This window comes from Variovorax beijingensis, assembly GCF_007828835.1.
GTDB classification, from domain to species: Bacteria; Pseudomonadota; Gammaproteobacteria; order Burkholderiales; family Burkholderiaceae_C; genus Variovorax; species Variovorax beijingensis_A.
The window spans coordinates 281,904-335,946 of sequence record NZ_VIVL01000004.1 but is presented as its reverse complement, the minus strand read 5'-3'; the positions used below and the strand labels follow the sequence as shown (position 1 = coordinate 335,946).

60 protein-coding genes and 1 pseudogene (1 of these 61 running past the window's edge) are annotated in these 54,043 nt (G+C 66.6%); 23 read left to right on the top strand and 38 right to left on the bottom strand.

Annotation, left to right across the window (positions count from 1 at the left end):
• The 4 genes from FB547_RS15140 to FB547_RS15125 form a co-directional block, all read left to right on the top strand.
• Positions 1-1,619: the end of a RecQ family ATP-dependent DNA helicase gene (locus FB547_RS15140; RefSeq protein WP_261380290.1), read on the top strand. It extends 3,568 nt beyond the left edge of the window; only the last 1,619 of its 5,187 coding nucleotides appear in the window; the start codon falls outside the window, past its left edge; its stop codon occupies positions 1,617-1,619.
• Positions 1,620-1,670: 51 nt separating this feature from the next.
• A complete protein-coding gene (locus FB547_RS15135) occupies positions 1,671-2,063 on the top strand; it encodes a hypothetical protein (RefSeq protein WP_222431237.1) in 393 nt (130 codons plus the stop codon).
• Positions 2,060-2,674, top strand: a complete 615-nt coding sequence (locus FB547_RS15130) for a BRCT domain-containing protein (protein ID WP_145743532.1) — start codon at positions 2,060-2,062, stop codon at positions 2,672-2,674. Before FB547_RS15135 ends, FB547_RS15130 begins: the two co-directional genes overlap by 4 nt.
• Positions 2,675-2,777: 103 nt before the next feature.
• A complete protein-coding gene (locus FB547_RS15125; protein WP_145743530.1) occupies positions 2,778-3,590 on the top strand; it encodes a hypothetical protein in 813 nt (270 codons plus the stop codon).
• 253 nt (positions 3,591-3,843) lie between these two features.
• Here the strand turns inward: FB547_RS15125 and FB547_RS15120 are convergent, their stop codons facing one another.
• From FB547_RS15120 to FB547_RS33320, 5 genes are all read right to left on the bottom strand, one after another.
• Positions 3,844-4,578: a retron Ec48 family effector membrane protein gene (locus FB547_RS15120; protein WP_145743529.1), complete on the bottom strand. Its 735-nt coding sequence runs from the start codon at positions 4,576-4,578 to the stop codon at positions 3,844-3,846.
• Positions 4,571-5,746 (bottom strand): reverse transcriptase family protein, encoded by a 1,176-nt coding sequence (locus tag FB547_RS15115; RefSeq protein ID WP_261380299.1) that lies wholly within the window; start codon positions 5,744-5,746, stop codon positions 4,571-4,573. The genes FB547_RS15120 and FB547_RS15115 overlap by 8 nt, the downstream gene beginning before the upstream one ends.
• A gap of 554 nt (positions 5,747-6,300) precedes the next feature.
• Positions 6,301-6,513 (bottom strand): hypothetical protein, encoded by a 213-nt coding sequence (locus FB547_RS15110; protein WP_145743525.1) that lies wholly within the window; start codon positions 6,511-6,513, stop codon positions 6,301-6,303.
• Positions 6,480-6,794: a hypothetical protein gene (locus tag FB547_RS15105; protein WP_145743524.1), complete on the bottom strand. Its 315-nt coding sequence runs from the start codon at positions 6,792-6,794 to the stop codon at positions 6,480-6,482. The genes FB547_RS15110 and FB547_RS15105 overlap by 34 nt, the downstream gene beginning before the upstream one ends.
• On the bottom strand, positions 6,791-6,928 hold the full coding sequence (locus tag FB547_RS33320) for a hypothetical protein (protein WP_186454172.1): 138 nt from the start codon (positions 6,926-6,928) through the stop codon (positions 6,791-6,793). The genes FB547_RS15105 and FB547_RS33320 overlap by 4 nt, the downstream gene beginning before the upstream one ends.
• A 396-nt stretch (positions 6,929-7,324) precedes the next feature.
• Between FB547_RS33320 and FB547_RS15100 the strand changes: the two genes are divergently transcribed.
• Both FB547_RS15100 and FB547_RS15095 read left to right on the top strand, forming a co-directional pair.
• Positions 7,325-7,528, top strand: coding sequence for a hypothetical protein (locus FB547_RS15100; RefSeq protein WP_145743522.1), 204 nt, complete (start codon positions 7,325-7,327; stop codon positions 7,526-7,528).
• Between the two features lie 169 nt (positions 7,529-7,697).
• Positions 7,698-7,976 (top strand): hypothetical protein, encoded by a 279-nt coding sequence (locus tag FB547_RS15095; RefSeq protein ID WP_145743520.1) that lies wholly within the window; start codon positions 7,698-7,700, stop codon positions 7,974-7,976.
• A gap of 29 nt (positions 7,977-8,005) precedes the next feature.
• On the opposite strand, the gene FB547_RS15090 is transcribed toward FB547_RS15095, so the two are convergent.
• From FB547_RS15090 to FB547_RS15035, 12 genes are read right to left on the bottom strand one after another with little or no spacing between them, the layout of a single operon-like run.
• Positions 8,006-8,944 (bottom strand): cupin domain-containing protein, encoded by a 939-nt coding sequence (locus FB547_RS15090; RefSeq protein WP_145743519.1) that lies wholly within the window; start codon positions 8,942-8,944, stop codon positions 8,006-8,008.
• Positions 8,941-10,215 (bottom strand): hydantoinase/carbamoylase family amidase, encoded by a 1,275-nt coding sequence (locus tag FB547_RS15085; protein WP_145743517.1) that lies wholly within the window; start codon positions 10,213-10,215, stop codon positions 8,941-8,943. Before FB547_RS15085 ends, FB547_RS15090 begins: the two co-directional genes overlap by 4 nt.
• The gene (locus tag FB547_RS15080) at positions 10,215-11,096 is read right to left on the bottom strand and encodes an alpha/beta fold hydrolase (protein WP_145743515.1); all 882 of its coding nucleotides are present in this window, start codon (positions 11,094-11,096) and stop codon (positions 10,215-10,217) included. Before FB547_RS15080 ends, FB547_RS15085 begins: the two co-directional genes overlap by 1 nt.
• A gap of 9 nt (positions 11,097-11,105) precedes the next feature.
• Positions 11,106-12,281, bottom strand: coding sequence for a pyridoxal phosphate-dependent aminotransferase (locus FB547_RS15075; protein WP_145743513.1), 1,176 nt, complete (start codon positions 12,279-12,281; stop codon positions 11,106-11,108).
• The gene (locus FB547_RS15070) at positions 12,278-13,111 is read right to left on the bottom strand and encodes an SDR family oxidoreductase (protein ID WP_145743511.1); all 834 of its coding nucleotides are present in this window, start codon (positions 13,109-13,111) and stop codon (positions 12,278-12,280) included. The genes FB547_RS15075 and FB547_RS15070 overlap by 4 nt, the downstream gene beginning before the upstream one ends.
• A 48-nt stretch (positions 13,112-13,159) precedes the next feature.
• Positions 13,160-13,906, bottom strand: a complete 747-nt coding sequence (locus FB547_RS15065) for a GntR family transcriptional regulator (protein WP_261380289.1) — start codon at positions 13,904-13,906, stop codon at positions 13,160-13,162.
• Positions 13,907-13,965: 59 nt separating this feature from the next.
• Positions 13,966-14,805 carry a TauD/TfdA dioxygenase family protein gene (locus tag FB547_RS15060; RefSeq protein ID WP_145743509.1) on the bottom strand — a complete coding sequence of 280 codons (840 nt, stop codon included), beginning with the start codon at positions 14,803-14,805 and terminating at the stop codon, positions 13,966-13,968.
• A 45-nt stretch (positions 14,806-14,850) separates the two neighbouring features.
• A complete protein-coding gene (locus FB547_RS15055; RefSeq protein ID WP_145743507.1) occupies positions 14,851-15,621 on the bottom strand; it encodes a class II aldolase/adducin family protein in 771 nt (256 codons plus the stop codon).
• A 2-nt stretch (positions 15,622-15,623) separates the two neighbouring features.
• The gene (locus tag FB547_RS15050) at positions 15,624-16,382 is read right to left on the bottom strand and encodes an ABC transporter permease (RefSeq protein ID WP_145743505.1); all 759 of its coding nucleotides are present in this window, start codon (positions 16,380-16,382) and stop codon (positions 15,624-15,626) included.
• Entirely contained in the window at positions 16,361-17,119 is a 759-nt protein-coding gene (locus FB547_RS15045) for an ABC transporter permease (protein ID WP_145743503.1), read from the bottom strand. The genes FB547_RS15050 and FB547_RS15045 overlap by 22 nt, the downstream gene beginning before the upstream one ends.
• Positions 17,116-17,970, bottom strand: a complete 855-nt coding sequence (locus FB547_RS15040; RefSeq protein WP_145743501.1) for an ABC transporter ATP-binding protein — start codon at positions 17,968-17,970, stop codon at positions 17,116-17,118. Before FB547_RS15040 ends, FB547_RS15045 begins: the two co-directional genes overlap by 4 nt.
• Positions 17,971-17,984: 14 nt before the next feature.
• Positions 17,985-18,977 (bottom strand): ABC transporter substrate-binding protein, encoded by a 993-nt coding sequence (locus tag FB547_RS15035; protein ID WP_261380288.1) that lies wholly within the window; start codon positions 18,975-18,977, stop codon positions 17,985-17,987.
• 155 nt (positions 18,978-19,132) lie between these two features.
• Here FB547_RS15035 and FB547_RS15030 point away from each other — a divergent pair, with 155 nt between their 5' ends.
• From FB547_RS15030 to FB547_RS15020, 3 genes are all read left to right on the top strand, one after another.
• Positions 19,133-20,560 (top strand): amidase family protein, encoded by a 1,428-nt coding sequence (locus FB547_RS15030; RefSeq protein ID WP_145743498.1) that lies wholly within the window; start codon positions 19,133-19,135, stop codon positions 20,558-20,560.
• A gap of 74 nt (positions 20,561-20,634) precedes the next feature.
• A complete protein-coding gene (locus FB547_RS15025; RefSeq protein ID WP_261380287.1) occupies positions 20,635-20,931 on the top strand; it encodes a hypothetical protein in 297 nt (98 codons plus the stop codon).
• Between the two features lie 82 nt (positions 20,932-21,013).
• Entirely contained in the window at positions 21,014-22,159 is a 1,146-nt protein-coding gene (locus FB547_RS15020) for a DSD1 family PLP-dependent enzyme (protein ID WP_145743496.1), read from the top strand.
• Positions 22,160-22,209: 50 nt separating this feature from the next.
• Here FB547_RS15020 and FB547_RS15015 read toward each other — a convergent pair whose 3' ends face one another.
• Together FB547_RS15015 and FB547_RS15010 are read right to left on the bottom strand one after the other, a co-directional pair.
• Positions 22,210-22,521: a hypothetical protein gene (locus tag FB547_RS15015; RefSeq protein WP_145743494.1), complete on the bottom strand. Its 312-nt coding sequence runs from the start codon at positions 22,519-22,521 to the stop codon at positions 22,210-22,212.
• Positions 22,522-22,778: 257 nt separating this feature from the next.
• Positions 22,779-23,606 carry a crotonase/enoyl-CoA hydratase family protein gene (locus tag FB547_RS15010; protein ID WP_145743491.1) on the bottom strand — a complete coding sequence of 276 codons (828 nt, stop codon included), beginning with the start codon at positions 23,604-23,606 and terminating at the stop codon, positions 22,779-22,781.
• A 93-nt stretch (positions 23,607-23,699) separates the two neighbouring features.
• On the opposite strand from FB547_RS15010, the gene FB547_RS15005 reads away from it, so the two are divergent.
• Together FB547_RS15005 and FB547_RS15000 are read left to right on the top strand one after the other, a co-directional pair.
• Positions 23,700-25,559, top strand: coding sequence for a PhoX family protein (locus FB547_RS15005; RefSeq protein WP_145743489.1), 1,860 nt, complete (start codon positions 23,700-23,702; stop codon positions 25,557-25,559).
• A gap of 29 nt (positions 25,560-25,588) precedes the next feature.
• Positions 25,589-25,978 carry a DUF488 domain-containing protein gene (locus tag FB547_RS15000; protein ID WP_125965692.1) on the top strand — a complete coding sequence of 130 codons (390 nt, stop codon included), beginning with the start codon at positions 25,589-25,591 and terminating at the stop codon, positions 25,976-25,978.
• Between the two features lie 5 nt (positions 25,979-25,983).
• Here the strand turns inward: FB547_RS15000 and FB547_RS14995 are convergent, their stop codons facing one another.
• Both FB547_RS14995 and FB547_RS14990 read right to left on the bottom strand, forming a co-directional pair.
• Complete coding sequence (locus FB547_RS14995) at positions 25,984-26,592, bottom strand: glutathione S-transferase (protein WP_145743487.1); 609 nt, start codon at positions 26,590-26,592, stop codon at positions 25,984-25,986.
• 41 nt (positions 26,593-26,633) lie between these two features.
• On the bottom strand, positions 26,634-27,536 hold the full coding sequence (locus FB547_RS14990) for an SDR family oxidoreductase (RefSeq protein WP_145743485.1): 903 nt from the start codon (positions 27,534-27,536) through the stop codon (positions 26,634-26,636).
• Between the two features lie 148 nt (positions 27,537-27,684).
• Here FB547_RS14990 and FB547_RS14985 point away from each other — a divergent pair, with 148 nt between their 5' ends.
• On the top strand, positions 27,685-28,563 hold the full coding sequence (locus FB547_RS14985; protein ID WP_145743483.1) for a CoA transferase: 879 nt from the start codon (positions 27,685-27,687) through the stop codon (positions 28,561-28,563).
• Between the two features lie 30 nt (positions 28,564-28,593).
• Here the strand turns inward: FB547_RS14985 and FB547_RS14980 are convergent, their stop codons facing one another.
• Both FB547_RS14980 and FB547_RS14975 read right to left on the bottom strand, forming a co-directional pair.
• Positions 28,594-30,702, bottom strand: coding sequence for an esterase-like activity of phytase family protein (locus tag FB547_RS14980; RefSeq protein WP_261380286.1), 2,109 nt, complete (start codon positions 30,700-30,702; stop codon positions 28,594-28,596).
• Between the two features lie 103 nt (positions 30,703-30,805).
• Positions 30,806-31,744, bottom strand: a complete 939-nt coding sequence (locus tag FB547_RS14975; RefSeq protein WP_261380285.1) for a hypothetical protein — start codon at positions 31,742-31,744, stop codon at positions 30,806-30,808.
• Positions 31,745-31,830: 86 nt separating this feature from the next.
• Here FB547_RS14975 and FB547_RS14970 point away from each other — a divergent pair, with 86 nt between their 5' ends.
• Complete coding sequence (locus FB547_RS14970; RefSeq protein WP_145743482.1) at positions 31,831-32,484, top strand: DUF1294 domain-containing protein; 654 nt, start codon at positions 31,831-31,833, stop codon at positions 32,482-32,484.
• Between the two features lie 2 nt (positions 32,485-32,486).
• On the opposite strand, the gene FB547_RS14965 is transcribed toward FB547_RS14970, so the two are convergent.
• The gene (locus tag FB547_RS14965) at positions 32,487-34,892 is read right to left on the bottom strand and encodes a YgiQ family radical SAM protein (RefSeq protein WP_145743480.1); all 2,406 of its coding nucleotides are present in this window, start codon (positions 34,890-34,892) and stop codon (positions 32,487-32,489) included.
• Between the two features lie 151 nt (positions 34,893-35,043).
• Between FB547_RS14965 and FB547_RS14960 the strand changes: the two genes are divergently transcribed.
• The gene (locus FB547_RS14960) at positions 35,044-36,006 is read left to right on the top strand and encodes a bifunctional helix-turn-helix transcriptional regulator/GNAT family N-acetyltransferase (RefSeq protein WP_145743478.1); all 963 of its coding nucleotides are present in this window, start codon (positions 35,044-35,046) and stop codon (positions 36,004-36,006) included.
• Here the strand turns inward: FB547_RS14960 and FB547_RS14955 are convergent.
• From FB547_RS14955 to FB547_RS14930, 6 genes and pseudogenes are all read right to left on the bottom strand, one after another.
• Complete coding sequence (locus FB547_RS14955) at positions 35,993-37,498, bottom strand: tripartite tricarboxylate transporter permease (RefSeq protein ID WP_145743476.1); 1,506 nt, start codon at positions 37,496-37,498, stop codon at positions 35,993-35,995. The two genes, FB547_RS14960 and FB547_RS14955, sit on opposite strands and share 14 nt — an antisense overlap.
• Positions 37,499-37,514: 16 nt before the next feature.
• Entirely contained in the window at positions 37,515-37,988 is a 474-nt protein-coding gene (locus tag FB547_RS14950) for a tripartite tricarboxylate transporter TctB family protein (protein WP_145743474.1), read from the bottom strand.
• Positions 37,989-38,031: 43 nt separating this feature from the next.
• Positions 38,032-39,039: a tripartite tricarboxylate transporter substrate binding protein gene (locus FB547_RS14945; RefSeq protein ID WP_145743473.1), complete on the bottom strand. Its 1,008-nt coding sequence runs from the start codon at positions 39,037-39,039 to the stop codon at positions 38,032-38,034.
• A gap of 126 nt (positions 39,040-39,165) precedes the next feature.
• Entirely contained in the window at positions 39,166-39,948 is a 783-nt protein-coding gene (locus FB547_RS14940; protein ID WP_145743471.1) for a 3-hydroxybutyrate dehydrogenase, read from the bottom strand.
• 66 nt (positions 39,949-40,014) lie between these two features.
• A pseudogene (locus tag FB547_RS33805) lies at positions 40,015-41,144 on the bottom strand (patatin-like phospholipase family protein).
• Between the two features lie 130 nt (positions 41,145-41,274).
• Entirely contained in the window at positions 41,275-41,724 is a 450-nt protein-coding gene (locus FB547_RS14930) for a CHRD domain-containing protein (protein ID WP_145743469.1), read from the bottom strand.
• Positions 41,725-41,839: 115 nt separating this feature from the next.
• Here FB547_RS14930 and FB547_RS14925 point away from each other — a divergent pair, with 115 nt between their 5' ends.
• The gene (locus FB547_RS14925; RefSeq protein WP_145743467.1) at positions 41,840-42,391 is read left to right on the top strand and encodes a DUF924 family protein; all 552 of its coding nucleotides are present in this window, start codon (positions 41,840-41,842) and stop codon (positions 42,389-42,391) included.
• 6 nt (positions 42,392-42,397) lie between these two features.
• Here FB547_RS14925 and FB547_RS14920 read toward each other — a convergent pair whose 3' ends face one another.
• On the bottom strand, positions 42,398-43,303 hold the full coding sequence (locus tag FB547_RS14920) for a YihY/virulence factor BrkB family protein (RefSeq protein ID WP_145743465.1): 906 nt from the start codon (positions 43,301-43,303) through the stop codon (positions 42,398-42,400).
• Between the two features lie 88 nt (positions 43,304-43,391).
• Between FB547_RS14920 and FB547_RS14915 the strand changes: the two genes are divergently transcribed.
• From FB547_RS14915 to FB547_RS14905, 3 genes are read left to right on the top strand one after another with little or no spacing between them, the layout of a single operon-like run.
• Positions 43,392-43,982 carry a chromate transporter gene (locus tag FB547_RS14915; RefSeq protein ID WP_018902772.1) on the top strand — a complete coding sequence of 197 codons (591 nt, stop codon included), beginning with the start codon at positions 43,392-43,394 and terminating at the stop codon, positions 43,980-43,982.
• Entirely contained in the window at positions 43,979-44,587 is a 609-nt protein-coding gene (locus tag FB547_RS14910) for a chromate transporter (RefSeq protein ID WP_145743463.1), read from the top strand. Before FB547_RS14915 ends, FB547_RS14910 begins: the two co-directional genes overlap by 4 nt.
• A gap of 30 nt (positions 44,588-44,617) precedes the next feature.
• Complete coding sequence (locus FB547_RS14905; RefSeq protein WP_145743461.1) at positions 44,618-45,583, top strand: aldo/keto reductase; 966 nt, start codon at positions 44,618-44,620, stop codon at positions 45,581-45,583.
• A gap of 33 nt (positions 45,584-45,616) precedes the next feature.
• Here the strand turns inward: FB547_RS14905 and FB547_RS14900 are convergent, their stop codons facing one another.
• Complete coding sequence (locus FB547_RS14900) at positions 45,617-46,138, bottom strand: GNAT family N-acetyltransferase (protein WP_145743459.1); 522 nt, start codon at positions 46,136-46,138, stop codon at positions 45,617-45,619.
• Between the two features lie 46 nt (positions 46,139-46,184).
• Between FB547_RS14900 and FB547_RS14895 the strand changes: the two genes are divergently transcribed.
• Together FB547_RS14895 and FB547_RS33315 are read left to right on the top strand one after the other, a co-directional pair.
• Positions 46,185-46,772: a helix-turn-helix domain-containing protein gene (locus FB547_RS14895; RefSeq protein WP_145743458.1), complete on the top strand. Its 588-nt coding sequence runs from the start codon at positions 46,185-46,187 to the stop codon at positions 46,770-46,772.
• A gap of 111 nt (positions 46,773-46,883) precedes the next feature.
• Complete coding sequence (locus FB547_RS33315) at positions 46,884-47,054, top strand: hypothetical protein (protein WP_021006995.1); 171 nt, start codon at positions 46,884-46,886, stop codon at positions 47,052-47,054.
• Between the two features lie 30 nt (positions 47,055-47,084).
• Here FB547_RS33315 and rlmB read toward each other — a convergent pair whose 3' ends face one another.
• The 3 genes from rlmB to FB547_RS14880 form a co-directional block, all read right to left on the bottom strand.
• A complete protein-coding gene (gene rlmB / locus FB547_RS14890) occupies positions 47,085-47,831 on the bottom strand; it encodes a 23S rRNA (guanosine(2251)-2'-O)-methyltransferase RlmB (protein ID WP_145743456.1) in 747 nt (248 codons plus the stop codon).
• A gap of 121 nt (positions 47,832-47,952) precedes the next feature.
• Positions 47,953-48,933 carry a hypothetical protein gene (locus tag FB547_RS14885; protein WP_145743454.1) on the bottom strand — a complete coding sequence of 327 codons (981 nt, stop codon included), beginning with the start codon at positions 48,931-48,933 and terminating at the stop codon, positions 47,953-47,955.
• A complete protein-coding gene (locus tag FB547_RS14880; RefSeq protein WP_012747325.1) occupies positions 48,930-49,652 on the bottom strand; it encodes an ABC transporter ATP-binding protein in 723 nt (240 codons plus the stop codon). The genes FB547_RS14885 and FB547_RS14880 overlap by 4 nt, the downstream gene beginning before the upstream one ends.
• A 76-nt stretch (positions 49,653-49,728) precedes the next feature.
• Here FB547_RS14880 and FB547_RS14875 point away from each other — a divergent pair, with 76 nt between their 5' ends.
• The gene (locus FB547_RS14875; protein ID WP_261380297.1) at positions 49,729-50,322 is read left to right on the top strand and encodes an arylesterase; all 594 of its coding nucleotides are present in this window, start codon (positions 49,729-49,731) and stop codon (positions 50,320-50,322) included.
• Positions 50,323-50,397: 75 nt separating this feature from the next.
• Here the strand turns inward: FB547_RS14875 and FB547_RS14870 are convergent, their stop codons facing one another.
• Together FB547_RS14870 and FB547_RS14865 are read right to left on the bottom strand one after the other, a co-directional pair.
• Positions 50,398-50,601, bottom strand: a complete 204-nt coding sequence (locus FB547_RS14870) for a hypothetical protein (protein WP_012747323.1) — start codon at positions 50,599-50,601, stop codon at positions 50,398-50,400.
• 113 nt (positions 50,602-50,714) lie between these two features.
• Positions 50,715-51,908 carry a cystathionine beta-lyase gene (locus tag FB547_RS14865; protein ID WP_145743452.1) on the bottom strand — a complete coding sequence of 398 codons (1,194 nt, stop codon included), beginning with the start codon at positions 51,906-51,908 and terminating at the stop codon, positions 50,715-50,717.
• A 76-nt stretch (positions 51,909-51,984) separates the two neighbouring features.
• On the opposite strand from FB547_RS14865, the gene FB547_RS14860 reads away from it, so the two are divergent.
• Both FB547_RS14860 and FB547_RS14855 read left to right on the top strand, forming a co-directional pair.
• Positions 51,985-52,848, top strand: coding sequence for a helix-turn-helix domain-containing protein (locus FB547_RS14860; RefSeq protein ID WP_145743450.1), 864 nt, complete (start codon positions 51,985-51,987; stop codon positions 52,846-52,848).
• A gap of 62 nt (positions 52,849-52,910) precedes the next feature.
• Positions 52,911-53,363 carry a VOC family protein gene (locus tag FB547_RS14855; RefSeq protein WP_145743448.1) on the top strand — a complete coding sequence of 151 codons (453 nt, stop codon included), beginning with the start codon at positions 52,911-52,913 and terminating at the stop codon, positions 53,361-53,363.
• 34 nt (positions 53,364-53,397) lie between these two features.
• Here the strand turns inward: FB547_RS14855 and FB547_RS14850 are convergent, their stop codons facing one another.
• Positions 53,398-53,937, bottom strand: coding sequence for a hemerythrin domain-containing protein (locus tag FB547_RS14850; RefSeq protein ID WP_145743446.1), 540 nt, complete (start codon positions 53,935-53,937; stop codon positions 53,398-53,400).
• Between the last annotated feature and the right edge of the window lie 106 nt (positions 53,938-54,043).

Genomic DNA, 54,043 nt, shown 5'->3' with positions numbered 1-54,043 from the left:
GAACCAGCCTGGCCGGGGCAGAGCGCACCTCCAGCAGTGTCGACTTCAAGAAGATGCTCCAGGACGCCATCGACCTGCTCGAAGGCAAGAGCTCGGCGCTGATCGACGCTGACGAAGTCCGCGATCGCTTGCTCCAGGGCTACGAATACATTTTCGTCGACGAGTACCAGGACATCGATGAACAGCAGTACGCACTGGTCAGCGCCCTCGCCGGCCGCCGGCGATCAGACGCCGACACCAAGCTGAGCATCATGGCCGTGGGAGACGATGACCAGAACATCTACTCCTTCAAGGGCGCGAACATCGAGTTCATTCGGCGCTTCCAGACCGACTATGAAGGAGAGCTCACCTACCTGGTCGAGAACTTCCGCTCTACCCAGAACATCATCTCGGCCGCGAACCATGTGATCCAGCGCGGTGTCGACCGCATGAAGGTCGATCACCCGATCCGGATCGACGCCCGGCGCAAGGACGATCCGCCAGGCGGACGCTGGGCCGCGATCGACCAGGAAAACCGAGGCGCGGTACGGCTGATCACCAGTCCGGCGGACCCGAACCTTCAGGTCCAACTGGTCCACGCGGAGATCCAGCGCATCCGGCGCCTCGATCCGACGGTCAAGCTCTCGGAGATCGCGGTGCTCTGCCGAACCCACGCCCCGCTGGAAAAGATGAGGGCCATTTGCGATGTCGAAGGCCTTCCCTGCGAGACCACCGGCCCGGAAGCTGCCAAGGGACAGATCGCGCTGATGCGCATGCGCGAAGGCTGGGCATTGGCCCAGGCACTGAGGCGGCGACAGCTGCGCATGGTGCGCCTCGGCGCGCTGCGCAGATCCCTGAGGTATCTGCAACGCGCCCAGCCCAGAAATCCTGCGTTGCTGGATCTTCTCGATATCGTCGATGACGTCGCCGCCACGCTGCAGGCAGACACCGTTCCAGCCGCCGAAGCGCTCGACCTGTTCTATGAAGCCGCCGGTGAAATGCGACGGGATGGCCGCGAGAGCGCCATCAAGCTGATGACTGCACATGGCGCCAAGGGCCTGGAATTCGACCACGTCATCGTGATGGACTGCGCCGACTGGCGCTGGGATGAAGAAGATGAACGGCGACTTCTCTACGTGGCCATGACCCGTGCGCGAGAGTCCCTGAGCCTGATGCGCGCAGAGGGCGGACGCAACCCCTATCTCGTGGACCTTGGAACCGTCAGCGGCGTCCATGACCTGCTGCCACGAGCCCGCCCACAGCATCGAGCGAATCTAGAACGCCGCTACGTCATGCTCGGCCCGGCCAGCATGGACATTGGATTTGCTGGAAGGAAGGCGCCGGCCAACCTCATTCATCGTGCAATCGCCGCCCTAAAGACCGGCGATGCAGTCGAAGTGAGAGACCGATTCATCCTTTCAACCTCCGGTCAGATCGTTGGTCGACTGGCCGCAAGCGTCGATGACGCCGCCCTTCAGCGAGGGACCGCATACGTGGTAGCCATGATGGTGCGGACACGATCCCAAACACCCGAAGATTACTGGTCATCCTTGCAGGTAGATCACTGGGAAACACCGCTTGCCGAAGTCGTGCTCGGCGCTGGCGGTGACCCGAGGGTTCGCTCGCATGATTGCCCATGAGCCGAGCGCTAAGATGGTTTCTGGATTTTTCCCGCACCTCCGCCGAATGGAATGAGCATGATCGTTGAATGCAATTTCGGCTCTGCCCCATCTCAGGGCGAGTCTTGGTCGGAACGATGGGGTGGTCCCGACAAAGGCCTCATCTGTTCTTGGCTCAGGGGAATCGAGAAGGCGAAGGAATCTCCCGAACTGGCCGCACAGGCTTCGCGCGGTGAATTGCCAAGTCTGCCGTGGGTGGGCGGAGGAAAAGCCATCAAGGCGGGCAAGCGTATAGGGGCGCTGCACTATCTGGCCATGTGGCAAGGACTACGCGGTGAAAATTTGTCCATCGATCTTGCGGCTGGAGCCAGTCGCACATGCACCTTGACCGGTATGGCGGTCACATTCACTGGCGATACCTCTGTCATCTGGAAGGCGGTAAGCGAATCCGGAGGCGCCGAATGATCAACGTCTATCAGCGCCAAGCGACGGCCTTCCGAAACGAGATGCGCACCTCATGTGCGGCGCTGGTCGGCATCGTCCAGGGCATCATGTCCGACGGCCATCTCAACGATGCCGAAATCAGATTCCTCAAATCGTGGCTCACCGGGGCCGAAACGGTCGCCCTGACATGGCCAGGCACGGTGATTAACGCCCAGGTCGAAAACATCTTGGCGGATGGGCTTGTGACCGAGGAAGAACGCAGCCATCTCGCCGAAACCTTGCGACAGCTCGTCGGCGGCAAGCTGGACGAGATTGCAGATGCGGGCTTCGTGACCGAGTTGCCGATCGATCGCCTCGAAGGGATCGAGATCCCCAACAAGCTCTTTTGCTTCACCGGCGACTTCGTTTTCGGGCCGCGCAAGCTCTGCGAGCAAGCCATCGAAACGCGCGGCGGGGCTATCTCAGGCGTCAGCAAGAAGCTGCACTACCTTGTGGTCGGGGGCCTTGGGAGCGCGGAATGGAAGCATGGCAGCTTCGGCACCAAGATCGAGAAAGCCATTCAGCACAAGGAAGCCGGCGTGCCGCTGTTCATCGTGCATGAAGATACTTGGGCCGCTTCATTGCACGGATAACGTCCATGGTCACCCGCATGAGCCTGCCACAGAGTAGGACCAAACATTCATCAGCGATCTCCGCGACTAGGCCCGGCGGGCTTCATACCGCCTACTTTTACCCATGACTCCCAACATGAGAACTGCTTCCGCCAAGGAATTACTTCAGGGCATCAACGCCTTACTCAACGTAAATGCGCTTTACGCGATCCTGATCCAGATGGGATTGGCAGAAGAGGTCGAATACAGATCGAGCACTGGAAGCGGAGAGATCAAGAGCTACACCCGGCTGACCGAAGCTGGCCTTCTCTACGGCAAGAACAAAGAAAGCGGCTTCTCCGCAAGCACAACGATGGTGTTTTACGAGAGCGCATTTCTTTCTCTTTACGCTGCAGCCTGCCAAGAAGCATCAGGGCATGCGTTATCGCTGATGCCTGTGCCCCGCATGGACGATGTGACCAAACTCTCGGCTGGGGCCGAATTGGGCGAAACACCCACTCCAGAAAGTTCCACCAAGAAGCGGAGCCGGTCGCAGCAGATCCCGGATCCGGCCGCGCTCTTCGTTGGGTGGAGCTATCGCATCGAACGCCACCATTGGGGGACATTGGGGGTGACCATGCGCACTTTCGTGAAGCAGAAGAAGCCATACACGGCCTGGGCGTTGGACACGCCGCCAGCCTACGGTTTTGAGCAGGGCTACATTTTTTATTCCGCCGATGGCACCCGCTACCTCCAGATTGCCTCCGTCAACAGCGAAGACTTTGAAGTTCACACCGGACTGGGCGGGGACGATCGGCGTGGTTACAAAATCAGTGAAGCGGAACTTGTGAAATGGCTGGAGTTTGGGTGTTCCCCGTCCGAAGACCGTCGCCTATATAAGGGCGAAGGGAAGGCTGGGGCTATGGCTTGGTTGGTTGTAAGTCCAGACCAAGATTGAATCGCCCCGGAGCGATTCAGCATGCCATCGTGGTTGGCAGCTACGAAGACCGCGAGCTGCCGCTGTCTCCGGGCGACTACAAAGTGATGCCTGGCGAGCGGTGGACCGTCCCAGCGCTAAAGACCGAACAGATCGTCTATCGCGGCATCAGACCCGTCAAGATATTGCGCGAGCGCACAGAAGTCTCAGTCGCCGGTACCAGCTCTTTATCTCCCTTCACGCCAACTCCAAAAACAACTTGCCGAGGCCATGTCTAGTAATAAGAGCTCTTAATCAAATGAGGAACGGCTTTAGGTGGGCAAAAAGATTGGCTAATCCTATTTAGCAGAGAAAACAATTGCGTCTCCATTTCAAAGTAGTCATTACGCGGGGCCATATACATCGCAATGCCAGCCTTGGCCATGTGATCTTTTATTCTCCGCTGATGATCCATATAGCTAAAGCCTCCCGGAGTCCCTACGACAGAGCGCTCATTTGATTCTTGTATGAGTAAGTTTAGCGTCTCAATAAACTGCTTATACTCTTCTGAAACCGTGGTTTTCCCAACTCTCGATTGGCTGAAGATCGTTCCATACAATAACAGGGTATCGATGTTCTGGCCGGAGAGTCTATCGCGCTTATTTATTTCAGCAACCAAATATTCACCAAATACTTTTAGATGCTCTATGTGATTCGTTAGAGCGGTGTTATTCGATGTCGTAAAGTAACTGACCAAGGCAACAAAAATACCACCAATTGTTGCGATTGCAACCCCAATGTCAAACGTCGCTTTTGCAATCAAAAAACCTTGACCAGTTGATTCCAGATAGGCAGCGACGCAAGCATTTGATAAGCAAAATGGCGCCCTAAACAATTCCTTCTCAAAGGAAGTCGCGACAATCACCGCGGCCGACAACAGCAAACCGCCAATTAAAATTATTGCAATCAATAAACCCAGCACCACAACACTGGGAGACTGATTCGCGATGAGCTTTTTTAGCTTATTCATACCCAGTTGACGGCCGAATTAGTTTCAATTGCTCGCGGAGCTCTTTCGCCTTTTTCGGAAAGGAACGCCCCAAAATCCCTAAGCGTTCAGCCGCGACATGGCACCGCTTATGAAACCAAAAACTTCCCTGATAGTTTGGCCGACTCATATCTTTTTTGAGTCTTTGGATTATTTGTTCAGCCCTCACAATATCGGAATGTGAGGGCAATGGAAGAATCTTTCGGAGTCGCGCAATAAGCACTGGGTGTTGATTGTGCTCCACACGTCGCAGCTTATTAACCCGTCCCATGCAGCGATTAAAATCTTTTCGATACGCCCTAGACGCTCTGTAGCCAGGACTCGCGGCAAGCAATTCAAGATTTTTGACAGCCGCTCGGATTCTTTTGGCCTCTTCCGGTGGCAATCTCGGCTGCTGAAAATCCACACGAAGGCCATGCACCATTAAAGGCTTCATGGAAGCGTATTGGATTCTGGTTTTCTTTGCATTAAGCGGAAGATCGGCTTCGCTAAGCATCTGAACCGCCTGCCCAAGAGCGTACGAGAAATCGTAATTTGAAATTTTTGAAGAGATGGTTATATCATCGACCAGCCTTGTATAGACCAGCCCCTTATAGCCCAATCGCTTAACCAACGCGCCTTCCTCTCGAAATAGGCACAATGTTGCAAGGTAGCTTGACGTTAGCGCACCTTGAACAATGCTGGCATCTTTGCAGCAAATGTCGGTAAGCGCCTCTGCAACCACATCAGAGTAATGAAGGAAGTTTTTGAAAATTCGAGAAACTTGATCTCGATGAATATTGTCGAAAAAGTCCTTGATATCTATTGATAAGATACTTTTCGCCCCACAATGCTGCCTTGCGCAGTTCACGTAGTCCTTCTCATACACCAAGGACTCATAGGTGTCATCGTTGGGAATTGACCCAAATATGTGATCGGGCCAACTTATGACACTGGGGTTGGAAAATATTCGCCTGTTGATCCGACGCTGAATTCTCCGCACAAGATAGTGCGGATTGTGGACTATTCGAGTTGAGCCGTCTTTTTTGGGCAGCTCTTTCTGAATGTACCGTTCAGATGGGGCCAGGCCTCGAGCTTGGGCGAGCTCAGCGGCGCCGATACCTAGCGCCCCGCAAAGTGAGTCAATAGTTGCTATTGACTCCGCTGACACCTTTATTGGGTCGAATCGCTGCGGCTGCGTCAAAACCCGTCCCTACAGATGCAAGTAGATCATAGTGGCTTGGCCAACCCATACCATAGGGTGCTGATGGGCATGCTGCTTACCTCGACAAGTCGTCAGCTACTGCCATACCCATCATGGCCAAACCCTGCGACTAACTCTCTTCGGGACGAAGGGACGGATGGTAACCCCCCTCACCCCTCAAGCCAGACTATGAACTTCATAGACTGACGTCTGCTTCCAGACTCTTATCTAACAACTTTGCATGTCGAGTGCGGCAAACAGGCGAGACGCCTGCGCATTACAAAATGCTACCACAGTGGCGGTTGGGTTAAAAGTTGTCTCCATATAGTGCGATTTTCGCAACAAGCCCGTTGTCGAGCATTGCGGTGAAGCGCATCGGGCTCGCATGTCCGCGCGACCGAACACCCTGCGACTTGCACTCGCGAGTCGTGTCCGCGAAGTGCCGATCAGCCAAGCTTGCGGCCCCTCGCCGCTATGGCGCCATCAGCGCTCGATCATTCTTGACGTACCCAACAACGCCCCTATTTCGGCATCTCGCTGCTCAACAACGAGTCGACCTCGCTCAAGTAGCTCTCGACCTCGCGCAGCCAGGCCTCCCAGGACAGCGGATCGATCCGCGATAAGGAGGCAGGCAGCGGGGTCGCTTGCGGCTTGGTCCCGATCACGGGCGGCGAAGGCAGCAAGCTGCTTGCGCATCCGCTCAGCATCGCCAGCAGCAGCGCGGCGACGGCCATCGAGCAAGGCTAGTTTCTTTTTCATAGGCATCGACGTTTTCCTTTTGGGCTTTGGCGTGGGCCGCCTGCATCGCGAGCACGCGCTGCAGGTCTTCGAGCGCGGCCAGCGCATGGCGGGTGTTCTCGGCGTGACAGTCGAGCTTTTCATCGGAGGGGCTTTCTGCGCCTTGGACACATCGGCCCTTGCCTTGAGCACTTGCGTGCGCTCCACGCCCGCCACAGCAAGCGCCAGCGCGAGCAGTAGCGCAGAGCCACGAAGGCACGATGTCGAGGAACTTCATTGGCTCAGCACCTTGTAGGCACGCGCCGTGATTGCCTTGCGCTCCGCGAGCTTCAGGCGCACCGGATCGTTGACGCGGGCGGTCACGCCGTAAACATCACCCGGCTCGGCCGCTCGCAAGCAGTCCTTGAACACGGCGAAGAACCAGCAGGCCGACTGCGCCGCGAGCTGCGGCTGCAGCAGCAGCTCGCGATGGTGCCGAAGCCCACGCCGAACGCATGGCCCGCGGCGATGCAGGCGTCTTCCCAGGTAAGCTGAATAAGGCCACGGCCGTGAGATTCAAACTGGAAGCGGACGCAGCACTCTTGCACGCCGTTCATTTTGCAGGTATTTTTGTCGGTACCTTTCTCCGCCAAAACTCAGAAATCCCAGTTCCATTCGTATCCAGCCCGGTGTTCGATCCCCTCCGGGCCATTTTGTTGCTCCGTGGTCCCACGCTCCCCCGACGCGAGGCAACGTAGGAAATCCACCGTCAGCAAGAGGCGCCAAAACGACATGGCACCGTCGCCTTGCGGGTTCAGGCTCTGTTCCATGGCTACCAAACAAGAGCACCACAAGCAAGGCGACATCGGCCGCCGGCTGATGTGGATCCTGCTGGCCGTCATTGCGGTCATCGTCGTGGCGGTGCTTTTCTTCTACGGCATCACCGATCCATCGAAAGGGCCGGGCAACGTTCCTGCAAGCGGCGCCGTGGCGCCGGCCCAGGAGAACGCCAGCCCACCCAGATCCCGCTAGGAAGAAGGCTGCTTTCGAGGGCCGGCTCCCCGCTACCCGCATGCCCAGGCCTATGCCGAACGTGGAATCGATAGGCAGCGTCGACCGGGGTATCTTCCGGAACCGGACCGGCACGCGGGACGATGCGCGCCCTTGTCACCCCAATCACCCTCAGGTCGGGAGACGTAACGTGGCGCATGCGCTTTTCAAGCAGATCCTCATGACGCGGCTGCCAACGCGGTTCTACAGTCCGTCTGAGATAGACCGGCTCAAGGACCTGCGGGATGCCGGATACATCAAGGTGGCGTTCTCGCCGCAGCAAGGCCCGGTGCCACCCTGCGCAACGGTGCACGAGATCACGAATCTGGGACGCGCTGCCGCGCGCTACTTCGGATCGACCTACGGGCCGCGTCCCGATCTGCCTTCGGTCACCTTCGCGCTTCCTTCCCCGCACAACCCGACCGGTTGATCGCCTGGCCCGGTGCGGGCCGCGCTCGCCTAGGCCACGGCCTCCAGGAACTCGAAGCCCATGGTCCGCGCGTGATAGTGCAATCCGCCGTCCTGCACGATCAGGAAGCGCGCGCCTTTCATGCCCGCGTTGTGATGCGAATGCGGCGCGCCCGGTGGCGTGACAAGGGTCGCCCATGGCATCCATGGGCAATGCACTCCGCCGACCATCGAATGGCATGCCTCGCCCCGCACCACCAGCGTGACGGCCGCGGAATTGTGGCGGTGCGATCGCTGGTGCGTATGCGGCTCCAGGGTGTTGAAGCTCAAGGTCAGCGTGGGCGTCAGGTTGCGTGCGGCCTCCTGCCGGTCGGACGAAAAAATCAGCGCGCGGCCCGAGGTTGCATCGCCCGTGGCCATCGAGAAGATCAGCTCGAACTGCCGTTCAATCTCGTCGGCGGGATAGTGCACTGCATCGATAGGCGCGCTCGAAGCCGCAGGTGGCTGCGACCCGTCGAAGGCCAACTGCGGCTCGTTGCCCACGGTCCACAGCAATGCGCCTGCGGGACCGGCGCTGAGCCGATAGCCCTGTGCCGCGGGCAGCAGGAACACGTCGCCCGCGCCGAATGCAAGATCTTCGGCCATGCCGCCAAGCTCCCCGCTCCCTGAAATCACGTACCAGACCGAGCCGGTGGCGTCCACATCGAGCGGCAGCGCCTCGCCGGGCGCAACGCGCATGTAGCGCGCGAGCATGAGCGGCGTGGTGGCCGCAAATCCGCAGCCCATCGCTTCGGACTGGTCGCAATCGAAAACGCCGAACGCATCTGCGTGCGGTGGCGCGAAGAGCCGTGCGGGCACTTCGGGCAGCTTCACGTTGAATGCATTGCCGGAGTTGAAGTAGCGTGCCCGGGCCTGCGCAGCGGTCGCGGGCACCGAGGGCCGCTGCGCCGGCAGGTCCGCCATGTCGGTGATCGGCTCGTTCCTCTTCAAGCGCCCTCCCCGCAACCCGCAAACGGCAGCAGCACGCGCAGCAGCACATCGGCACCGGCCGCCGCATGCGCCGGCTCGGCCCACTCGTGCTCCGCATGGCTCACGCCGCCGCGGCAGGGAATGAAGATCATCGCGCTCGGGCACAGCGCCGCCATATGGCGCGCGTCGTGGCCCGCGGCGGAAAGAATGGGCATGTGCGGTTCCCCAAGCTGTTGCGCCGCGGCTGCAATGGCCGCCTGCAGCGCGGGATCGAAGGCATTGGATGGCGCATCGACCAGCCGGGTCGCCGTGGCCCTGCAAGGCGCGGCATGCATGCCGCAGAGCGCGACCAGCCGCTGGCCCAGCAGGTCGAGTACGCCGTTGTCGGGATGGCGCAGATCGATGCGCAGCGTGACGCGCTCGGGCACCACCGAGGGCGCATTCGGCTCGACCTGGAGCCGTCCGATGGTGAACTTCACCGCATCGTCGTGCCCGCCGATCTCGCTGTAGCACGCCGCTGCGATGCGCGCGAAGGCGGCGAGCGCGTCGCGCCGGCCGGCCATGTCGAGCGTGCCCGCGTGGCCCCGCTCGCCATCGATCACGACGTCGAATGTCTTCTTGCCCTGGATGCCGGTGACGACGCCGATCACCCGGCCTTCCGCCTCGAGCACCGGGCCCTGCTCGATGTGCGCTTCCAAATAGGCCTTCAACGGAAAGCCAAGCGGCCTGCGCCGCAGCGACGGGAACGCAGCATGCAAGGCATCGAGTGCCTCGGCCACCGGGACGCCGTCGGCATCGCGCGCCGCGCGCACGGCCTCGAGGGTGCGGACGCCAGCGAAAGCTTCGGAGCCCATCATGCCGGGCGCGAAGCGCGAACCCTCTTCGTTCATCCACGCCACGCAGGCGATGTCCATCGGCGGACGGACGCCCTGCTCCGCGAGCACGGTCAGCACCTCGAGCGCCGCGAGCACGCCGTACACGCCGTCGAAGCGGCCGCCGCCGGGCTGGCTGTCGAGATGGCTGCCCGCGAGCACCGGCGGCGCCTCTCGATCGAGGCCGGGCAGCGCAATGAAGAGATTGCCCGCTGCATCGGTCGCGGGTTCCAGTCCCGCCGCCCGGGCCCAGCCGATCATCACGTGCCAGGACTCGACCTCTTCCGCGCTGAGCGCCTGCCGATCGACGCCGCCCCCGGCGGTGGCGCCACAGCGCGCGAGCGCCATGAGCCGCTGCCAGAGACGGTCGGCATTGACGCGGCACGCGGCCGGTGCCTGCTGCGACGTTGCCTGCGCCATCAGTCGGTCTTCATGATCTGGCTGGGCAGAGCGCGCGGATCGCGCGGCTTCCACTGGCCGGCCTCGACCTGCGCGAAGAACTCCGCCAGCAAGCCGTTGAACGCGGCCGGCTCCTCCAGGTTGAGCGTGTGGCCGGTCTTCGGCATCACGGCCAGACCGCAGGCCGGAATGGTCTTCTTGAGGAAGATGCCGGGCTGCAGGCAGTGATCGTCCTCGTCACCGACTACCACCAGCGAAGGCGCGCCCATTGCGCGCAGCTCAGCCTCCAGGTCGTAGATCGACGGACGCCGCGCCTGCACGCCGCGCATGGTGTTGGCCGAACCGACCGCGTCGTGCTGACCGAGCCAGGTCGCAAATTCCTGCCAGCCGCGCGGGTCCTTGTTCTGGAACTGCACGCGGCTCGCGCCGAGCGAATAGGTGCGTGCGAAACGCTCCGCGCCCTGCAGTTCGAACTGCTTCGCCACTTCCAGCGAGACGCCGCGGAAATATTCTTCGTGTTCCTTCTCGGCGCCGTAGCCCGCGCCGGCAATCACCAGCGACGCCGCGCGCCCGCTGTGGCGCAGGCCGAAGTGCAGCGTCGCGAAGCCGCCCATCGAAAGGCCGACGATGTGCGCGCGCGGCAGTTGCAGCGCATTCATGACGGCGGCGATGTCGTCCGCGGCAATGGCCTGCGAGTAGCTTTCCATGTCCTTCGGCACGTCCGAGGGCGGGTAGCCGCGCGCGCCGAAGGTCACGCACTGGTGGCGGCGCGAGAAGTAGCGCATCTGCGGCTCCCAGCTGCGATGGTCGCCGCCGAACTCGTGCACGAACACGATGGGTGTGCCGCTGCCGGCGGTTTCGTAGTACAGGCGGAGACCGTCCGCGGTGGTGGCGAAGCTCATGGCGTCCCCTCAGAAAAGCGCCGCGGTGGCGGGCAGGCTGCGCGCACGCTCCACGGCTTGCGGCAGCACGTCGCACAAGGCCTGCGCCCATGCCTTGGGCACGGTGGTCGAGATCTTCACGAAGCGATGGCCGAAGCGCGGCGTGTGGTACGTGCCTTGGCGCACCATGATGTCGTGCTCGCCCAGCGCGGTGACCAGCGCCTCGGGCGTCACGCCTGCGCCGCTGCACTCGACCACGATGAAGTTGGCCTGCGACGGGAACACCGGCACCTCGAAGCCCGGCAGTTTTGCGAAGGCCTCGACGATCATCCGCTGGTTCTCGCGCTGCTGCGCAATGACATCGGCCATCCACTCATCCTTCACGGCAAGGCCTGCGATGGCCGCGTGCTGCGCGAGCACGCTGGCGCCCAGCGGCGCCTGCGAGTGCGGCAGGATGCGTGCGAGCAATTCGGGCGAGGCGACGAGCGCGCCCAGCCGCAGTCCGGCCAGGCCCAGCCACTTCGAGAAGCTCACGATGGTCACCGTGCCTTCGGGATAGAAGCGCGAAGCCAGCGTATGGCTGTCGGCGAAGTCGCGGTAGGTGCAGTCGTGGATCAGCACGGCGCCGACTTCTCGAGCACGCATTGCAAACGCACGGATCTCGTCTTCGGTGTAGGTGGTGCCGAGCGGGTTGTTCGGGTCCACCAGGTAGATGACCGCGGTGTTCTCGTCGGTCGATGCAGCGAGCGCGTCGGCCGAGAGCTTGAAGCCGTACTCGGGCCCGTAGATCGGAATCTCGGTCACCACAGAGCCGGCCTTGGCCGCAAACTGCAGCGGCCATTTCCAGCCGGGGTCGGTGGTGACGAAGCCCCTGCCTTCCTTGCAAAAGGCACGGCAGGCCAGCGCCAGCGCAGACACCGCGCCGTCGGTCACCACCGCCGATTGATCCGGCACGCCCAGGTCGGCCACGATGGCTGCGCGCAGCGCTTCCATGCCCAGCGGCGGCGCATAGGCGTGAAAACTCTCGTCGTCGATGGCGTCGTGCAGCGCCTTGCGCACGGCGGGATGCAGCGGAAAGTGGTTGGTGTTCTGGCCCAGCCACATCAGGTCCGGGTTGGTGAACAGGCGGTCGAAGTACTGGTTGCGGGTTTCCGCATCGCTGGTCACCGAAGGCACGACCGCCACGGGGTTCAGCGCCGCATTCATGCCGCAATCCTCCGGGCCTGCTCGGCCTCGATCACCTTCCTGCTGGTCTTGATGATCGAGCCGCGTGCCGCAATGCCGCCGTCGATGGTCACCACCGTGCCGGTGATGTAGCCCGCGCGCGGCGAAGCCAGGAACACCATCAGTTCCGCGACTTCCTCGGGCGTGGCCGGTCGGCCGCCGGGGTAGTTGTCGAACAGCTCTTCCCAGCGGCCTTCGTCGCCATGGGTGTCGAGCGCGCGGCGCTTCATGAGCTTGACCATGCGGTCGGTCGCCACCGGGCCGGGGTTCACGCCCACCACGCGGATGCCGTCGTCCAGACTCACGCCGCCGAGCGCGCGGGTGAAGGCCATGACGGCGGCATTGCCGGTGGAGCCGGCGATGTAGTTGGCGTCCCAGTTCTCGCCGGAATTGCCGATGTCGTTGACGATGACGCCGCCGCCCGCGGCCTTCATCCGTGCGTAGTAGATCTGGCTCAATTCCATGTAGCCCAGCACCTTGAGCTGGAAGCCGCGCCGCACGGCCGCGAAGTCGAGCGACTCGATCGGGCCCGAGGGAATGTCGCCCGCATTGTTCACGAGAATGTCGACGTGGCCTGCCGCCTCGGCGAGCTGGTTCATGGCGCCGGCCGCCGCCAGGTCCATGGGATGGACCTTCACGTTGATCGGATAGATCTTCTCGATCTCTTCCTTCGCGGCCGCGAGCGCGACGCCGTCGCGCGCGGCCAGGTGCAGGTGGCAGCCTTCGGCGGCGAATGCGTGCGCGGCTGCAAGGCCAATGCCCTTGGAGGCGCCGGTGATGAGAACGGTCTTGCCTTCGAGTTCGAGTTTCATGGGTTCGGGTCCTGGGATGCGATCGGGGAAATAGGTTGGAGAGGTGGGTCAGCTCGCGCCGGCGTCCTGCTCGGACAGCGCCGCGATCAGGTCGACGATGTCGTCCTCGAGCAGGCTCACGTGATCGATGGCGGCGTTGAATGCGGACTTCGGATCGTTTCGGCGGATCGCGTCGAGGATGGCACCGTGCTCGCCGATGGTGGCCGTCATGCGGCCGGGCTGGAAGGTCACGTAGCGCCGGTAGACGCGCACGCGCTTTCTCAGTGCGCGCGTCTGCTCGGCCAGGTAGTGGGTGTTGGAGGCCTCGTACAGCGCGTCGTGGAAATCCTGGTTCACGTCGTAGAAGCGCGAGTGGTCGCCCGAAGCAAGAATGCTCGTGAGCTCGTCGTGCAGCCCGCCCATGCGCGCCTTCTGCGCCTCGGTGGCGCGGCGCGCCGCGAACTTGGCGCACAGGCCTTCCATCACGGCCATCATCTGGAACATCTCGATCAGCATCGGCAGCGAGATGCGCGCCACGCACACGCCGCCTTGCCGGCTGCGCAGGTCCACCAGGCCGGTGGCGGCCAGCGCCTTGAGCGCCTCGCGCACGGGCGTGCGCGACACCTTGAAGCGCTCCGACAGCTCGGCCTCGTCGAGCCGCGTTCCGGGCTTGAGCACGCCGCTCACGATCAGGTCTTCGAGCGTGTCCTTGAGCTCGTCGGACAGCGTGGCGCCGCCCTTCACGCGCTGCCGGTCGCGGCCGCGCAGCGCCGCGGGCTGGGTGGTATCGGATTCGTCGGGTTCCATGCTGCTCATGTCTTCTTTCTTGTGGTTGTCGTCGGGAGATGCCGCCGGACCGCTTGCCATCGCCGGCGTCAGAAGGGACGGTCGCCAGCCACGGTGGTGCGGTGCATCACGCGGCGGTAGGCCGTGTCGTCGTAGGGTGTGGCGCGGTGCATGGTGCAGCGGTTGTCCCAGATCAGCAGGTCGCCGGCGAGCCACTTGTGGCGATAGCTGAACTCGGGCGAGATGGCGTGGGCATTGAGCTCGGCCAGCAGCGCGGCGCTTTCTTCCGAGGGCAAGCCGTCGATCTGCTTGACGACGTCCTCGCCCACGTAGAGCGACAGGCGGCCCGTCTCGGGATGGGTGCGCACCAGCGGATGCACCACGTCGGGCGTGGCGGCGAGCTGCTCGGGCGTGAGCGGGTTGCGGTCTGCAAAGGCCTTGCCATAGTAGTTGGCGTAGCTGTGCGTGGCCGTGAGGTGGCGGATGCGCGCCTTCATGCCGTCGTCGAGCGCGTCGTAGGCGGCATGCATCGAGGCGAAGAAGGTGTCGCCTTCCACGGGCGGCACTTCGAGCGCGTAGAGCAGTGCGCCCATCGAGGGCTCGGCCTTGTACGAGAGGTCGGAATGCCAGTTCCAGCCCTCCTTGTGGTTGCCGATGGGCTTGCCGTTCTCCGACACGTTGGACAGCACGTACACCTCGGGATGCTCCTTCTTCAGGAACTGGGTGAGCACATGGCCCAGCAGCGGGCCGAAGCGGCGCGAGAACGCGACGTGCTGCGATTCGTTGATGCGCTGGCCGCGGAACAGCAGCAGCGATCGCTGGTTGAGCGCATCGCGCAGCACGGCAAAGTCGCTGTCGCTCACCGGCTCGCGCAGGTCGATGCCCTTCACTTCGGTGCCGATGAATGAGGTGAGATTCTCGAGTTGCATGGGAGGAAACGTGTCTGCGGGATTGAAGAAAAAATGAAGCAAGCCTCAGAGCTTGTAGTCCGGCTGGGTGCGCTCCAGCATGCGCAGGAACGCAGGCCATTCGCGCGTGCCGGGCGGCAGGATGTCGCCGGCAAATTCGGTGAACTGGCGCGCGGCCAGCGCACTCACCTCGGGCTGCGGAAGCACCAGCGCTTCGCCGGGCGCGAGTCCGCCCTGGGCCAGCAGCTGCACCTTGGCCGCCTTCTCGAAGTAGTACATGAGGATGAAGGCCTCGGGGATCGTGCGGCCCACGGTCAGGATGCCGTGGTTGCGCAGCACCAGCGTGCTGTGCGGGCCCAGGTCGCGTACCAGCCGCTCGCGCTCTCCGGTCTCCAGCGCCACGCCTTCGTAGTCGTGGAAGGCCGTGTGGCCCTGGTAGCGCATCGCGAACTGGCTCAGCGGTGCCAGGCCGTTGGGCATCGCCGCGATCGCGGTGCCGGCCTCGGAGTGGGTGTGCAGCACGCACAGCGCGTCGGGCCGTCCCGCGTGGATGGCGCTGTGGATCACGAAGCCGGCCTGGTTGACCTCTGCATCGGTATCGTCCACCTTGTTGCCGTCGAGATCGATCTTCACCAATGATGAAGCGGTCACTTCCGAGAACAGCAGCCCGTAGGGATTGATGAGAAAGTGATGCGCCGGCCCCGGCACGCGCGCCGAGATGTGGTTGTAGATGAGGTCGTCCATGCCGAAGTGCGCCACCAGCCGGTAGCAGGCCGCGAGCTGCACGCGCAGCGCGGCTTCGGTCGCCGGATAGGCCGCGGGATTCGTCTTCGTCATCATCAACGCCACCACACCAGTTTCTGATCGATCCAGACGAGCACGCCGTAGAACACCATGCTCGCCACCGAAGCGACCAGCACCGCCGACCACACGCTCAGCAGGTCGACCTGCTGGGTCGATTCATAGATCATTCGCCCGAGCCCCGCATAGGCGCCGAGCATCTCGCCGACGATGGCCACGATCATGCTGCGCGGCACGCCGATGCGCAGCGCCGTGACCACCGACGGCATCGCCACCGGCAGGCGCAGCCGCCACACGATCTTGAGCGGCCCCGCGCCGAAGCTGCGCATCAGGTTCACGGCGGCCAGGTCGGCCTGCTTGAGTCCGTGCAGCGCATTGACCAGCATCGTGAAGCCGACGGCCAGTGCCACCAAAGCGATCTTCGATGCGGCGCCGAGCCCGAACCAGATCAGGAACAGCGGCGCATAGGCCACCGTCGGCACCGCGTTCACGGCCACGGCCAGCGGCATCACGACGCGCTCGAGCGGCGGCGCGAGCAGCAGCGCCACCGCCACCAGCAGGCCGAGCACGCTGCCCAGTGCATAGCCGCCAAGCGCCTCGCCGAGCGTGGCCAGCAACGCCGCCATGAGACGGCCGGTGTCGGTGAAGGCATGCTGCACGATCGCGCCCAGGCTCGGCAGCACGAAGGGCGGAATCCTGAAGAGCAGGATCGCGCCTTCCCACACCGCGAGCAGCACGATGATGCTCAGCACCACCGGCACCACGGGCGATGCGCTCAGCTTTCGCTGCGCCACCATACGAGCCTCCTTTCCACGAAAGTGAGCGCGCCGTAGAGCAGCGCCCCCATCAGCCCGCAGGCAAACATCACGACCCACAGGCGCAGCACCAGGTCGGCGTTCATCGCCTCCATCAGCATCACGCCCAGGCCCACGGTCTCGCCGAACCATTCGCCCACCACCGAGCCGATCAGGCTCAGGCCGATGGCCACGCGCAGGCCCACCATGATCTGCGGCAGCGCCGAGGGCACGGCCAGCTTGAAGAACATGACGAAGCGACCGGCGCCAAAACTCTTCATCAGCGCAATGCGCTGCGGGTCGCACGACTTGAGGCCGCGCAAGGTGTTCACCGTCACCGGGAAGAAGGTGAGGAAGAACGCGGTCATCACCTTGGCAAGCAGCGAGTTGCCGAACCAGATGACGATCAACGCACCGAAGGCCACCACCGGCACGGTCTGGGACACCACGAACAGCGGAAACACCGAACGCTCCATCCAGCGCGAGTAGGTGAACACGGTGCCGCAGAGGCAGCCGAACACCGCGCCCATCGCGAAGCCCAGCACGGTTTCGAGCAGCGTGCGGCCAAAGCCGCGCAGGAGCTGCGGCCACACCGACCACGCGTCCTGCGCAATCGCGCTCAGCGCCGGCAGGTAGCGAGGCGAAGGCGCGAAGGCATGCACCGCAATCTCCCAGACGACAGCGAGCCCGACGAAGGCCAGCACGGGCGAGCGCAGCATGCGTTGCATCGGCAAGCTCACGAGGCGCGCTCCTCCTGGGCGAAGGTCTTGCGGCTTTCCTCCTCGATCTCCGCGAGCAGGCGCTGCTTGAGGCCGATGAACTCCGGCGACAGCACGATCGACGGATCGCGCGGGCGCGGCAGGTCGACCACCGTCTCGCTCTTGACCGTGCCGGGCCGCGCCGTCATCACCAGCACCTTGTCGCCGAGCACGATGGCTTCGTCGATGTCGTGCGTGATGAAGAGCACCGTGCGGCGATGGCGCGCCCAGATCTCGAGCAGCCAGTGCTGCATGCGGCTGCGCGTGAGCGCGTCGAGCGCACCGAAGGGCTCGTCGAGCAGCAGCAGATCGCGCTCGAACAGGAAGGTGCGCATCAGCGCCACGCGCTGGCGCATGCCGCCCGAGAGCTGGTGCGGGTAGTGGTCGGCAAAACCGGTGAGGCCGAACTCCGGCAGCATGGCGCGCGCACGCTCGCGCGCCTCCTTGCGCGGCACGCCCTCCACTTCGAGCGCGAGGATGGCGTTGTCCAGCACGGTGCGCCACGGAAACAGCAGGTCGCGCTGCGGCATGAACGACACCTTGCCCAGCAGCTGGCCGTCGCGCTGCGGCGTGCCGCCGAACAGCAGAGATCCGTCGTCGTCGGGCGGCAGCAGCCCCGCAATCATGTTGAAGAGCGTCGACTTGCCGCAACCCGAAGGGCCCACGAGCGTGACGAACTCGCTCTTCGCGATCCGCAGGTCGACGCCGGACACCGCCACCGTCTGCGCCTGGCCGTCGCCGAAGCGCTTCCACACGTTGACGAGTTCGAGCATCGGCGGTGCGGCCGTGCCTGCGGCGGCGGGCGGCATCACTTCGTGAGGCATGAACTTCATGATCGTGCGGCGGCTCAGAACTTCTTGTCGGTGGCCGGCACCTGCGTCCAGAAGCTCGGGTCGTAGGCCTTCGACAGGTCGGCCGGCGCCTTCAGCGCCTTGTAGCCCACCAACTGGGTCTGCATCTTCTCGACCGTCGGCAGGTCGATGGCGAGGATGCCGTCGGTCGTGCCCTTGCCGGCCTTCACGAGCTTCTCGAACTCGTCGAGCATCGCTTCCTGGTGCGCGCGGTTCAGGCTGGGCGATGCGGCCATGACGATGTCGATGGCTTCCTTCTTGTTCTGCAGCGCGTACTTCCAGCCCTTGATGGTCGCGTTCATGAAGGCCTGCACCTGCTGCGGCTTTTCGTTGCGGTATTTCTCGGACACGAGCACCGTGTCCTGCTGCACGATCACGCCGTAGTCATCGGGCTTGATGAGCGTGAGCTTGTCGCCCAGGCCCTGCGCCTTGAGCACGTTGAGTTCGTTGTAGTAGGTGGCGGCGGCCACGTCGAACTGCTTCTCGACGAAAGGCGCCATCGAGCCCGACTGCGGCACGATGGTCAGGTCGCCCTGCTTCATGCCGGCCGAAGCGAGCATCGAATAGAGCGTGTACTGCGTGCCGGTGAACCACGTGGCCACCTTCTTGCCCGCGAAGTCCTTCACCTGGGTGATGCCCGAATCCTTGTAGGTGACATAGGTGAAGGGCGTGGTCTGCACCGTGACGCCGATGCACACCAGCGGCAGGCCTTTCTCGCGCGCCAGCAGCACCGTCTCCGTGCCGCCGGCGAGGCCGAAGGTGTCGTTGCCCGAAGCGACGAGGGTCTCGACGTTGAGATTGGGCCCGCCCGGATTGATCGTCAGGTCGAGGCCACCCTGGTCGTAGAAGCCCTTGGCCTTGGCCACGTAGAAGCCGGCGAACTGCGCCTGCGCCAGCCATTTGAGGCGCAGCGACACCTTCTCCGCAGCGGATGCCGGCAGGCTCGCAAGAAGCGCCATCGACGCTGCGGCGAGAGTCAGGAAACGCAAGGACTTGAAAGACACGTGGAAGGCCTCATGGATACAAAAAACTATTTAAGCAGTATCCATGCCACGTCATTTCAGGCGGTTTTACAGCCTCCGGGGCGGCGAATTGGCCCGGAACATGCACTCCCGCATGGCCTCTGCCCCAATTTGAATCCTCCATGAACCGAATCCATGCGCTCACCGATCTCTCCGCCCGCGAAGCCGCGGAGCAGATGGCGCGAGGCGAGCTCCGCACCGCAGACTATGTGGATGCGCTGCTGCGGCGCAGTACCGCAGCCGCCTCCCTCGGTGGCCTGCTGCACCAGGACGCGCAGCGCCTTCGCAGTGAGGCCTTGGCGCTCGACGCAGCGCCCCGGCCTGCCGCCGGCGCGCGCGCTCTGCATGGCGTGCCGCTCGCGTTCAAGGACAACATCGACGTGGTCGGCTTTCCCACCACCGCCGGCAGCCCGTGGATGGCGGACCACCGTCCGCGCCGCGCGGCGGGCGTGACGCAGCGCCTGCTGGCTGCGGGTGCGCTGGTGCTTGGCAAGACGAATCTGCACGAGTGGTCGCAAGGCGTCACCGGCCACAACCACGCGTTCGGCCCGTCGCGCAACCCCTTCGATCCCTCGCGCATTTCAGGCGGCTCGAGCGGTGGCAACGCAACATTGCTCGGCATGCGCGCCGTTCCCGCGGCCATCGGCACGGACACGGGCGGCTCGGTCCGGGTGCCCGCCGCGCTGTGCGGCCTGGTCGGCTTCAGGCCCACCATCGGCCGCTGGCCTGGGGACGGACTTGTGCCGATCTCGCCCACCTTCGACACCGCAGGCGCCATGGCGCGCAACGTGGACGACTGCGTGCTGATCGACCATGCCATCGCCGATGGCCCCCTCCGGCTGGCGCCGGCGCCGCTCGCTGGCGTGCGCCTGGGCGTGCCGCAGCGCTACTTCTGGGACGAGATCGATCCGCCGGTGGCTGCACTGGCGCAGGACGCGCTCGAGCGGCTACGCAGCGCTGGCGCGGTGCTGGTGCCCTGCGATCTGGGCGAAGCCGGCGCGCTGTTCCAGCAGGGCTCCATGTCGATCTCTCTCTACGAGATCCTGCCTGCGCTGCAGGCCTACTTCGCGCGCCACGAGCGCCCCTTCGATGCCCGCGCACTCGCCGATGCCGTCGTGAGCCCCGACGTCCGGCCGCTGTTCGAGCGCCTGTTCGGACCGGGCGCGATCGGCACGCCGGCCTACCGCCACGCGCTCGGGGTGCTGCGCCCGCGCATGCAGGAGGCGTATCGCCGCTGCTTCGCGCAGAACGCCATCGCCGCGCTGGTGTTCCCGACCAGCCCGCTCTGCGCGGCGCGCATCGGCGAAGACGTGGAGGTCATGCTGTGCGGCCGGCCGGTATCGGCCTTCTCCGCCTACATCCGCAATACCGGTCCGGCCGGCATGGCGGGACTGCCCGCGCTGAGCCTGCCGATGGGCCTCGCGCGCGGCGGCCTGCCCGCGGGAATGGAACTGACAGGCCCGGCCGGATCGGACAGTGCGCTGCTCGCGCTGGCGCTCGCCATCGAAGCCGTTCTTCCACCCGCGCCGGTGGCGCCCGCCATCGCCTGAAGGCTTACATCGCTTCGCGCGGGCGGCTGTCGCGGCATGCCTGCGCCCTCTGCAATCGTTGCACCATGCACACCATGGACACCCGACCGATCTTTCCTTCCTGGTGGCGCGTCGGCGCGCTCGCCTATACGGCCGCGGGCGTGGTGTGCGTTGTTTCGAGCGAGGCCTTTCCGGACAGCGAGATGGCCATGCTGGTGGCGATCGCCGGGGCCCTGCCATGGTCGCTCGCCCTGCTGACGCTCGACCTTGCGCCGGGCGTGGCGCGGACCGCACTGCTCCTGCTGACCGGAGGCTGGGCCGTCAACGCGGGACTCTTCTGGTGGCTGGCGCTGCGGCGCCCGGCGCACCGGCTGCCGGCTCGCGACGACTGACGACGCATCGCCGAAGCCCTTTCGGTGCGATCATTTCGCCATTCGTTCATCGCGCCGGCGCGCGCCCCCGCAAAGGTTTCCCATGCTTCCTGATTCGCAAGTCAACAAACCGCTGATCGGAATTGCCGGCGGCCGGCAGTCGCTCGACACGCCGGCGCTGCTGCTCGATCTTGGCGCGCTGACGCGCAACATCGAGCGCATGGCCGCCTTTGCCAAGGCGCGCGGCGTCGGCCTGCGGCCGCATGTGAAAACGCACAAGTCGGTGGAGATCGCGCGCCGCCAGGTGGCCGCGGGTGCCATCGGCGTGAGCTGCGTCACGCTGGGCGAGGCCGAGGTCATGGTCAAGGCCGGCATTCCGGACGTGCTGATCACCTCGCCGGCCGTCACGCCGAGCAAGATCGCGCGCGTGGTCAGGCTGGCCAGGCTGGCCGGCCCCGGCGGAATGATGGTGGTGGTGGACGACCCGCGCAATGCCGCCGACCTGGCCGCCGCCACGCTCGGCCTGCCGCATCCTCTCGAAGTGCTGGTCGACTACGGCGCCGGCTACAACCGCACGGGCGCGGCCAGCGAGGCGCAGGTGCTCGAGCTCGCGCGCTGCATTGCGGCCGAGCCGCGCCTGAAGCTGCGCGGGCTGCAGGCCTACGCCGGCAACCTGCAGCACATCGTCGACCGGCAGCAGCGCAGCGCCGCCGCGGCCGGCCTGCGCGAAGCCATCGCGCGCATCGTCGCGGACGCCGAGCGCAGCGGCATTCACTTCGAGATCGTCACGGGCGCGGGTACCGGCACGCACGACCTCGACGCGCAGCGGGACGCCTTCACCGAATTGCAGGCCGGCTCCTACGTGTTCATGGACGCGGAATATGCGCAGGTGCTGCAGGGCAGCCCGGGGCAGCCTTCACCGTTCGAGGTGTCGCTGTTCGTCCAGACGGCGGTGGTGAGCACCAATGCGGCGGAATGGGTCACCGTGGACGGCGGCACCAAGTGCTTTGCCACCGACTGCGGCGTGCCGCTGGTGGCACGCGGTGCCGATCCGGCGAGCCGCTACGCTTTCTTCGGCGACGAGCACGGCAAGCTGTTCTGCGCCGGGCAGCGGCCCGCGCTCGGCGACCGGGTGGAGTTCATCACGCCGCATTGCGACCCGACCGTCAACCTGCACGACGCCTACCATGTGGTCGACGGCGACACGCTGGTCGCGATCTGGCCGGTGGATGCGCGCGGCAGGCACTGAAAACCCGCATCAGGGTCGCGGCGGGGCGTGCGGCCGGTTTCCCGCGCTCGTCAGGCGCGCGGCAAGGCTGCAAGAAAGGTCGCTACGACGATGGCGGCCGCACGGTCCAACTGGAGGACATCGGCCACCTCCAAGGAGTGCGGCGCATTGCGTACGCTCCCGCCGGCCGGCTCGCGGATTTCCACCAGCACTTCTGCCGCCAATTCGCGATCGCTGCGCGGCTGGCCGTCGGGATGCATCACCCACTCGTCCACCTGGTCGAACGGAATGCTGCGGAACACCGCGACGACGGGCAAGTACCTGTAGCGATCCTCGCCCACCAGCACGGGCAAACTGAGGTTGCAGAAAAAAGTGGTCGACATGCAGAGCGCCGTCGCAATCAAAAGGATTAATTGTTAGGGAATGTGACCAAGACATCCACCTTTCCCGGCCCTTTTTCCTTTGCGAGACGTGACCTTCCTCACACAAAGTGAAGCTTTGTGGTGGAGATCGCACACCTACAAGGATACTTAATTCTTACATACCGCCGGCTGGGTGTGTCGATTTGCTTGTTTTCTGCACCAAAAAGGCAAAAAAAAGACCGGAATCCGGCCTTTGGGGGTCCTCCCTGGGACGGGGCTCAGGCCGGCGAGCTGAATCGCGGCGGCCGCCGCTCGATGTTGGCCTGCACGGCCTCCTTCTGGTTCGCGCTTCCGATCAAGGCCTGCTGCTCCACCGATTCGGCGATCAGCAGCTCGGCCGCGCTGTGCGACAGCGCCGCATTGAGCAGGCGCTTGCCCGCCCGGATGGCGTCGGGGCTCTTGACCGCGATGCCGTGCGCCATCTGAAGCGCCTCGGCGAGCGGATCGGCCGCCAGCCGCGTGGCAAAGCCGAGCTGCAGGGCTTCCTCGCCCGAGAAGATGCGGCCCGTGAAGGTGAGTTCGCGCACCACGTCGCTGCGCGCGAGTTCGCGCATCAGCACCATGCCGCCCATGTCGGGCACCAGGCCCCACTTGATTTCCATCACCGACAGCTTGGTGTCGGGCGCCACGATGCGGATGTCGGCCCCCAGCGCCACCTGGAGGCCGCCGCCGAAAGCCACGCCGTGCACGGCGGCAATGACGGGCACCGGCACCTCGCGCCAGGCCATGGCCACGTACTGCGCCGCGTTCGAGATGCCGTGCGTGCGCGCGGACAGGTCGGTGCCGCCCGCGGCCGCGCCCAGCACCGCGCTGGCGGCCCCCTGCCCCATGCGCTCGAAGGAGGCCATGTCCAGCCCCGCGCAGAACGCCTTGCCCTGGCCGGAAATGACCACCGCGCGCACCGCCGCGTCTTCGCGCAGGGCCTCGCCCGCTTCGATCAGCGCATCGAACATCGCGGGATCGAGCGCGTTCATCTTGTCCGCACGTGCAAGCTGGAGTTGCACCACGCCGTCGGGGTGGCGGGTCCATTCGATTCGCTCGGCCATGGCAGTGTCTCCTTCGGTCTTCGCGCCAGTATCGCCCGGCACGGGCGCTCGGCGATGATGGCGCCTGTCACCTACTCAACACCCCCTGGACCCATGCCCCTGGACCGCCGCATCTTTCTGCAATCGGGTGCCGCCGCCGTGGTGGCGCTGCTCCATTCCCAGGGCACCAGCGCGCCCGCCGGCCCGGGCGGGCCCGTGCTCGGCTTCACCGCGGTGCCGGCGTCGCTGCGCGATGCGGTGGTGGTGCCGCCCGAATACGAATGGCAGCTGCTCTATCCCTGGGGCACGCCCACCGGCATCGCGGAGCATCCCATGCCGGCCTTCGCGCCCGACGGCAGCAACAGCGCCGCCGACCAGGCGCTGCAGGCCGGCATGCATCACGATGGCATGCACTTCTTTCCGCTCGCGTCATCGGACCGCGGCCTGCTCGTGATGAACCACGAGTACACCGACGAGCAACTGCTCCATGCCGACGGCAGCAAGGAGTGGATCGCCGAGAAGGTGCGCAAGTCGCTGCATGCGATGGGCGTCTCGGTCATCGAGATCCGCCGCACGCGCGATGGCTGGCGCCAGGTGCGGCCCTCGCCCTACGCGCGGCGCGTGCACGGGCAGACGCCCATGCGCATCGCCGGCCCCGCCGCGGGCGCGGCGCCGATGCGCACCGCCGCCAATCCGGCCGGCGACGAAGTGCTCGGCACCTTCGCCAACTGCGCGATGGGCGTCACGCCCTGGGGCACCTACCTGAGCTGCGAAGAAAACTTCCACGGCTACTTCGGCGGGCCGAAGGAAGCGGCAAAGGACGCCACGTCCGCGCAGCGCCGCTACGGCACGGTGCCGGGCTCGCAGTGGGTGGAGTACTGGCGCTTCGAGGAACGCTTCGACATGAGCCGGCATCCGAACGAGCCCCACCGCTTCGGCTGGGTGGTGGAAATCGATCCCTTCGATCCCGCGGCCAAACCGGTCAAGCGCACCGCGCTCGGACGCAAGCGCCAGGAAAGCGCGACCTGCACGCTCGCCAGGGACGGGCGTGTCGTCGTCTACATGGGCGACGACGCCAGGTTCGAATACATCTACAAGTTCGTGAGCCACGGCAAGGTCTCGATGGCCGGCGACGGCTCCCGGGCTTCCGCCAACAGCCGCCTGCTCGACGAAGGCACGCTCTATGCCGCACGCTTCGATGCCGGCGGCCGCGGCCAGTGGCTCGAACTCGTGCACGGCCGCAACGGCCTCGACGCGGACAGCGGCTTCGCCGGCCAGGCCGAGGTGCTGATCCACGCCAGGCTGGCCGCCGACGCAGTGGGCGCCACCAAGATGGACCGCCCCGAATGGATCGCAGTGCATCCGCAGACCGGCGAGGTGTACGTCACGCTCACCAACAACAGCCAGCGCGGCGAACCGGGCAAGCCCGCGCCCGATGCGGCCAACCCGCGTGCCGGCAACCTCTTCGGCGGCATCCTGCGCTGGCGCGAGGACGGCGGCGATGCCGGCAGCGCGAGCTTCGGCTGGGACCACTTCGCGCTGGCCGGCCATCCCGCGCAGGCGGGCAGCGGCGCGCGCTATCCATCGGACGACGCCGATGTCTTCGGCAGCCCCGACGGCCTGCATTTCGACAGCGGCGGCCTGCTCTGGATCCAGACCGACATGAGCGGCCAGCTCATCGGCAAGCCGCCTTATGCCGCGCTCGGCAACAACCAGATGCTGTGCGCCGATCCGGCCACGGGCCGCATCAAGCGCTTTCTCACGGCGCCGAGTGGCAGCGAGGTCACGGGCTGCGTGGTGACGCCCGACCGGCGCACGCTGTTCGTCAACATCCAGCACCCGGGCGAATCGCGCGACGACGGCAGCGCCGCACCCAACAGCGCCTGGCCCGACGGCACCGTGCCCGGCAGCGCGCGGCCGCGCTCGGCCACGCTTGCGATCCGCCGGCGCGATGGCGCTATCGTCGGCACCTGAAGCCAACTGAGAGAGAAAGGAGACCCTGCATGAGCATCCGCATCGTTCGCCTGGGCACGCCGCGCACGGCCGGAGAGGGCCTGCGCATCGGCACCGTGCGCCGTCCGCCGCGCGGCGTTCCGAAGACCGAGTTCGCATCGCAGGACTGGTATGACGTGTGGTACCCCAATCTCGCGCCTTCCGCGGAGACCATGAAGCTGGGCCAGGAGGCGGAAACCCCTGCGCAGTGGAATGCCTTCATGCGCAAGTACAAGTCCGAGATGGCCGAGGCCGATGCAAGCCGCAGCATCGACCTGCTGGCCGCCCTGTCACACACGGCGGCGTTTTCGGTCGGCTGCTACTGCGAGGACGAATCGCGCTGCCACCGCTCGCTGCTGCGCGGCCTGCTGGCCGAGCGCGGGGCGGACATCGCGAACTGATCCGTTCAGACCGGCGGCAGGGCGACGAAGGCCGGCAGTTTTTCCGCAGCGGCTGCAAAGGCTGCGAGCGACGGGCAGTCGGCTGGCGCGACCAGTTCGGGAAGCATCATTTGCGTGAAGCCCCATGCCACGGCGCTGGTCAGCCCGGCCTGGCCAAGGGCGGCTTCATCGGCCACCGCGGGCAGCTTCGCAATCTCGGCCTCGAGCCCCGCATAGGCGGCAGCCAGCTGGCCCCGCACCCTGTCGACCCAGGGCGCATGCTGCTTCTCGGGCGGGCGCAGCTTGCGCTCGTAGACGATCTGCACCGTCTTCTCGCAGGCCGCGAGCGCGAGCCCCAGCACCCGCAGCGCACGCAGCCGCTCGGCGCCGCCCGCGGGCATGAGGCTGCGGCCCGCGATGGTTTCCGCATGGTCGATGATCAGCGTGGAATCCATCAGCAGCGTGCCGTCGTCGCACACCAGCGTCGGCGCCTTGACCACGGGATTGATCGCCCGGAACTGTTCGAAAGTGCTGAAGACCGAGATCGACCGGTGTTCGAACGCAAGCCCCAGCAGGCGCAGCGAAATGGCCGCGCGGCGCACGTAGGGGGAGTCGAGCATGCCGATGAGTTGCATCTTGTTTTTTCCTAAGGGATGGGCCGCAACGATAACGCCAGTCAGCGCTGCGCCTTGTCCTTCTGGTTCTGCGCCTCGATGCGCTCGCGCGCGGCCTGCCAGTCGTCGTCGCTCCATTGCCGCAGCTCGTAGAAGTTGCCGCCCGTGGCCAACGCGTTGCCGCCGTCCATCATGATGCTCTGGCCGGTGAGCCAGTCGCACTGGCCGGGCGCCATGAGGAAGGCCGCGAGGTTCTGCAGCTCGCTCATGCGGCCGGTGCGCGCCATCGGGTTGCTCTTCTTGCTGCGCGCGCCGGGCTCCTCGCCAGGATTGAGGCGCTTGCTCATGCCCTCGGTCGGGATCTCGCCCGGCCCGACGGCGTTCAGGCGAATGCCATGGCGCGCCCACTCCACCGCGAGCGACTTGGTCATGACCTCGATGCCGGCCTTGCTCATGGCCGACGGCACGACGTAGGGGCTGCCGTTGTCGACCCAGGTCACGATGATGCTCATGACGCTGCGCATCGCATCGCCCTGCTTCCACTTGCCGGCCTTGGCCTCGGCCACCCAGCGCTTGCCCACGGCCTGCGTGACGTAGAAGCTGCCATGGAAGACGATGTTCGCAATGGCATCGAAGGCGCGCGGCGAAAGGCTCTCGGTCGGCGCGACGAAGTTGCCGGCGGCGTTGTTGACGAGTCCCGTGAGCCCGCCGCTCTGGAACAGGCTCTCGACCATCTCGTCGACGCTCTGGGCCACGCGGATGTCCACGCCGAAGGTGTCGATGCGGCGCCCGGGAAACTGCTGGCGCCACTCAGCCGCGGTTTCCTCGCAGACCGACTGGCGCCGGCCGCAGATGGCCACGTCGGCGCCCAGGCCCAGAAAGCGCTCGGCCATGGCCCGGCCCAGGCCGGTGCCGCCGCCGGTCACGAGAATGCGCTGGCCGCTCATGAGGGAAGGTTCGAACATGGTGGGTCTCCTTGGTCGTTGCGGCAGCGCCAAGGCAGGGAGCGCCGCCATCGCACATGCTACGCGCGCTGCCGTGCCGCGGCTTGCGAAATCCGGCCCCCCGCGCCGAGTCAGAATGGCAGCCGACCTGTTCCCTGGAAATCCGCCCATGCCAACTTCCAAAGCCTCCCCCTTCCAGCCGCTTGCGGGCGTGCGCGTGCTGAGCCTTGCGCTCAACCTTCCTGGACCCGCGGCGCTGCTGCGCTGCCGGGCCATGGGGGCTATCTGCGTGAAGCTCGAGCCGCCTGCCGGCGACCCGATGGCGCACTACAACAAGACCGCTTACGCCGCGCTGCACGAGGGCGTCGCCGTTCGCACCGCCGACCTCAAGACCGAGGCGGGACGGCAGCAGCTGCACGCGGAACTCGCACAGACGGACGTGCTGCTGACCTCGTTCCGTCCTTCGGCCTTGGCCAAGCTCGGCCTCGACCGGGCCGCGCTGCAGGAGCAGCATCCCCGGCTGTCGCAAGTGGCGATCGTCGGTGCGCCCGGCGCACGCGCCGAGGAACCGGGCCACGACCTGACCTACCTCGCCGAAAGCGGCCTCGTCACCGGCACCGAGCTGCCGCCCACGCTCTTTGCCGACATGGGCGGCGCGCTGCTCGCGAGCGAGGCCGTGCTGCAGGCCACCCTGCACGCGCGAACGGCGCCCGGCGCGAACGGGCTGTACCTCGAAGTGGCGCTCAACGCCTCGGCCGACTGGCTGGCGCTGCCGCGCACCTGGGGCCTCACGCAGCCCACGGGCGCAGTGGGCGGCGCGCACGCGGGCTACCGCGTCTATCCCTGCGCCGACGGCCGCGTGGCGGTGGCGGCGCTGGAGCCGCATTTCGCGGCCCGGCTCTGCGAGGCCGCGGGCGTGTCGCCGCCCGACATGATGGCGCCGGCCACGCACACCGCGCTGGCCGCCTGGCTCGCAACGCGCACGCGCGCCGAGCTCGACGCCATGGGCCGCGAGCGCGACGTACCGCTGCTCACGCTGGCCGGCTGACGCAGCGGCCGGCCAGCGCGGCCTGCGTCCTCAGGACGCCGGCAGGCGCAGCTCGCCGAGCTTGCGGTCGAGCCTGATGAGCCAGATGCGGGTCGGCCGCTCCAGGTCGGAGCCGCGCGTGATGCGCGCGCCGGTGGCGCCCGCGGGGCAGCCGCTGAGCACGCCGCTGGCGTCGGCCGTGCAGTCCTCGACGCTGCCGGCCAGGGTCTTGCCATCGGCATCGAGCAGCACCGTACCCAGGCCGAAGTCGTTGTCGTTCACCAGCGCCAGCGTCTGGTCGTCCACGATCGTCAGGCCCTCCGCCTTCTCGGCCAGCCAGCCCAGTGCGTTGAGGTCGAGCAGCTCGGTCTTGCGCATCGTGACCACGCTCGAATAGTCGGCGGTACCCGAGGGCGCCTGCGTGATGCTGCTGATCTCCAATTCGTAGTCGAAGGCCTTGATGTCCGTCGCGTTGGCCGGCAGCTCCACCAGCATCAGCTTGTTGAACACCTTGCCGTCGCTCTTGCGCGCGCCCTGCTCGATCACGATGAAGCGGCCGTTGCCCAGGCTCACCACGTCGCCGAGCTTGGCGTTGCCGGTGCGGTCCTTGTCGTACTGGCTGCCGTCGATCGGGTAGGCGTAGAGCTTCGAGGTCTCGGTGGCCGGGTCGAAGGCGAGCCAGCGCGTGAACTTCGCGATGTGGCGCACGTCGGTGTTGCTGCCGCCCGGCGGCCTGGCCTTGATCGACTTGCCGCTGCCGTCGCGCGGATCGATCGGGCTCTGCAGGAAGCCGTGCAGCACGCCGCTCGCGGCATCGATCGTCAAACCTTCCATGCCGCGGTTGGGCCGGCGCCGCGCCAGCACCGGCGGCAGGTCGGCAGCGCCGCTGCCGGGCGCGTATTTCTTCTCGACCACGCCGGTCGCCATGTTGATGCGCACGATGAAGGGGCCGTATTCGTCACTGGTCCACAGCACGTTGCGCGCCTTGTCGAGCACCAGCGTCTCGGGGTCGAGGCCGTTGGCGTCGTAGTTCGCCTTGGCGGCATCGAACACGTAGCGGTCGGTCAGCGGCGTCTCGCCGGTCGAGCCCACGCCGGACTGCGGCGGCAGTCCGGTGATCTTGCTGCCGGCATCGCGCCTGAGCGGCAGGCTCGAGGCGAGCACGGCGCCCGTCTTGCCAATGCGCACGATGCCGAAGCTCGGCGCGAACGACGGCGCCGGGAACACCTTGCTGATGCTGGTGGCGCCATTGCCGCCGGGCACGGGCGCGGTCGGGCCGTCGCCGTTCGGGCCGCGGTCGGTGATCGCATAGAACTCGAGCGTGCCGTCGTCCGCCTTGCCCTTGAACGCGAGCCCCGAGCCGTAGGCCGGCAGGAAACCCTGCGGAAAGTCGGCCCTGGTCTTCTCGTTGTCGCCCTCGTAGGGCACGTTGAAGGCGGCGTCGGCCTGCAATTGGTAGCGGGTGACGCCGAGCCCGATGGTGCCGAGCGCGTTGGTCTGCGTGAAGGCTTCGGTCACCGGTGCGGCAAGGCGCGAGGCCAGCGTGTTCTCGAAGTGTTCGCGCGCCAGCATGCGGCGGCTTGGATCGACCATGCGGGCATTGTAGGGAGCGGGCAGCCCTGCGAGCACCGCATTGAGCGCGGTGTCGAAGCTCTCGGCCGAGGCGCTGAAATCGAGCGCGCCCGCCCTCAGCGCGGCCTTGAGCGCAGGCGCCAGCCGGATGCCGTTCGAGGGATCGCGGTCCTCGTCGAAGCTCTGCAGCGCCAGCAGGCGATTGGCGACCGCATCGGCCTTCACGTCGCTGCCACCCGCCAGGGTCAGCGGCGTGATCGCGTCACCACAGGCGGCACTGCCGAGTGCGAGCGCGCCGATGCTGAAGGCCACGGTCTCGCCGTCCTTGCAGGTGAATTCGCCATTCGCGTTGGTGCTGGCCGCGGCGCTGCCGCCCGCGGTGTAGTCGAGGCCCTCGACGGCCGCGTCGAGGAAGGTGCCGGTCTTCGATTGCGCGGCCGGCGGATTGGTGGTGCCGCCACCGCCCGCCACGGGAAATGCCCACCCTCCTCCTCCACCGCCGCTGCCGCCACCGCAGGCGGCGACCAGCGCAGCGGCACCCGCGAGCGCCAGCCAGCCCATCCTCGATCCTCTTGTCTTCTTCGTCATCACTTGTCCTTGTCGTGCGCCTGCGCAACAGGCACAGGCCCCGGCGATTAGCACCGCGGCGTGTGACAAGCCAGTGAAACCAGGAAGACGAGGCTGTGGATGCTCAGCGGCCGGCGCCGTCGCGCTGCCGGTCTTCGCGCTTGATCGCGAGGTAGGTGTCCAGGTCGATCTCGTGCAGCTGCCGCGGATACTGCTCGGCCGCGGCGAACCAGGAGCGCTCCCGCCGCTCGGCCGGCACGCCGGCTCCCGAAGAGAGATAGGCGTCGAGCGTGAGGAAGTAGCGCATCGCATTGCGCTCCACCAGCCCGCGCGTGCCGCGGATGTAGTCGGGCTGGCCATCGGCGTCCCTGCCCATCACGGTGAAGCCCACCTTGTTGCGGCCGAAGGTCGCCAGGTACGCCTGGGTGGCCATGCGAACCATCATGTTGTGGTCGTAGCTGTAGCTGAAATGCAGGAAGCTCCTCTGCCCGTCGAGCGCCACCGCCTCGAGCGTGACGCGGTAGTTGCTGGTTCCGAGCGGTCCTTTGGGCGCATTCATCTCGACCGACAGGTACTCCGGCGTCGCGCTGGCCACGCGATAGGCAAAGGGGAGCTGGAACGCCTGCTCGACCGGCTTGTCGTAGCGCCGCACCACGAACAGCGTCAGCATCTCGCCGCCTTGCGGCGCGGTGCCGGTGCGGCAGCGGCGATTGTTGACGTGCAGCGTGAGCAACTCGCACCAGCGGGAGGGCTCCATGAGCGCGGCGCTGATCTCCGGCAGCGAGTGGTCCACCACCGCATAGATGTCGCCCTGCAGCCCGTTCGGCGTCTCCGTCGAGTCGAGCTGGAGCGGCCGCCCGAAACCGCTCTGCGCGAGCTTGGCCCCCATGCGCTGATGGGTGGCGCGCAGCGCCTGCGCCGCGGCCGGGGCCGGGGCCGGGGCCGGGGCCGGTGCGGGCGCGGAGTCGGGCGACGCCCCCAGCGCATGCACAGAAACCGCGAGCAGGATGGCGCCCGCCAGGGTGTGGCCCCATGAAGCCGGCAAGTGGAACGGACTGCTCATGGACCACACCATACACAAGAGACGAGACGGCCGCCGCCCCGGCAGGGGAGAATCGCGGCCATGTCTCCTCCCTTTTCCCGCACGCCATGAAGCGCCAAGGCCGGCTCGTCCGCTGGGAGGCCGAACGGGGGTTCGGCTTCATCCGCAGCCCCGGGGGTTCAGCCGACGTGTTCGTGCACCTGCGCGACTTTGTCGACCGGCAGCTGAAGCCGCAGGTCGGCATGGAACTGGGCTTCGACGAGATCCATGTGGGCGGCAAGGGACCGCGCGCGATGGCGGTCCACGCGGCGGGTGCCGCGCAGCCCCGGGCACGTCGCGCCACAGCCCACCCGCGGGGCCGCCGCGCGACAGCGGCCTCCTCTTCTTCCCCGTCGTCGATGCTGCCCATCGGCGTGCTGCTCCTTGGCTATGCGGGGCTGCTCGGGTATGGCGTATGGACCGCGCGCCTGCCGCCCATTGTCCTGGGCGTGCTGCTGCTGGCCAGCCTGCTGACCTTCGCCGTCTACGGCTTCGACAAGAGCGCCGCGCAGGCCGGCCGCTGGCGTACGGCGGAAAGCACGCTGCATCTGCTCTCGCTGGCGGGGGGATGGCCGGGCGCGTGGTGCGCGCAGCGGCTCTTTCGGCACAAGTCGCGCAAGACGGGCTTCATGGCGGTCTACTGGACCACCGTGCTGATGAATATTGCCGCCGTGGCGGCCTGGACCGGCAAGCTGCTGCCCGCGAGCCCGCTCGCGGGCTGAACTCAGCGCGGCTTGCGGATGCTGCCGCGCACCGGGCCGGCGGCGGCCTTGCGCGTCGCCGGCGCCGACCCGTTGTCCCGCGGCGGCAGGCCGGTGTGCTGCGTGAGGATGCGGCCTTTCGAGGGCTTCACCGGTGCCAGCCTGACCGGCGCCGACGCCTTGGCCGCCACCGGCGCGGAGGTCGAGTTCTTGCGCCGCGCGCTCGTGTAGCCGCCATCGGTCAGCGGCTGCCAGGTCGGGATCAGGTGGTGCTTGCCGTTGCCGATCAGGTCGGCGCGGCCCATGCTCTTCAAGGCTTCGCGCAGCAGCGGCCAGTTGTTGGCGTCGTGGTAGCGCAGGAAGGCCTTGTGCAGGCGGCGGCGCTTGTCGCCGCGCACGATGTCCACCGTCTCGCTCTCGCGCGTGATCTTGCGCAGCGGGTTCTTGTTGGTGTGGTACATCGTGGTGGCCGTGGCCATCGGGCTCGGGTAGAACGTTTGCACCTGGTCGGCGCGGAAGCCGTTCTTCTTGAGCCAGATCGCGAGGTTCATCATGTCCTCGTCGCTGGTGCCCGGATGTGCGGCAATGAAGTACGGAATCAGGTATTGCTTCTTGCCCGCCTCGGCCGAGAACTTCTCGAACATCTGCTTGAACTTGTCGTAGCTGCCGATGCCGGGCTTCATCATCTTGGTGAGCGGGCCCTGCTCGGTGTGCTCGGGCGCAATCTTCAGGTAGCCGCCGACATGGTGCTGCACCAGTTCCTTCACGTACTCGGGCGACTGCACGGCCAGGTCGTAGCGCAGGCCCGAGCCGATCAGGATCTTCTTGATGCCCTTGAGCGCACGCGCGCGGCGGTAGATCTTGATCAGCGGATCGTGGTTGGTGCCCAGGTTCTGGCAGATGCCCGGGTACACGCAGCTGGGCTTGCGGCAGGCGGCCTCGATCTCGGGGCTCTTGCAGCCGAGCCGGTACATGTTGGCGGTGGGGCCGCCCAGGTCGGAGATGGTGCCGGTGAAGCCGCTCACGCTGTCGCGGATGGCCTCGACCTCCTTGATGATCGATTCTTCCGAGCGGCTCTGGATGATGCGGCCCTCGTGCTCGGTGATCGAGCAGAAGGTGCAGCCGCCGAAGCAGCCGCGCATGATGTTCACGCTGAAGCGGATCATTTCCCACGCGGGAATCTTGGTGGCGCCGTCGTGGCTGCCGTTCTCGTCGGCGTAGCGCGGATGCGGACTGCGCGCATACGGCAGGTCGAACACGTGGTCCATCTCGGCCGTGGTGAGCGGAATGGGCGGCGGGTTGATCCACACGTCGCGCGCCGTGGCGCCCTCGCCGTGCGCCTGCACCAGCGCACGGGCGTTGCCGGGGTTGGTCTCGAGATGCAGCACGCGGTTGGCGTGGGCATAGAGCACCGGGTCGGCGCGCACCTGCTCGTACGACGGCAGGCGGATCACGCTGCGGTCGCGCGGCGGCACCTTGATCCTCGCGCGCTGATGGAGCGCGGGGTTCGGCACGAAGGTCAGCGGCTTGATGGCCGGGTTCACCGGGTTCGCCGCCGCAGCGCCTGCCTCGGCGGCCTGCGCCACGGCCTGGGCCTCGTCTTCCTTCGCGCAGGTGGCGCCGTTGGCCTTGGCCTGCTCGGACACCATCAGGTAGGGGTTGACGTGGGCTTCGACGCGGCCGGGTTCGTCGACACTGGTGGAGTTGATCTCGAACCAGTCTTCAGGTGTGTCGCGGCGCACGAAGGCGGTGCCGCGCACGTCGGTGATCTCGTGCACCGGCTCGCGGGCCGCCAGCCGGTGGGCGATCTCGACGATGGCGCGCTCGGCGTTGCCGTACAAGAGCAGGTCGCACTTCGAGTCGACCACGATCGAGCGGCGCACCTTGTCCTGCCAGTAGTCGTAGTGGGCGATGCGGCGCAGCGACCCTTCGATGCCGCCGAGGATGATCGGCACGTCGTTCCAGGCTTCCTTGCAGCGCTGCGAATACACGATGGCCGCGCGGTCGGGCCGCGCGCCGCCGACGTCGCCGGGCGTGTAGGCGTCGTCGCTGCGGATCTTCCGGTCCGCCGTGTAGCGGTTGATCATCGAATCCATGTTGCCGGCGGTCACGCCGAAGAACAGGTTCGGCTTGCCCAGCGCCTTGAAAGGCTCGGCACTCTGCCAGTCGGGCTGGGCGATGATGCCCACGCGGAAGCCCTGCGCCTCGAGCATGCGGCCGATCACGGCCATGCCGAAGCTCGGATGGTCGACATAGGCGTCGCCAGTCACCACGATGATGTCGCAGCTGTCCCAGCCGAGCGCGTCCATCTCCTTGCGCGTGGTCGGCAGGAATTTGGCCGTGCCGAAACGGGCCGCCCAGTACTTGCGGTAGCTGGTCAGCGGCTTGGCGGCACGCGCAAAAAAGGAGACGTCGACGGGGGCGTTCATCAGTGGGGAAGTTGGCAGCGGCGGCTTGGCGGGCACGGCGCAGCAGTGGGCAACCCGCGATTTTAGGGTTTTCCACCACTTCTGTCGCGTTGGCGGCTGTTGACGCGCCCGCGGCAAGGCCTTTAAATGGTTGCTTCAGTCAATCAATAATATGACAACAGCAACCATTCCAGCCGCTTCGGCCGCGCCCGACACCGCCGCGGTCAAGGCGATCCGGCGCTTCAACCGCTTCTACACGAGCCGCATCGGCGTGCTCGACCCCTATCTTGGCAGCGACATGTCGCTGACCGATGTCCGGGTGCTGTACGAGCTGGCCCACCGGGAAACGCCCGTGGCCAGCGAGATCGGCCGCGACCTGCGGCTCGACGCCGGCTACATGAGCCGCATCCTGCGCCGCTTCGAGGCGGCCGGCTGGCTCACGCGCGCGCCGCACCCGCGCGATGCGCGGCAAAGCGTGCTGCGCCTCACCGAAGCCGGCCACGCCGCATTCGCGCCGCTGCAACAGAAATCGCGCGACGAGGCAGCCGCCCTGCTCGCGCCGGTGCCTGCACACGAGCGCCAGCAGCTGATCGATGCCATGGCGCGCATCGAGCGCACGCTCGATCCCGCGGCGGCGCCGGCGGTGCGCACGCGCACCATCGTGCTGCGCGACCCGCTGCCCGGCGACATGGGCTGGGTGGTACAGCAGCATGGCGAGCTGTATGCGCGCGAGTACGGCTGGAACATCGAGTTCGAGGCGCTGGTGGCCGACATCGTGGCGCAGTTCGTGCGCAAGTTCCAGCCCGCGTGGGAGAAGTGCTGGATCGCCGAACTCGACGGCGAACGCGTGGGCGCGATCTTCGTGGTGCGCAAGTCGGCCACCACGGCCCAGCTGCGGCTGCTGCTGCTCTCGCCGTCGGCACGCGGCCTGGGCCTGGGCGCGCGCCTCACCGACGAATGCATTGCCTTCGCGCGCGCCAAGGGTTATCGCAGGATGGTGCTCTGGACCAACAGCTGCCTCGAGGCCGCCCGCGCCATCTATGCCAAGCGGGGTTTCAGGCTCGACAAGGCCGATCCCTACGAAGGCTTCGGCCAGCAGCTCGTGGGCGAGACCTGGTCGCTCAAGCTGCAGTAGATGCGGTGCGCCGGCCCTTGTGCCACAGCTTCTTGAGCAAGGGTGCGAGCCACACCAGCAGCACCACGGCCGCCAGCGATGCGGCAATCGGCCGCGACACGAAGCCGGCCAGGTTGCCGTCCGACTTGATCATCGAGGTGATGAAGTTCTCCTCGAGCATGCCGCCGAGCACCACGCCGAGGATCGCCGGCGCGATGGGAAAGCCGTTCTCCTCGAGCAGGTAGGCCACGATGCCCGCCACGAGCATCACACCCACGTCGAACAGCGAATTGTTGATGGCGAACGCGCCGACGATGCAGAACAGCAGGATGAGCGGCATCAGCACGTTGCGCGGCACCCGCAGGATGCGCTTGGCCACCTTGATGCACAGGATGCCCAGCGGAATCATGATGATGTTGGCGATGATGAACAGCATGAACACCGCATAGATGTTCTGCGGGTTGGTGGTGAACAGCGTCGGCCCCGGATTGAGGTTCTTCATGTAGAGCACGCCGATCACGATGGCCGTGATCGAGTCGCCCGGAATGCCGAACACCAGCGCCGGAATCCACGCGCCGGCCAGCGCGCTGTTATTGGCGGAACCCGATTCGACAATGCCTTCGACATGGCCCGTGCCGAATTTCTCGGGCTCCTTGGAGAACTTCTTGCTCATGGCATACGACATCCACGCCGCGATGTCGGCACCCGCGCCCGGCAGCGCGCCCACCGCCGTGCCCAGCAGGCTGCCGCGCAGTATCTGCACCGGGTATTTCTTGGCCAGCGCCCACTGTCCCGAGAGCACGCGTCCCACTTTCTCGACCACCACCTCGCCCGGCGGCAGCGTGTCGACCGCGAAGCGGATCACCTCCGAGATGGCGAACATGCCGATCATCATCGGGATCATGCCGATGCCGCCGGTCATCTCGGCATTGCCGAAGGTGAAGCGCGGAAAGCCCGCCGGATTGCCGAGCCCCACGCACGCCACCAGCAGGCCAAGCAGCAGCGTGATCATGCCCTTGAGCGGCCGGTCGGAGGTAATGAACACCGCGCAGGTCAGGCCCAGCAGCACGAGCCAGAAGTACTCGAAGGAACTGAAGTTGAGCGCGAAGTCGGCCAGCGCGGGCGCCGCCACGATCAGCACCACCGTACCGAAAAGACCGCCCACGGCAGAGAACACCAGCCCGGCGCCCAGTGCCGTCTCGGCCATGCCCTTGCGCGTCATCGCAAAGGCCTCGTCGGTATAGGCGGCGGATGCGGGCGTGCCCGGAATGCGCAGCAGGCAGCCCGGGATGTCGCCGGAGAAGATGGCCATGGCGGTGGCCGTGACCATGGCGGCGATGGCCGGAATCGGCGGCATGAAGAAAGTGACCGGCACCAGCAGCGCCACCGCCATGGTGGCCGACAGCCCCGGCACCGCGCCGACGAACAGGCCATAGAGCGAGGCCAGCACCATCACGAGAATGGTGTAGGGCTCGAAGACCATCGAGAAAGCCTGCAAGAGTGCTGCGGACATGAGTGGATGTTTCCGGTTACCAGGCGATGGGTGTCAGGACGCCCCAGGGAAGCGGAACGCGCAGCAGCTTGTAGAACGCGGCATGGATCACCAGCGTGGCGAGCAGCGCAATCAACAGTGCGCGGCCCGGCGGCACGCGCATGGCGAGCATCAGTGCCAGCAGCGAGATCGCCGCGGTCGGCAGGAAGCCGAGCCGCTCGGAGGCAAAGATGTAGAACAGCACTGCGCCGACGACCAGCGCGGCGGCCAGCACGTGGCGCGGCGAAGTGGCCCAGTCGCCCAGCCGCACCCAGGCCGCGGCATGGCGTTGGCGCCAGCCCTTGGCCAGCAGCATCGCGCCGCAGACGCACAGCCCGATGGCAATCAGCCCCGGAAACAGCGCCGGCCCCACCTGCTGGCCCGGTATGCCCGGATAGCCCTGCACCACAGCAAGCACCACGATACCGAGCGCCAGCAGGATTGCACCGAAGATCGCGTCGTTGAATTTCATCGCGCTGCACCTCCGCCCGGTGCGTGCGCACGCCCTCTAGCGTTCACTTGACGATACCCACGGCCTTCATCGTGGCGCCGAGCTCGGCATCGGACTTGGCCATGTAGGCGGCGAAGTCGTCAGGGCCCGCATAGATCACGCCAAAGCCGCGCGAGGCCATGAAGTCGGTGTACTCCTTGCTCGCCACCACTTTCTTGAGCGCGCCCGCGAGCTTGTCGCGCACGTCGGCGGGCAGGCCCTTGGGCGCGACGATGCCGCGCCAGGCCGCCATCGACCAGTCGCTGCCGATGGCCGCCTTGAGCGTGGGCACGTTGGGATACAGGGCCGAGGGCTTGTCGCTCATGATCGCAAGGCTCTTGATCTTGCCCGCATCGATCAGCGAACGCGCCTCGGGCAGCGAGACCGGCGCGATGTCGACACCACCCGCGACCACGTCCTGCAGGCCTGGGGCGGCGCCATTGCTCGGCACCCACGGCACGGCCGCCGGGTCGATCTTCTGGTCGCGCAAGAGGCCCGCGATGGCCAGGTGCCAGATGCCGCCCTGCCCCGTGCCGGAGGCCTTGAGCTTGCCGGGACTGGCCTTGATGGCCGCCAGCAGTTCGGCCACGGTCTTGTAGGGCGCGTCGGCGCGCACCTGGATGCCGGCCGGATCGAGATTGGCGAGGCCGATCGGCGTGTACGAGGCGCTGGTCAGCGGCGTCAGCCCCTGCCAGTGCATCATGCCGATCTCGACCGTGGCCATGCCGATGGTGTAGCCGTCGGGCGGCGCGGCGGCAATGGCCGCATGGCCCACCACGCCGTTGCCGCCGGTACGGTTCACCACCGTCATCGGCTGGCCGAGTTCTTTTTCGAGCAGGCTCGCGATGATGCGCGCCGTAGCATCGGTGCCGCCGCCCGCACCCCATGGAACGATCAGCGTGACGGGCCGGCTGGGATACGCCTGGGCCGCCGCGGGCGCTGCCGCGGCGAACATGGCGAGCCCCGCCGCGACAGCTGCGGCATGGGCCACGAAGGAGCGGCGCGAAAAAAAGCCGGCGGAACGAACACGCATGGTTTTTGTCTCCTGGCGAAAGTCATTGGTATGACGATTGAACGGGCAAGCAGGTTTTTCGCACAGTTCGCTCGCCGGAGACATTAGGGTGAACCATCGTGCGCCGCGCAGGGCGGCGTCATTTCGCTACTGCATGAACCAGCCGTGGCTCACCACCAGCGACTGGCCGGTCAGCGCATTGGTCGGGAAGGCCGCAAACAGCAGCGCCACGCGCGCCACATCGTCGGTGGTGGTGAATTCGCCATCGACGGTTTCCTTGAGCATCACGTTCTTGACGACCTGTTCCTCGGTGATGCCAAGCGTCTTCGCCTGCTCGGGAATCTGCTTCTCGACCAGCGGCGTGCGCACGAAGCCCGGGCAGATCACGTTGGCGCGCACACCGTGCTTCGCGCCCTCCTTCGCAACCGTCTTGGCCAGGCCGATGAGGCCGTGCTTGGCGGTGACGTAGGGCGCCTTCAGCAGCGAAGCTTCCTTGGAGTGCACCGATCCCATGTAGATCACGCTGCCGCCGCGGCCTTGGGCGTACATGTGCTTGAGGCAGGCCTTGGTGGTGAGAAAGGCGCCGTCGAGGTGGATCGCGAGCATCTTCTTCCAGTCGGCAAAACTGAATTCCTCGACCGGATGAACGATCTGCACGCCGGCATTGCTGACCAGGATGTCGATGCCGCCGAAGGCCTTGGCGGCCTCCTCGACCGAGGCATCGACCTGCTCCTCGCTGGTCACGTCCACCGCCACGCCCAGGGCTTGCGCGCCCGCCGCCTGGAGTTCGGCTGCGGTGGCGTCGGCGGCCTGCTTGTTGAGGTCGGCAATGACGACCTTGGCACCCTCGCGCGCAAACAGAATGGCAATCTCCTTGCCGATGCCGCTGGCCGAGCCGGTGATGTAGGCGACCTTGTCCTTGAGTTGCATGGTGAATGTCCTTGAGGGTTGGAAAGAAAAAAAGGATTGCAAGAATCAGGCGAGCGCAGCCCGCCGTCAGCGCGACAGCCCGGGACGCTTGACGCGCTCCACGCCGGGCTCGCCGAGGTCGAAGGTGGTCACGCCGTTCACGGTGGCGTCGCTGCGCAGCGTCTCGGGATGCGCCAGCGTGCGCCGCATGTCGCGCGCGCCGGCCTCCCAATGCTCTTCGACGGCGGCGCGCGAGAACTCGTAGTCCTTCGATTCGACCTCGTAGGGCTTGTCGCGGTAGATCAGGTGGAAGATGTCGATCGGATGGTGCGTGAGCTCAGCCTGCACCGCCAGCACCGAGGGGTCATTGCGAAGGCGCGCCGGCAGCTTGGAGATCAGGTCCGCAATGGCCTGCTGCAGGTTCAGGTTGGCGGCCAGGGCATCGGTGTTCATGCGGGTGCGGCTCGAATAGGTGATGTCCTTCTGCCGCTCCATCACGCCCGACAGCGTGCGCGGCATCTCGCCGCGTGCATTGAAAAGATCGACCTGCAGCACCACCAGCGGCTCGGAGCGCGGATGGATGTCGAGCACGTACTGCAGCGGCGTGTTCGAGACGATGCCGCCGTCCCAGTAGTCGTCGCCGTCGATGCTGACGGGCGCAAAGCCCGGCGGCAGCGCGCCGCTGGCCATGATGTGTTCGGGGCCGATGCGCTGGCGCGTGTTGTCGAAGTACACCGAGTTGCCGGTGCGCACGTCAACCGCGCCCACGCTGAAGCGCGCCTCGCAGGCGTTGATGCGGTCGAAGTCGACCAGGCGCTCGAGCGTGGCCTTCAGCGGCGTGGTGTCGTAGTAGCTCAGCAGCGGCGCCGCCGCGCCCATCAGCAGCGCGGGCGAACAGCGCGGTTCGAAGAAGCCCGGAATGCCCACCAGCATCGCCATGCTGGCGCTCCACTGGTTCTGCGTGGCGCGGTCGCCCAGCCATGCCGGCAGGCGCTGCGCCGGTCCGGAGGACACCAGGTGCCAGAACTCGCGCAGCCGGTCCACCCGTTTCTCGGGCGCATTGCCCGCGATCAGCGCCGCATTGATGCGCCGATGGAGACGCCGGCAATCCAGTGCGGCTGCAGGTCGGTCTCGCTGAGCGCGGCATACACGCCGGCCTGGTAGGCGCCGAGCGCGCCGCCGCCCTGCAGCACCAGCGCCTTGCGCGCGGCGCGCATGTCTTCGCGGCGCGCCGCAAAAGTGTTGAGGGTCTTGCCTGCCGTCCGGGGCTTCCGGGGCGTCTTCTGCGTCGTCGTCATGGGGTGTCATTTGACACCAGCCCCGCGACGGCAAGCTGACCGAGCGCCCTTACATCTTGGGCAGCATCTGCCCCCGGATCTCGCCGGCCGGATTGGCGGCGGTGTGGATGTTGGCGTACCACTTGCCTGCGATCAGGTCGGCCGCCTGCGCCGGCGTGAGCGTGGCCTGCCCCTCGATCGGGCTGGCCGCATTGGCAAAGGGCAGCACCACGCCGGCATTGGCGCCCGCGGCCGCGGGGCCATGGAAGTGCGCGGCCGTGGCCGGCCCGCTCAGGCCGCTGTAGGTGATCTTGTACTTCAGGACATTGGTGTCCTTGTTGAGCCAGGCTTCCGCCAGGCCGCTGCCGCGCGTCATGTTGGGCGGCACTTCGCTGGCGGCGTTCATCGCGCCGCTGAAGCTCGCGGTGTTCGACCTGGACATCATTCCGCAGCCGGCCAGCGCGGCACTGGCCACGCCGACGATGAGGGTTGCGCGCAAAAAGCTGCCATATCGGGTCATGAGCTTGATCTCCTGAGTTATGAAACCGCTACAGCATAGGCAGCCATTGCGCTTCGCCTTGTCGGCCACCACCGCGACTTTGGCGGCCGGGCACCGGCTGAAAGAGAATGCGGCAATGAATCCTGCCGAGCTGCCCACCGCCCGTGACATCGTCGACTTCTGGCGCAATGCCGGACCCGAACGATGGTTTGCCAAGAACGAAGCCTTCGACGCCGAATTCGCCGGGCGCTTTCTCGCCGCCCACGAAGCAGCCGCGCGCGGCGAGCTCGACCATTGGGCGCGCGACGCCGAGGGCGCCCTGGCGCTGCTGGTGCTGCTCGACCAGTTTCCGCGCAACACCTGGCGCGGAAACGCCCGCATGCTGGCCACCGACGCCAAGGCGCTGGCCATCGCGCGCCAGGCGATCGAAGCCGGCCTCGACCTGAAGGCCGGCGAAGACCTGCGGCGCTTCTTCTACCTGCCCTTCATGCACTCCGAGTCGCTGGACGACCAGCAGCGCTCGGTGGACCTCAACGCCGCGCTCGATGCCAACACTCAGCGCTTCGCAGTGCTGCACCGCGACATCATTGCGCGCTTCGGCCGCTTTCCGCACCGCAACAAGCTGCTCGGGCGCACCAGCACGGCCGAGGAGCAGCGCTTCCTCGACGAAGGGGGTTTCGCGGGATAGCTGGCGCTACGGCAGCGGGTCCGAGCGCGTCGGCGAAGGATTCGCCTCGGCGCTGCCCTCCATGTTCTTGAGCGAGCCATAGGTCTTGGCATACACCCAGGTGAACTCGGCCCCGAGCAGGAAGATCTGCGCCGAGTAGTACACCCACACCAGCACCACCACCAGCGAACCCGCGGCGCCGTAGCCCGAGGCCACGCTGCTCTTGCCGATGTACAGGCCGATGAGGTGCTTGCCGATGGTGAAGAGCAGCGCCGTGACCGCAGCCCCCACCCACACGTCGCGCCACTGTACCCTGACGCGCGGCATGATCTTGTAGATCATCGCGAAGATCACCGTCACCATCGCAAAGCTGAAGGCGAAGTTCACCGCCTGTGCCAGCGTGGCCCAGCCGCCGAACACCGGCGCCCACCACTTGCTGAGCGCTGCCAGCGCCGCACTGGCCACCAGCGACACCATCAGCAGGAAGCCGATGGCCATGATCATGCTGAACGACAGCGCCCGTACGCGCAGCAGGTTGAAGATGCCCTTGCTCTTGGTGCGCGCCGGCGCCCGCCAGATGCGGTCGAGCGCGTCCTGCAGTTCGCCGAAGACGGTGGTCGCGCCGACCACCAGCAAGCCGATGCCGACCACCGTGGCCACGACGCCTTCGGCCGGCTTGTTGACCGCCTGCAGCATCGCCTGCACCGCGGCCGCGCCCTGCTCGCCCATGAGCCCCGAAAGCTGCGCGAAGATCTCGCCGCGTGCGGCCTCCTGGCCGAACACCAGGCCGGCCACCGAGATCACGATCAGCAGCAGCGGCGCAATCGAGAACACCGTGTAGTAGGCCAGTGCAGCGCCCATGCTGGGTGCGTAATCGTTAGACCAGGAGGCGACGGCCTGCTTGCAGAGATCGAAGAGCGCACGGATTTGCATGGCGATGGAGTCTCCCTTTGAGCGTTACAGGGGCATGTCAGCCCGGTGCCCGGCACGTTGCAGGCCTGGCTACGATAATCGCACCCACATGCATCCGTCTCCTTCAGGCGCGGCGGCGCCGCCCGCCCATCCGCAACCGAAGTCGCCACGCGACCTTTTTGTTTCATTCACCTGGCTTGCGCTGCAGGGCTTCGGTGGCGTGCTGGCCATCGTCCAGCGCGAGATGGTGGAGAAAAAGCGCTGGCTCACGCCCGAGCAGTTCCTGGAAGATTGGGCCGTGGCCCAGGTGATGCCGGGACCGAACGTGATCAACCTCGCGCTGATGATCGGCGACCGCTACTTCGGCCTGCGCGGCGCCATCGCCGCGGTGGCCGGCATGCTTGCGATACCGCTCGTCGTCATTCTTGTGCTGGCCGTTCTTTATGCCCACTACGCGGCCAACCCGCAGGTGGCCGCCGCGCTGCGCGGCATGGGCGCGGTGTCGGGCGGGCTGATCGCCGCCACCGGCATCAAGCTGATTCCGCAACTGCGCAAGCACCCGCTCGGTTTTGCCACCTGCCTGGCATTCGTCGCACTGGTGTTCGGCGCCATTGCGCTGTTCAAGATGCCGCTCGGCTGGGTGCTGCTGGCCGTAGGCGGCGTGGCCTGTGCGTGGACCTGGCGCAGGATTGCCGCATGAGCCAGCTGACCATCGCGATGCAATGGCACGACTGGCTCGCGCTCTTCGGCCAGTACCTGCTGCTGTCGCTGCTGTCGATCAGCGGCGCCATCACCACCGTCCCCGACATGCACCGCTACCTCGTCGCGCAGCACGGCTGGCTCAGCGAGGCGCAGTTCAGTTCCTCCGTGGCCATTGCCCAGGCCGCGCCGGGGCCGAACGTGCTCTTCGTCGCGCTGATGGGCTGGAATGTCGGGCTCAACGCGGGCGGCGGCATCGGTGCGGGGCCGGGCGCCTGGCTGCTCGGCCTGTTCGGGCTCACGGTCACCATGGTCGGCATCATGCTGCCGAGCACCACCCTCACCTACCTGGCCACGCGATGGGGCCACCGCAACCGCGACCGGCGCGGCGTGCGCGCCTTCAAGCAGGGCATGGCGCCGGTGGTGGTGGGCCTGCTGATCGCCACCGGCTGGGTGCTGGCGGCGGGCAACCCTGCCGGCGACGCGCCTGCCTGGCATCTGTGGCTGCTGACCGCGGTGGCCGCGCTTATCGTCTGGCGCACGCGCATTCACCTGCTCTGGCTGCTGGGCGCAGGTGCGCTGCTCGGTGCTGTGGGCTTCGTCTGATCCTCGTTCTCTTCCTCAGGAAACAAACTCATGTCGCAACTCCGCTCGCTCGGCCGCTCCGGCCTCCTGGTTTCACCGCTGGCCTTCGGCGGCAACGTGTTCGGCTGGACGGCGGACGAGGCCACCTCGTTCCGCCTGCTCGATGCCTGGGTGGACGCGGGGTTCAACTTCATCGACACCGCCGACGTCTATTCGGCCTGGGTGCCGGGCCACACCGGCGGCGAGTCCGAGACCATCATCGGCAAGTGGCTCAAGCAGAGCGGCAAGCGCAACCGCGTGGTGCTGGCCACCAAGGTCGGCAAGCCGATGGGCGAAGGCAAGTCGGGCCTCTCGCCGGCCTACATCCGCGAAGCGGTGGAAGCCTCGCTCAAGCGCCTGCAGACGGACTTCATCGACCTGTACCAGTCGCACGACGACGATGCCGCCACCCCGCTCGAAGATTCGCTGCAGGCCTTCGACGAACTGATCAAGGCCGGCAAGGTGCGCGCGATCGGCGCCTCCAACTACAGCGCGCCCCGGCTGGCCGAGGCGCTCGACGTGTCGGAGCGGCTGGGCATTGCGCGCTACGAGAGCCTGCAGCCGCTGTACAACCTCTACGACCGCGCGGTGTTCGAGGACGAACTGGAGCCCCTGTGCCTGAAGCGCGAAGTGGGCGTGATCAATTTCTATGCGCTGGCGGCCGGCTTCCTGACCGGCAAGTACCGCACCGAGGCCGACGCCTCCAAGAGCGCGCGCGGCGCCACCACCATCAAGAAGTACCTGAATCCGCGGGGCCTGCGCATTCTCGAAGCGCTCGACAAGGTGGCGCAGCAGTACAACGCCAAGCCGGGCCAGGTCGCCATTGCATGGCAGATCGCACGCCCTTCGGTCACGGCGCCGATCGCCAGCGCCACCTCGATCGCGCAGCTGGAGGAACTGGTGGTGGCCACCCAGCTGAAGCTCGATGCCGGCACCATCCAGATGCTGGACCGGGCCAGCGCCGAAACCCCGGCCTGAGACGCACATGCAACGGGCGGTTTCGAGCGCCGCCTAACCGTCGACCGGATTCAGCGGCGTCGAGAGAATGCGCTGGTAGAAAGCCACGTCGAGCCAGCGGCCGAACTTGAAGCCGGCCTGCCGCACGGTGCCGGCATGCTCGAAGCCCAGGCGCTCGTGCAGCCCGATGCTGCCGGCATTCGCGGCATCGATGGCGCCGACCATCACGTGCACGTCGCGCGCCACGGCTTCGGCAATGATCGCCTCCATGAGCGTGCGGCCAAGGCCCGCGCCGCGGTGGCCCGCCTCGACATACACCGAGTGCTCCACGGTGTACTTGTAGGCCGGAAAGGCGCGGAACGTGCCGTAGCTCGCAAAACCCAGCAGCCTGCCGCTCTCGTCTTCCGCGCCGACCACGGGAAAACCGTTGGCGCGCTTGGTGGCGAACCACGCCACCATGCTCTCGGGCGTGCGCGGCTTGTAGTCGTACAGCGCCGTCGAGTTGGCGATGGCCTCGTTGAGGATGGCAAGGATGGCGCCCGCGTGGGCTTCCTCGGTACAGGGGACCAGGCGCATGTTCGTTCCTTTCAGTCGATCCAATATAGGAGAATAATAATCTCATATGAGAAACAATTCATCTCCGCCGGCCGAGCCCTCCGGCATCGATTCGCTCATTGCCAGCCGGCTCTTCGCGCTGCGCCAGGCCAAGGCGCTGAGCCTGGCCGAGCTGGCCGAGCTTTCCGGCGTCAGCAAGGCCATGATCTCGAAGGTGGAGCGCGCGGAGAGCAGCCCGACGGCCGTGCTGCTGGGCCGGCTGGCGGCCGGCCTGGGCGTGCCGCTGGCGCAGCTGCTGACGGAGGACAAGGGCTCGCTGCGCCGGCTGCGCACCCGGGCCGAGCAGGAGGTCTGGCGCGATCCCGAGGCGGGCTACCTGCGGCGCCAGGTCGCCGAGCGTGCTGCGAGCGGCGGCGTGGAGATGGTCGAGATCGAACTGCCGCGCTCGGCGCAGGTCGCCTATCCGCGCTGGAGCGGCAAGCCGTACCGGCAGTGCCTCTGGATGCTCGAAGGCGCGCTGCGGGTGGACTACGGCGACGAGCGCTTCGAACTCGCGCCCGGCGACTGCCTGGATTTCGGCGTCGACCGCCCGCTGGTCTTCAAGGCGCTCGGGCGCGCGGGCTGCCGCTACCTGCTGGTCACATCTCCCGCGTAGAGGCGCGAAAGCAGTAGGCAAGTTCCCACAGCGACTGGAGACGACGGCCTGTGCCCGCCGGGGGACCGCCCGGGATACTGCAAGGCATCCAAAGCTTCCGGGGGAACAAGCATGTCCTTTGCGCTCTACATGATCGGTTTTCTGATCTTCCTCGCCGGCGTCGCCTGGGGCGCCTCGGTGGCCGGCGTGCCGACGCTCTACATCGGCATCGGTGCGCTGATCATCCTGGGCATCGGTATCTTCAGCGCGGTGGCCCGCACGCGCAGCAAAGACCCTTCCTGATTCGAACCGCGCCCGGGTCGCAGTGCCGCGTCAGGCGCTGCGCTGCCGCATGGCCTCGTAGAGGCACACGCCGCTGGCCACGGAAACGTTCAGGCTCTCGACCGCGCCCGCCATCGGAATGCTCACGAGCTCGTCGCAGGTCTTGCGGGTGAGTTGGCGCATGCCCTCGCCTTCGGCACCGAGCACCAGCGCCAGGGGCCGCTTGAGGTCGCTCTGGTAGAGGGTGCCGGGCGCATCGTCGCTGGTGCCGACGCACCAGATGCTGCGTTCCTTGAGTTCGTTCAGCGTGCGCGCCAGGTTGGTCACCATGAAGTACGGCACCGTCTCGGCGGCGCCGCTCGCCACCTTGGCCACGGTGGCGTTGATGCCGGCCGCATGGTCCTTGGGCGCGATCACCGCATGGGCGCCGGCGCCGTCGGCCACGCGCAGGCAGGCCCCCAGGTTGTGCGGATCGGTCACGCCGTCGAGCACCAGCAAGAGCGGCACGGTGCCGGCCTCCTCCAGGTCTTCGAGCAGTTCATCGAGCGAACGGACCTGCGCAATGGGCTCGACCCGCGCGACCACGCCCTGGTGGCCATGGCTGCCGCTGAGCTTGGCGAGCCTCAGCCCGTCGGCCTCGACCAGCCGCACGCCGGCCTCTTGCGCGCGGGCGATGAACTGTTTCATGCGCGCATCGCGCCGGCTGGTGTCGAACATCACTTCGAGCACCGATTTCGGCGCGGTCTTGATGCGCACGCCCACGGCATGGAAGCCGAAGATCACTTTGGGGGAAGACATCCCCTGATTATCCCTACCCCCAGGCTTGCCCACTTCGTGTGGCCTCCCTCCCCCTGGCAGGGGGCAACACCAGCGGCCCGGCAAAGCCGATTCCGCGGTGTTCCACGAAAGATCCCGCCCCTCAAGCCAGCGGCAGACCGCTGTGCGCGCGGGTGCGTTCGTCGTGCAGCTGCTGCACGGCCAGCGCATTCGGATGAACCCGTGCGCTGTTGCCGGCGCTTTCCAGGTACTGGCAGGCGGCATGGCCTTCGGCGGCCTTTTCGTAGCGCGCGATCCAGGCATCGCGCAGCGGCAGCTTCTCGGGCGACACGGGCCACACGCCCGGCCGCGGCCGCAGGTGCTCGCCGATGCCGATGCGCCAGGGCTTGGCGCTCAGGCGGGCGCGAAAGCAGTTCTGGTTGCGGCACATGCGCGCATAGACCTTGTCGACGCCCAGCGCATGGAAGCAGTCGGCCACTGCCATGTCGGCCGGACTGAAGACGTCGTGCATCGCCATGACCCGGAAACCGGCCGGCGTGCGGTAGAGGCGCAGGTGCCAGTCGGGGTGCTGGTGGATGAAGCGCCCGATGCGCTCGGCCGCGCGCTTCTCGGGCGCGGGATTGCCGCTGGCCTCGCCGCGCTTCCTGGCCAAGCCAATGCGGTAGGCGACGGCAAAGACCACGAGGGCCGCGACCAGCCCGCCCAGCCAGGTCCTGGCGGTCCAGCCGCCGACGATGCCGGCGATCAGCGCAGGCACCAGCGCAAAGCCGAACACGCTGCCGCGCAGGGGCTCGTCGAAATCGATGTCGACGAACAGCACGTCGGGCGTGTTGAGGCAGCGTGCGCCATAGCTGTTGCGGGTGATGACGGTGTCGCCCTGGCGCTCGACGATTTCCTCGCGGATCGGCACGCCTTGGGCCCCGTTGTAGGCCAGCTTGCGCTCGCGGCGGTTGAGCGCCTCGCCCGCGGCGATCCGCTCGAACGCCTCTCGCGTGCGCTGGTCGGCATGCGCCTGCGCGGCGATCGGGCTTTCGTCGGACCAGCCGTAGCGCCGCACCGTGATCTGCTTGCCGGCGACGTGCTCCTGGATGCGGCCTTCGGCCCAGAACTGGGGAACGATCATGCCTGCAGCGAGGCCACCAGCACAGGCGTCGACTCGTTGAGCGCCATGCGCCCGGCCTCGATGGTGATGCGGCGCTCGCACTGGGCCGCAATGCCGCGGTCGTGCGTGACCAGCACGAGCGTGGTGCCGAGCTCGCGGTTCAAGTCGAACATCAGCCGCATGACCTGCTCGCCGGTCGCGAAGTCGAGGCTGCCGGTGGGCTCGTCCGCCAGCAGCAGCGCCGGCTGCACCACGAAGGCCCTGGCCAGCGCCACGCGCTGCTGTTCGCCGCCCGAGAGCACCTTGGGATAGTGGCCGAGCCGCTGGCCGAGGCCGACGCGCCCGAGCATCTCGGTGGCGGCCTTGCGCGCATCCTTGCGGTCGGCCAGTTCGAGCGGCAGCATCACATTCTCGAGCGCGCTCAGGTTGCCCAGCAGCTGGAAGCTCTGGAACACGAAGCCCACGCGCTGGGCGCGCAGCGCGGCGCGCTCGTCCTCGTCGATGGCGAAGATGTCATCGCCCGCGAGCCTGACGGTGCCGCGCGTGGGCGTGTCGAGCCCGGCAATGATCGACAGCAAGGTGCTCTTGCCTGAACCCGAGGCACCGACGATGGCGGCGGTTTCCCGCGCGCCCAGGGTGAAATCGATGTTCTGCAGAATGTCGAGCGTACCGGTCGAGTCGGTCACCGACTTGAACACATGCTCGACAGCGACAATGGCATCCGACGGGGGTTGGGACATGGAAAGGCTTTTCGTTTTGAAACGACGTGACTTTATCTTGAGCGCTGCCGCATTCGGCAGCGCAGGGGCAAGGACCATGGGCCATGCCCAGGCCGCGGCGCCCGGCAAGCCCGTGATCCTGGTGCTCGGCGATTCGCTGAGCGCCGAATACGGTCTCAAGCGCGGCGAAGGCTGGGTGCCCCTGCTCGAGAAGCGGCTCGCGCAGCAGAAGATCCCGGCCACGGTGATCAATGCCAGCATCAGCGGCGACACCAGTTCGGGTGGACGCGCCCGCTTTGCCTCGCTGCTGGCGCAGCACAAGCCCAGCCACGTGGTGGTCGAGCTGGGCGCCAACGACGCGCTGCGCGGCCTGCCGCTGCAGAACACCGAGGACAACCTGCTGCAGATCACCAAGGCGGCGCAGGCGGCCGGCGCCAAGGTGCTGATCGTCGGCATCCAGGTGCCGCCCAACTACGGCGGCGACTACACACGGCGCTTCGAGGCCGTGTTCGGCAAGGTGGCCAGCACCACCAAGGCGGCGCTGGTGCCCTTCCTGCTCAAGGGCGTGGCCGACGCGCCCGACGCGCTTGCGCTGTTTCAGGCCGACCGCATCCATCCCACGGCCGCCGCGCAGCCGCAGCTGCTCGACAACGTCTGGCCGGAGCTGCGCAAGCTGCTCGCGGCCAAGTAGGCCTGCCGAAACAAAAAAGCCGCTCCAGGCCCGAGGACCTGCAGCGGCATTTTTGTCGAGAGCCTTGATCTGGGATCAGCCGTTCTTGGTCGGCAGATCGGGCACCGTCGGCGGATCGCGCTCGAGCGAGGCCACGTCGGTTTCCGGGTCACCCGGGGCCAGGCCGTCGCTGCTCGGGGAGAGCTTGCGATTGGCCTTTTCGCGGAGCTTCTCTTCCTTTTTCTTCTTCTTGGCCAGCTCCTTCTGGCGCTTTTCGTAGCCGTAATTGGGTGTTGCCACTGTTCTCTCCTTGAACGAGGCAGTCAAAGCGACTGCGTGTCATCCAACTGTAAGCGATAACGGTGCACCCGCAGCCGGTGGAGCGGCCGGCCTCCGCGCCCGGAAAACTTCTCTTACATCCGCGCGAGCGCCTGCTGCAGGTCGGCCCGCAGGTCTTCCACGTCTTCCAGTCCGACCGAGAAGCGCACCAGCGTGCCCTTGTGCGGCCAGCGCGCCACGCTGGCGTCGCGCATCAGGCCGATGTCGTAGGGCACCACCAGGCTCACCGGGCCGCCCCATGAATAGCCGAGCCGGAACAGGTTCAGGCTGTCGCAGAAGCGGTCGACCTGCTCGGTGCTGTAGCTTTCGTCGAACACGACCGAGAACAGGCCGGCGGCCAGGTCGGCACCACCGCACAGCGCACGCCAGTTGGCATGGCCGGGCGATCCTTCGAGCGCCGGATGGAGCACCTGCGCGATCTCTTCGCGGCCGGCGAGCCAGCGCGCCAACTCGCGCGCCGAACGGTCGTGCGCGGCATAGCGCAGCCCGATGCTCGGCAGCGAGCGCAGCAGCGTTTCGACATCGCCGACGCCGACGCCGAAGCCCGTGCGCATGTGCGTGAGCTTGAGCGCGCGGTGCAGCCGCTCGTCGCGCGTGACCACGCTGCCCATCAGCACGTCGCCGCCGCCGCTCGGGTATTTGGTGAGCGCATGCACCGAGATGTCCACGCCCTGCCCGCTGCCGTTGAAATCGAAGGGCGCGAATGCGAGGCCCGCGCCCCAGGTGTTGTCCAGCGCCGTCACCACGCCGCGCGCGCGGCATGCCTTGGCGAGCGCCGGCAGGTCCGGAAACTCCATCGTCACCGAGCCCGCCGCCTCAAGCCACACCAGCCGCGTGCGGTCCGAGAGCTTGGCGGCCAGGTCGGCGGGGTTCATCGCGTCGTACAGGCGGTGCGTGATGCCGAAGTTGGCCAGCTCGCCGGTCGCCAGCGCCTTGTTGGGGCCGTAGGCGTTGTCGGGAATCAGCACTTCGTCGCCGCTCTTCAGGAAGGCGAAGGCAACCAGCGAAATGGCGGCCAGGCCGCTCGGCACCAGCAGGCACTCGGTGCCGCCTTCGAGCGTGGCCAGGCGCTCCTCGAGCGTGAAGGTGGTCGGCGTGCCGTGCAGGCCGTAGGTGTAGCCGGCCTTGGTCTTCCAGTCGCGCGCGCGCATCGCGGCCACGTCGGCAAAGAAAACTGTCGAGGCCTTGTAGATGCCAGGCTGCGGCGCGGCGAAGTTGGCGGGCGGCGTGTAGGGGTGATGGATCAGGGTCGTGGAGGGCTTGCTCATGGCCTCGATGCTAGCGCGGCATTCCGCCGCACAATGCGCCGATGGGCAACAGCCGGTTTTTCCTCGGGGCTGCAACATGCCGCAGCTGACACGACTCCCCGCCCCCTGCCTGCGTCCCTACGTGCGGCTGATGTGGGCCTCCGCCCCCGAAGGCGCTGCCGCCGGGCAGCCGGGCGCGCGCGAGCACGTGCTGCCCACCGGGGGCATGCACCTGGTGTTCCGGCTCTCGGGGCCGCCGCTGAAGCTGTTCAGCGGCCCGGGCGACGTGCACGGCCAGACCTGCGGCCATGCGATCGTGGGCGGTGCGCGCGCCGCCTCCTACATGCGCGACGTTTCGGTGGCCACGCGCTCGGTCGGCGCGCAGCTCCAGCCCGGGGCCGCCCGCGCGCTGCTCGGCGCACCCGAAGACGTGCTGGCCGGCCAGCACACGCCGCTCGACACGCTGTGGGGTGCGCAGCAGGCCAATGCCGCACTCGAACGGATCCATGCGGCGGGCAGTCTCGAGGCGCAGCTGGCGGTCTTCGAAGCCTTGCTCGCCCGGCGCGCCGTCGATTCGCAAAGCGCCGGCCTGCGCGGCCTGCACCCGGCCATCGCCGCAGCGCTGGGTCCGCTCGCGCGCGAGAACCCGTCGATCGCCGCGCTAGTGGTTCGCAGCGGCTACAGCCATCGCCGCTTCATCGCTCTTTTTCGCAGCGGCATCGGCCTCGGCCCGAAGGAATACGCGCGCGTGATGCGCTTCGACCGCGCGCTGGCGCTGGCCGGCGACCCTGCGCAAAGCTGGGCCGACATCGCGCTCACCGCGGGCTACAGCGACCAGGCGCACCTGAGCCGCGAGTTCTCCGCGCTGGCGGGTATGCCGCCGCAGGCCTGGCGGCAGTCCGGGGCCGTGTCGCCTCGGCATGTACCTGCGGCCACGGGTCAAAATCCTTCAAGACGCTAGCGGCGCGGCGCCGCAGAATCGGGGCCAGGACATTGCTTCCTTCCTCCCGAAAGGCAACCCGCATGGCAATCCACGAACTGTTTCCGTATCTCTGCGTCGACGATGCCGGCGCGGCCATCGACTTCTATTGCAAGGTCTTCGAAGTCAAGGAGATCTTCCGGCTCACCGAGCCGAGCGGCCGCATCGGCCATGCGGAGCTCGACTTCCACAACGGCGCGATCCTGATGATCTCGGACGAGTTCGCCGAATACAACATCCCCAGCGCCAAGACGCTGGGCGGCACCGCGGTGACGCTGCACCTGCACGTGGACGACGCCGATGCCGTGGTGGCGCGTGCCGTGGCGGCCGGCGCCACGCTCGACATGGCCCCGCAGGACCAGTTCTACGGCGAGCGATCGGGCGTGTTCCGCGATCCCTTCGGCCACCGCTGGAACGTGGGCCACAGCATCGAGAAGCTGACGCCGGAAGAAATGCAGCGGCGCTACACGGCGATGTTCGATTCCGAAGGCGCCTAGGCACCGATCGCACGGAATGTCAGCCCGCGGGCCTCTAGACTTGCCCGCTCACCGGCGAACGGCGATGTCCGCGCTTGCCTGCCGCTCCCACCTCCGTCGAGATGGACGACACCACGGCGGCCCATTCCTCCGGACTGAGCAGCAGCGCCGTGTGCGAATGCAACAGCGTGTCTTCCTTGTCCAGATGCGCGGACATCATTTGCCGGTGCTGCCGCAGCAGCGCGTCGGCCTCCGCGGCCGCACCCGTGGCGCCGGATTCGGCGCGCTCCAGGAGGATCTTTGCCTGTGCAAGGAAGCCGTTGCAGCACTCGCTCTCGGAATCGAGCTGGTCGAGAAGCCCGTCGGCCTCGCTCGACCTGCCGCGCAGCGTTTTCAGCATGACAACGCCCTTGGGGCGGTGCGTTGTTTCTTCGAAGGCCTGAAGCCGCTCGATGGCTTCGATGACCGACCTTGCCCGCTGCCGGACGCCCGCTTCGCCCCCTGCCTTCATCGCCGTTTCGAGGCGAGCCAGCAACTCCCGGGTGCGAACGTGCTCGGCGCACAAGATGGCCCACGCGCATTCGGCCGCCAACATGCTTCACTCCTTCGGAGCCGCGAACGGCTCCAGGCTTGCCTGTGAAATTGAGCCTTTAACGCGATGGTTCTACGCCGTTGCGGCGGCCGCTGCAAGCCGCGCCGGT

Bases quoted from the DNA above. Each gene is read 5' to 3' on its own strand.
- FB547_RS15135 (WP_222431237.1), top strand. From the start codon at position 1,671: ATGAGCATGATCGTTGAATGCAATTTCGGCTCTGCCCCATCTCAGGGC.
- FB547_RS15130 (WP_145743532.1), top strand. From the start codon at position 2,060: ATGATCAACGTCTATCAGCGCCAAGCGACGGCCTTCCGAAACGAGATG.
- FB547_RS15125 (WP_145743530.1), top strand. From the start codon at position 2,778: ATGACTCCCAACATGAGAACTGCTTCCGCCAAGGAATTACTTCAGGGC.
- FB547_RS15120 (WP_145743529.1), bottom strand. From the start codon at position 4,578: ATGAATAAGCTAAAAAAGCTCATCGCGAATCAGTCTCCCAGTGTTGTG.
- FB547_RS15110 (WP_145743525.1), bottom strand. From the start codon at position 6,513: ATGGCCGTCGCCGCGCTGCTGCTGGCGATGCTGAGCGGATGCGCAAGC.
- FB547_RS15105 (WP_145743524.1), bottom strand. From the start codon at position 6,794: ATGAAGTTCCTCGACATCGTGCCTTCGTGGCTCTGCGCTACTGCTCGC.
- FB547_RS15100 (WP_145743522.1), top strand. From the start codon at position 7,325: ATGGCTACCAAACAAGAGCACCACAAGCAAGGCGACATCGGCCGCCGG.
- FB547_RS15085 (WP_145743517.1), bottom strand. From the start codon at position 10,215: ATGGCGCAGGCAACGTCGCAGCAGGCACCGGCCGCGTGCCGCGTCAAT.
- FB547_RS15080 (WP_145743515.1), bottom strand. From the start codon at position 11,096: ATGAGCTTCGCCACCACCGCGGACGGTCTCCGCCTGTACTACGAAACC.
- FB547_RS15075 (WP_145743513.1), bottom strand. From the start codon at position 12,281: ATGAATGCGGCGCTGAACCCCGTGGCGGTCGTGCCTTCGGTGACCAGC.
- FB547_RS15070 (WP_145743511.1), bottom strand. From the start codon at position 13,111: ATGAAACTCGAACTCGAAGGCAAGACCGTTCTCATCACCGGCGCCTCC.
- FB547_RS15065 (WP_261380289.1), bottom strand. From the start codon at position 13,906: ATGAGCAGCATGGAACCCGACGAATCCGATACCACCCAGCCCGCGGCG.
- FB547_RS15060 (WP_145743509.1), bottom strand. From the start codon at position 14,805: ATGCAACTCGAGAATCTCACCTCATTCATCGGCACCGAAGTGAAGGGC.
- FB547_RS15055 (WP_145743507.1), bottom strand. From the start codon at position 15,621: ATGACGAAGACGAATCCCGCGGCCTATCCGGCGACCGAAGCCGCGCTG.
- FB547_RS15050 (WP_145743505.1), bottom strand. From the start codon at position 16,382: ATGGTGGCGCAGCGAAAGCTGAGCGCATCGCCCGTGGTGCCGGTGGTG.
- FB547_RS15040 (WP_145743501.1), bottom strand. From the start codon at position 17,970: ATGAAGTTCATGCCTCACGAAGTGATGCCGCCCGCCGCCGCAGGCACG.
- FB547_RS15030 (WP_145743498.1), top strand. From the start codon at position 19,133: ATGAACCGAATCCATGCGCTCACCGATCTCTCCGCCCGCGAAGCCGCG.
- FB547_RS15025 (WP_261380287.1), top strand. From the start codon at position 20,635: ATGGACACCCGACCGATCTTTCCTTCCTGGTGGCGCGTCGGCGCGCTC.
- FB547_RS15020 (WP_145743496.1), top strand. From the start codon at position 21,014: ATGCTTCCTGATTCGCAAGTCAACAAACCGCTGATCGGAATTGCCGGC.
- FB547_RS15015 (WP_145743494.1), bottom strand. From the start codon at position 22,521: ATGTCGACCACTTTTTTCTGCAACCTCAGTTTGCCCGTGCTGGTGGGC.
- FB547_RS15010 (WP_145743491.1), bottom strand. From the start codon at position 23,606: ATGGCCGAGCGAATCGAATGGACCCGCCACCCCGACGGCGTGGTGCAA.
- FB547_RS15005 (WP_145743489.1), top strand. From the start codon at position 23,700: ATGCCCCTGGACCGCCGCATCTTTCTGCAATCGGGTGCCGCCGCCGTG.
- FB547_RS15000 (WP_125965692.1), top strand. From the start codon at position 25,589: ATGAGCATCCGCATCGTTCGCCTGGGCACGCCGCGCACGGCCGGAGAG.
- FB547_RS14995 (WP_145743487.1), bottom strand. From the start codon at position 26,592: ATGCAACTCATCGGCATGCTCGACTCCCCCTACGTGCGCCGCGCGGCC.
- FB547_RS14990 (WP_145743485.1), bottom strand. From the start codon at position 27,536: ATGTTCGAACCTTCCCTCATGAGCGGCCAGCGCATTCTCGTGACCGGC.
- FB547_RS14985 (WP_145743483.1), top strand. From the start codon at position 27,685: ATGCCAACTTCCAAAGCCTCCCCCTTCCAGCCGCTTGCGGGCGTGCGC.
- FB547_RS14980 (WP_261380286.1), bottom strand. From the start codon at position 30,702: ATGACGAAGAAGACAAGAGGATCGAGGATGGGCTGGCTGGCGCTCGCG.
- FB547_RS14975 (WP_261380285.1), bottom strand. From the start codon at position 31,744: ATGAGCAGTCCGTTCCACTTGCCGGCTTCATGGGGCCACACCCTGGCG.
- FB547_RS14970 (WP_145743482.1), top strand. From the start codon at position 31,831: ATGAAGCGCCAAGGCCGGCTCGTCCGCTGGGAGGCCGAACGGGGGTTC.
- FB547_RS14965 (WP_145743480.1), bottom strand. From the start codon at position 34,892: ATGAACGCCCCCGTCGACGTCTCCTTTTTTGCGCGTGCCGCCAAGCCG.
- FB547_RS14960 (WP_145743478.1), top strand. From the start codon at position 35,044: ATGACAACAGCAACCATTCCAGCCGCTTCGGCCGCGCCCGACACCGCC.
- FB547_RS14955 (WP_145743476.1), bottom strand. From the start codon at position 37,498: ATGTCCGCAGCACTCTTGCAGGCTTTCTCGATGGTCTTCGAGCCCTAC.
- FB547_RS14950 (WP_145743474.1), bottom strand. From the start codon at position 37,988: ATGAAATTCAACGACGCGATCTTCGGTGCAATCCTGCTGGCGCTCGGT.
- FB547_RS14945 (WP_145743473.1), bottom strand. From the start codon at position 39,039: ATGCGTGTTCGTTCCGCCGGCTTTTTTTCGCGCCGCTCCTTCGTGGCC.
- FB547_RS14940 (WP_145743471.1), bottom strand. From the start codon at position 39,948: ATGCAACTCAAGGACAAGGTCGCCTACATCACCGGCTCGGCCAGCGGC.
- FB547_RS14930 (WP_145743469.1), bottom strand. From the start codon at position 41,724: ATGACCCGATATGGCAGCTTTTTGCGCGCAACCCTCATCGTCGGCGTG.
- FB547_RS14925 (WP_145743467.1), top strand. From the start codon at position 41,840: ATGAATCCTGCCGAGCTGCCCACCGCCCGTGACATCGTCGACTTCTGG.
- FB547_RS14920 (WP_145743465.1), bottom strand. From the start codon at position 43,303: ATGCAAATCCGTGCGCTCTTCGATCTCTGCAAGCAGGCCGTCGCCTCC.
- FB547_RS14915 (WP_018902772.1), top strand. From the start codon at position 43,392: ATGCATCCGTCTCCTTCAGGCGCGGCGGCGCCGCCCGCCCATCCGCAA.
- FB547_RS14910 (WP_145743463.1), top strand. From the start codon at position 43,979: ATGAGCCAGCTGACCATCGCGATGCAATGGCACGACTGGCTCGCGCTC.
- FB547_RS14905 (WP_145743461.1), top strand. From the start codon at position 44,618: ATGTCGCAACTCCGCTCGCTCGGCCGCTCCGGCCTCCTGGTTTCACCG.
- FB547_RS14900 (WP_145743459.1), bottom strand. From the start codon at position 46,138: ATGCGCCTGGTCCCCTGTACCGAGGAAGCCCACGCGGGCGCCATCCTT.
- FB547_RS14895 (WP_145743458.1), top strand. From the start codon at position 46,185: ATGAGAAACAATTCATCTCCGCCGGCCGAGCCCTCCGGCATCGATTCG.
- FB547_RS33315 (WP_021006995.1), top strand. From the start codon at position 46,884: ATGTCCTTTGCGCTCTACATGATCGGTTTTCTGATCTTCCTCGCCGGC.
- rlmB (WP_145743456.1), bottom strand. From the start codon at position 47,831: ATGTCTTCCCCCAAAGTGATCTTCGGCTTCCATGCCGTGGGCGTGCGC.
- FB547_RS14885 (WP_145743454.1), bottom strand. From the start codon at position 48,933: ATGATCGTTCCCCAGTTCTGGGCCGAAGGCCGCATCCAGGAGCACGTC.
- FB547_RS14880 (WP_012747325.1), bottom strand. From the start codon at position 49,652: ATGTCCCAACCCCCGTCGGATGCCATTGTCGCTGTCGAGCATGTGTTC.
- FB547_RS14875 (WP_261380297.1), top strand. From the start codon at position 49,729: ATGGGCCATGCCCAGGCCGCGGCGCCCGGCAAGCCCGTGATCCTGGTG.
- FB547_RS14865 (WP_145743452.1), bottom strand. From the start codon at position 51,908: ATGAGCAAGCCCTCCACGACCCTGATCCATCACCCCTACACGCCGCCC.
- FB547_RS14860 (WP_145743450.1), top strand. From the start codon at position 51,985: ATGCCGCAGCTGACACGACTCCCCGCCCCCTGCCTGCGTCCCTACGTG.
- FB547_RS14855 (WP_145743448.1), top strand. From the start codon at position 52,911: ATGGCAATCCACGAACTGTTTCCGTATCTCTGCGTCGACGATGCCGGC.
- FB547_RS14850 (WP_145743446.1), bottom strand. From the start codon at position 53,937: ATGTTGGCGGCCGAATGCGCGTGGGCCATCTTGTGCGCCGAGCACGTT.